Origin of the sequence: Streptomyces sp. NPDC048290, from assembly GCF_040652095.1 — a bacterium.
Lineage (GTDB): Bacteria > Actinomycetota > Actinomycetes > Streptomycetales > Streptomycetaceae > Streptomyces.
Genome location: NZ_JBEZLM010000026.1, coordinates 14,033 through 71,703, shown reverse-complemented (window position 1 = coordinate 71,703; position 57,671 = coordinate 14,033). Strand labels below are relative to the sequence as shown.

At 71.8% G+C, this 57,671-nt stretch carries 44 protein-coding genes, 2 tRNA genes, 1 pseudogene, 2 CRISPR repeat arrays and 1 riboswitch (1 of these 50 cut by a window edge); of the genes and pseudogenes, 33 read left to right on the top strand and 14 right to left on the bottom strand.

Annotated elements, in window-relative coordinates; all coding sequences use genetic code 11:
- The 3 genes from AB0D49_RS33790 to AB0D49_RS33780 all read left to right on the top strand — a co-directional run.
- Positions 1-1,740 carry the 3' portion of a DEAD/DEAH box helicase gene (locus tag AB0D49_RS33790; protein WP_362765205.1) on the top strand. The gene continues 516 nt to the left of window position 1, outside the view, so 1,740 of the gene's 2,256 nt are visible here — the last part of the coding sequence; the start codon falls outside the window, past its left edge; its stop codon occupies positions 1,738-1,740.
- Between the two features lie 175 nt (positions 1,741-1,915).
- Positions 1,916-3,529, top strand: coding sequence for an amino acid permease (locus AB0D49_RS33785; protein WP_362765202.1), 1,614 nt, complete (start codon positions 1,916-1,918; stop codon positions 3,527-3,529).
- Positions 3,530-3,723: 194 nt separating this feature from the next.
- Positions 3,724-3,796, top strand: a tRNA-Lys gene (locus AB0D49_RS33780).
- A 127-nt stretch (positions 3,797-3,923) separates the two neighbouring features.
- Here AB0D49_RS33780 and AB0D49_RS33775 read toward each other — a convergent pair.
- Positions 3,924-4,442, bottom strand: a pseudogene (locus tag AB0D49_RS33775) (tyrosine-type recombinase/integrase); the annotation flags it as partial.
- A gap of 1,051 nt (positions 4,443-5,493) precedes the next feature.
- On the opposite strand from AB0D49_RS33775, the gene AB0D49_RS33770 reads away from it, so the two are divergent.
- From AB0D49_RS33770 to cas2e, 15 genes are all read left to right on the top strand, one after another.
- Complete coding sequence (locus AB0D49_RS33770) at positions 5,494-6,066, top strand: ATP-binding protein (protein ID WP_362765200.1); 573 nt, start codon at positions 5,494-5,496, stop codon at positions 6,064-6,066.
- Positions 6,067-6,238: 172 nt separating this feature from the next.
- On the top strand, positions 6,239-6,766 hold the full coding sequence (locus tag AB0D49_RS33765; RefSeq protein WP_362765197.1) for an NUDIX hydrolase: 528 nt from the start codon (positions 6,239-6,241) through the stop codon (positions 6,764-6,766).
- A gap of 445 nt (positions 6,767-7,211) precedes the next feature.
- Positions 7,212-8,141, top strand: coding sequence for a radical SAM protein (locus AB0D49_RS33760; RefSeq protein WP_362765194.1), 930 nt, complete (start codon positions 7,212-7,214; stop codon positions 8,139-8,141).
- A gap of 192 nt (positions 8,142-8,333) precedes the next feature.
- Positions 8,334-8,996 carry a hypothetical protein gene (locus AB0D49_RS33755; protein ID WP_362765191.1) on the top strand — a complete coding sequence of 221 codons (663 nt, stop codon included), beginning with the start codon at positions 8,334-8,336 and terminating at the stop codon, positions 8,994-8,996.
- Positions 8,993-9,784 carry a hypothetical protein gene (locus AB0D49_RS33750; protein WP_362765189.1) on the top strand — a complete coding sequence of 264 codons (792 nt, stop codon included), beginning with the start codon at positions 8,993-8,995 and terminating at the stop codon, positions 9,782-9,784. Before AB0D49_RS33755 ends, AB0D49_RS33750 begins: the two co-directional genes overlap by 4 nt.
- On the top strand, positions 9,781-10,392 hold the full coding sequence (locus AB0D49_RS33745; protein WP_362765186.1) for an AAA family ATPase: 612 nt from the start codon (positions 9,781-9,783) through the stop codon (positions 10,390-10,392). The genes AB0D49_RS33750 and AB0D49_RS33745 overlap by 4 nt, the downstream gene beginning before the upstream one ends.
- Positions 10,393-10,446: 54 nt before the next feature.
- Complete coding sequence (locus tag AB0D49_RS33740; RefSeq protein ID WP_362765183.1) at positions 10,447-10,881, top strand: NUDIX domain-containing protein; 435 nt, start codon at positions 10,447-10,449, stop codon at positions 10,879-10,881.
- A gap of 371 nt (positions 10,882-11,252) precedes the next feature.
- Positions 11,253-11,890: a CRISPR direct-repeat array (repeat unit 28 nt; unit sequence GGAACACCCCCGCAGGCGCGGGGCCGAC).
- Between the two features lie 184 nt (positions 11,891-12,074).
- Positions 12,075-15,077, top strand: a complete 3,003-nt coding sequence (gene cas3, locus AB0D49_RS33735; RefSeq protein WP_362765180.1) for a CRISPR-associated helicase Cas3' — start codon at positions 12,075-12,077, stop codon at positions 15,075-15,077.
- A 182-nt stretch (positions 15,078-15,259) separates the two neighbouring features.
- Positions 15,260-17,089: a type I-E CRISPR-associated protein Cse1/CasA gene (gene casA, locus AB0D49_RS33730; RefSeq protein ID WP_362765178.1), complete on the top strand. Its 1,830-nt coding sequence runs from the start codon at positions 15,260-15,262 to the stop codon at positions 17,087-17,089.
- A 26-nt stretch (positions 17,090-17,115) separates the two neighbouring features.
- Positions 17,116-17,736 carry a type I-E CRISPR-associated protein Cse2/CasB gene (gene casB / locus AB0D49_RS33725; RefSeq protein ID WP_362765175.1) on the top strand — a complete coding sequence of 207 codons (621 nt, stop codon included), beginning with the start codon at positions 17,116-17,118 and terminating at the stop codon, positions 17,734-17,736.
- A 199-nt stretch (positions 17,737-17,935) separates the two neighbouring features.
- On the top strand, positions 17,936-19,090 hold the full coding sequence (cas7e, locus tag AB0D49_RS33720; protein WP_362765172.1) for a type I-E CRISPR-associated protein Cas7/Cse4/CasC: 1,155 nt from the start codon (positions 17,936-17,938) through the stop codon (positions 19,088-19,090).
- Between the two features lie 107 nt (positions 19,091-19,197).
- Positions 19,198-20,013, top strand: a complete 816-nt coding sequence (gene cas5e, locus AB0D49_RS33715) for a type I-E CRISPR-associated protein Cas5/CasD (protein ID WP_362765170.1) — start codon at positions 19,198-19,200, stop codon at positions 20,011-20,013.
- Positions 20,014-20,018: 5 nt separating this feature from the next.
- Positions 20,019-20,813: a type I-E CRISPR-associated protein Cas6/Cse3/CasE gene (gene cas6e, locus AB0D49_RS33710; protein ID WP_362765167.1), complete on the top strand. Its 795-nt coding sequence runs from the start codon at positions 20,019-20,021 to the stop codon at positions 20,811-20,813.
- Positions 20,814-20,816: 3 nt separating this feature from the next.
- The gene (gene cas1e, locus AB0D49_RS33705) at positions 20,817-21,908 is read left to right on the top strand and encodes a type I-E CRISPR-associated endonuclease Cas1e (protein ID WP_362765165.1); all 1,092 of its coding nucleotides are present in this window, start codon (positions 20,817-20,819) and stop codon (positions 21,906-21,908) included.
- Entirely contained in the window at positions 21,905-22,183 is a 279-nt protein-coding gene (cas2e, locus tag AB0D49_RS33700; RefSeq protein ID WP_362765162.1) for a type I-E CRISPR-associated endoribonuclease Cas2e, read from the top strand. Before cas1e ends, cas2e begins: the two co-directional genes overlap by 4 nt.
- A 258-nt stretch (positions 22,184-22,441) precedes the next feature.
- Positions 22,442-23,323: direct repeats of the CRISPR family, unit length 28 nt; unit sequence GGAACACCCCCGCCTGCGCGGGGCCGAC.
- 696 nt (positions 23,324-24,019) lie between these two features.
- Here the strand turns inward: cas2e and AB0D49_RS33695 are convergent.
- From AB0D49_RS33695 to AB0D49_RS33680, 4 genes are all read right to left on the bottom strand, one after another.
- Positions 24,020-24,424 (bottom strand): hypothetical protein, encoded by a 405-nt coding sequence (locus AB0D49_RS33695; RefSeq protein WP_362765159.1) that lies wholly within the window; start codon positions 24,422-24,424, stop codon positions 24,020-24,022.
- Positions 24,425-24,563: 139 nt separating this feature from the next.
- On the bottom strand, positions 24,564-25,427 hold the full coding sequence (locus tag AB0D49_RS33690) for a DUF6415 family natural product biosynthesis protein (RefSeq protein WP_362765156.1): 864 nt from the start codon (positions 25,425-25,427) through the stop codon (positions 24,564-24,566).
- Positions 25,424-25,681, bottom strand: coding sequence for a hypothetical protein (locus AB0D49_RS33685; protein ID WP_362765153.1), 258 nt, complete (start codon positions 25,679-25,681; stop codon positions 25,424-25,426). Before AB0D49_RS33685 ends, AB0D49_RS33690 begins: the two co-directional genes overlap by 4 nt.
- On the bottom strand, positions 25,678-25,887 hold the full coding sequence (locus AB0D49_RS33680) for a hypothetical protein (RefSeq protein ID WP_362765150.1): 210 nt from the start codon (positions 25,885-25,887) through the stop codon (positions 25,678-25,680). Before AB0D49_RS33680 ends, AB0D49_RS33685 begins: the two co-directional genes overlap by 4 nt.
- Positions 25,888-26,036: 149 nt before the next feature.
- Between AB0D49_RS33680 and AB0D49_RS33675 the strand changes: the two genes are divergently transcribed.
- Together AB0D49_RS33675 and cyaB are read left to right on the top strand one after the other, a co-directional pair.
- A complete protein-coding gene (locus tag AB0D49_RS33675) occupies positions 26,037-26,909 on the top strand; it encodes a helix-turn-helix domain-containing protein (RefSeq protein WP_362765147.1) in 873 nt (290 codons plus the stop codon).
- A 15-nt stretch (positions 26,910-26,924) separates the two neighbouring features.
- Positions 26,925-27,482: a class IV adenylate cyclase gene (cyaB, locus tag AB0D49_RS33670; protein ID WP_362765145.1), complete on the top strand. Its 558-nt coding sequence runs from the start codon at positions 26,925-26,927 to the stop codon at positions 27,480-27,482.
- A gap of 847 nt (positions 27,483-28,329) precedes the next feature.
- Here the strand turns inward: cyaB and AB0D49_RS33665 are convergent.
- A complete protein-coding gene (locus AB0D49_RS33665; RefSeq protein ID WP_362765393.1) occupies positions 28,330-30,843 on the bottom strand; it encodes an SdrD B-like domain-containing protein in 2,514 nt (837 codons plus the stop codon).
- Between the two features lie 167 nt (positions 30,844-31,010).
- Here AB0D49_RS33665 and AB0D49_RS33660 point away from each other — a divergent pair, with 167 nt between their 5' ends.
- Positions 31,011-31,877, top strand: coding sequence for a hypothetical protein (locus AB0D49_RS33660; protein ID WP_362765142.1), 867 nt, complete (start codon positions 31,011-31,013; stop codon positions 31,875-31,877).
- 10 nt (positions 31,878-31,887) lie between these two features.
- Here the strand turns inward: AB0D49_RS33660 and AB0D49_RS33655 are convergent, their stop codons facing one another.
- Positions 31,888-33,276, bottom strand: a complete 1,389-nt coding sequence (locus tag AB0D49_RS33655) for a right-handed parallel beta-helix repeat-containing protein (protein WP_362765139.1) — start codon at positions 33,274-33,276, stop codon at positions 31,888-31,890.
- A gap of 96 nt (positions 33,277-33,372) precedes the next feature.
- Here AB0D49_RS33655 and AB0D49_RS33650 point away from each other — a divergent pair, with 96 nt between their 5' ends.
- Entirely contained in the window at positions 33,373-34,536 is a 1,164-nt protein-coding gene (locus AB0D49_RS33650) for a Dyp-type peroxidase (RefSeq protein WP_362765136.1), read from the top strand.
- A gap of 161 nt (positions 34,537-34,697) precedes the next feature.
- On the opposite strand, the gene AB0D49_RS33645 is transcribed toward AB0D49_RS33650, so the two are convergent.
- A complete protein-coding gene (locus AB0D49_RS33645) occupies positions 34,698-35,615 on the bottom strand; it encodes an NADP-dependent oxidoreductase (RefSeq protein ID WP_362765134.1) in 918 nt (305 codons plus the stop codon).
- 291 nt (positions 35,616-35,906) lie between these two features.
- Here AB0D49_RS33645 and AB0D49_RS33640 point away from each other — a divergent pair, with 291 nt between their 5' ends.
- The 5 genes from AB0D49_RS33640 (at position 35,907) to AB0D49_RS33620 (ending at position 41,568) form a co-directional block, all read left to right on the top strand.
- Positions 35,907-36,740 carry a GNAT family N-acetyltransferase gene (locus AB0D49_RS33640; RefSeq protein ID WP_362765131.1) on the top strand — a complete coding sequence of 278 codons (834 nt, stop codon included), beginning with the start codon at positions 35,907-35,909 and terminating at the stop codon, positions 36,738-36,740.
- Positions 36,737-37,642, top strand: coding sequence for a M15 family metallopeptidase (locus AB0D49_RS33635; RefSeq protein ID WP_362765129.1), 906 nt, complete (start codon positions 36,737-36,739; stop codon positions 37,640-37,642). Before AB0D49_RS33640 ends, AB0D49_RS33635 begins: the two co-directional genes overlap by 4 nt.
- Before the next feature lie 213 nt (positions 37,643-37,855).
- The gene (locus AB0D49_RS33630) at positions 37,856-38,365 is read left to right on the top strand and encodes a hypothetical protein (protein ID WP_362765126.1); all 510 of its coding nucleotides are present in this window, start codon (positions 37,856-37,858) and stop codon (positions 38,363-38,365) included.
- A 76-nt stretch (positions 38,366-38,441) separates the two neighbouring features.
- Positions 38,442-40,019: an SPFH domain-containing protein gene (locus AB0D49_RS33625; RefSeq protein WP_362765123.1), complete on the top strand. Its 1,578-nt coding sequence runs from the start codon at positions 38,442-38,444 to the stop codon at positions 40,017-40,019.
- 487 nt (positions 40,020-40,506) lie between these two features.
- Positions 40,507-41,568 (top strand): helix-turn-helix domain-containing protein, encoded by a 1,062-nt coding sequence (locus tag AB0D49_RS33620; protein ID WP_362765120.1) that lies wholly within the window; start codon positions 40,507-40,509, stop codon positions 41,566-41,568.
- A gap of 19 nt (positions 41,569-41,587) precedes the next feature.
- Here the strand turns inward: AB0D49_RS33620 and ribA are convergent, their stop codons facing one another.
- Positions 41,588-42,262, bottom strand: a complete 675-nt coding sequence (gene ribA, locus AB0D49_RS33615) for a GTP cyclohydrolase II (RefSeq protein ID WP_362765117.1) — start codon at positions 42,260-42,262, stop codon at positions 41,588-41,590.
- 189 nt (positions 42,263-42,451) lie between these two features.
- Positions 42,452-42,970: a MarR family transcriptional regulator gene (locus AB0D49_RS33610; protein ID WP_362765114.1), complete on the bottom strand. Its 519-nt coding sequence runs from the start codon at positions 42,968-42,970 to the stop codon at positions 42,452-42,454.
- Positions 42,971-43,086: 116 nt separating this feature from the next.
- Between AB0D49_RS33610 and AB0D49_RS33605 the strand changes: the two genes are divergently transcribed.
- From AB0D49_RS33605 to AB0D49_RS33585, 5 genes are all read left to right on the top strand, one after another.
- Positions 43,087-44,217 (top strand): dihydrofolate reductase family protein, encoded by a 1,131-nt coding sequence (locus tag AB0D49_RS33605; protein WP_362765112.1) that lies wholly within the window; start codon positions 43,087-43,089, stop codon positions 44,215-44,217.
- A gap of 66 nt (positions 44,218-44,283) precedes the next feature.
- Complete coding sequence (locus tag AB0D49_RS33600) at positions 44,284-45,582, top strand: alginate lyase family protein (RefSeq protein WP_362765110.1); 1,299 nt, start codon at positions 44,284-44,286, stop codon at positions 45,580-45,582.
- Between the two features lie 226 nt (positions 45,583-45,808).
- Positions 45,809-45,882, top strand: a tRNA-Met gene (locus AB0D49_RS33595).
- Between the two features lie 234 nt (positions 45,883-46,116).
- Positions 46,117-47,265: a PP2C family protein-serine/threonine phosphatase gene (locus AB0D49_RS33590; RefSeq protein ID WP_362765390.1), complete on the top strand. Its 1,149-nt coding sequence runs from the start codon at positions 46,117-46,119 to the stop codon at positions 47,263-47,265.
- Positions 47,266-47,511: 246 nt separating this feature from the next.
- A riboswitch (cyclic di-AMP (ydaO/yuaA leader) is annotated at positions 47,512-47,669 on the top strand.
- A gap of 11 nt (positions 47,670-47,680) precedes the next feature.
- Positions 47,681-48,724, top strand: coding sequence for a M23 family metallopeptidase (locus tag AB0D49_RS33585; protein ID WP_362765107.1), 1,044 nt, complete (start codon positions 47,681-47,683; stop codon positions 48,722-48,724).
- A 215-nt stretch (positions 48,725-48,939) separates the two neighbouring features.
- Here the strand turns inward: AB0D49_RS33585 and AB0D49_RS33580 are convergent, their stop codons facing one another.
- From AB0D49_RS33580 to AB0D49_RS33565, 4 genes are all read right to left on the bottom strand, one after another.
- On the bottom strand, positions 48,940-50,316 hold the full coding sequence (locus tag AB0D49_RS33580; RefSeq protein WP_362765104.1) for a PrsW family intramembrane metalloprotease: 1,377 nt from the start codon (positions 50,314-50,316) through the stop codon (positions 48,940-48,942).
- 195 nt (positions 50,317-50,511) lie between these two features.
- Complete coding sequence (gene trmB / locus AB0D49_RS33575) at positions 50,512-51,387, bottom strand: tRNA (guanosine(46)-N7)-methyltransferase TrmB (RefSeq protein ID WP_362765101.1); 876 nt, start codon at positions 51,385-51,387, stop codon at positions 50,512-50,514.
- Between the two features lie 206 nt (positions 51,388-51,593).
- Complete coding sequence (gene lhgO, locus AB0D49_RS33570) at positions 51,594-52,817, bottom strand: L-2-hydroxyglutarate oxidase (protein WP_362765098.1); 1,224 nt, start codon at positions 52,815-52,817, stop codon at positions 51,594-51,596.
- A gap of 251 nt (positions 52,818-53,068) precedes the next feature.
- On the bottom strand, positions 53,069-54,496 hold the full coding sequence (locus AB0D49_RS33565) for an MFS transporter (protein WP_362765095.1): 1,428 nt from the start codon (positions 54,494-54,496) through the stop codon (positions 53,069-53,071).
- A 694-nt stretch (positions 54,497-55,190) separates the two neighbouring features.
- Between AB0D49_RS33565 and AB0D49_RS33560 the strand changes: the two genes are divergently transcribed.
- Positions 55,191-57,302: an asparagine synthase-related protein gene (locus tag AB0D49_RS33560; RefSeq protein ID WP_362765093.1), complete on the top strand. Its 2,112-nt coding sequence runs from the start codon at positions 55,191-55,193 to the stop codon at positions 57,300-57,302.
- The last annotated feature ends 369 nt before the right edge of the window (positions 57,303-57,671 follow it).

The window sequence follows — 57,671 nt, the reverse complement described above, 5'->3', positions numbered from 1 at the left end:
CCGGGCCGGCTGCGGGACATCATCAACCGGGGCGCCTGCTCCCTGGAGGACGTCCAGATCGCCGTCCTCGACGAGGCCGACCAGATGTCCGACCTGGGCTTCCTGCCCGAGGTCACCGAGCTGCTGGACCAGGTTCCGGCGGGCGGTCAGCGCATGTTGTTCTCCGCGACCATGGAGAACGAGATCCAGACCCTGGTCGACCGCTACCTCGACGCCCCCGTCTCGCACGAGGTCGACGCGGCGCAGGGCGCGGTGACGACCATGTCCCACCACATCCTGATCGTGAAGCCCAAGGACAAGGCGCCGGTCACCGCGGCGATCGCGTCCCGCAAGGGCCGCACCATCATCTTCGTCCGCACCCAGCTCGGCGCCGACCGGGTCGCCGAGCAGCTGCGCGACGCGGGCGCCAAGGCCGACGCGCTGCACGGCGGTATGACCCAGGGCGCCCGCACCCGCACCCTGGCCGACTTCAAGGACGGGTACGTCAACGTCCTGGTCGCCACGGATGTCGCCGCGCGCGGTATCCATGTCGACGGCATCGACCTGGTCCTGAACGTGGACCCGGCCGGTGACCACAAGGACTATCTGCACCGGGCCGGCCGTACCGCCCGTGCGGGCCGTACCGGCACGGTCGTCTCGCTCTCCCTGCCGCACCAGCGGCGGCAGATCTTCCGGCTGATGGAGGACGCGGGCGTCGACGCCTCGCGCCACATCATCCAGGGCGCGGGCGCGTTCGACCCGGAGGTCGCGGAGATCACCGGCGCCCGGTCGATGACCGAGGTGCAGGCCGAGTCCGCCGGGAACGCGGCGCAGCAGGCCGAGCGTGAGGTCTCCCAGCTCACCAAGGAGCTGGAGCGGGCCCAGCGCCGGGCCACCGAGCTGCGTGAGGAGGCGGACCGGCTGGTCGCCCGGGTCGCCCGGGAGCGCGGTGAGGACCCGGAGACGGTGGTCGCCGAGGCGTCGGCGTCGGCCGTGGCGCCGGAGGCGGTCGCGGTTCCGGTCGCGGAGACGGTGGCCGTTGCGGAGCAGCAGGCTGAGACGCGGACCGAGACGCGGGCGGCCGGGTCGTCGTACGAGCGGGCCGAGCGGACCGAGCGCTACGAGCGGCCGGAGCGTTCGGACCGTGGTGGTCGTTCGTTCGAGCGGCGTGATGACCGTGGTGGGCGTTCGTACGAGCGTCGGGACGATCGGCGGGATGACCGTGGGGGTCGTTCCTTCGAGCGTCGCGATGACCGGCGGGATGACCGTGGTGGTCGTTCGTTCGAGCGGCGTGATGACCGTGGTGGGCGTTCGTATGAGCGTCGGGACGATCGGCGGGATGACCGTGGGGGTCGTTCCTTCGAGCGTCGCGATGACCGGCGGGATGACCGTGGGGGTCGTTCCTTCGAGCGTCGCGATGACCGGCGGGATGACCGTGGTGGTCGTTCGTACGAGCGTCGGGACGACCGGCGGGACGACCGTGGGGGTCGTTCCTTCGACCGTCGCGACGACCGCGGTGGGCGTTCCTTCGAGCGGCGGGACGACCGTCCGGGGCGTTCCTCCTTCGAGCGGCGCGACGAGCGGGGCGGGCACCGGGGCAGCGACCGGCCGTTCAACCGGGACCGGCAGGGCGGCGAGCGGCCCGGGTTCCGTGCCGGTGGCCACGAGCGGCCGTACGGCCGTCGGGACGATCACCGGGGGACCGGTGGCGGTTCCTTCGGGCGCCGTGAGGACAAGCCGCGCTGGAAGCGCAACGGCTGACCGTCTGGTCTGAACGGTCCGGGTGGTCCGGGCAGTGTGTGACGGGGAGGCCCGTACGACTTCGGTCGTGCGGGCCTTCCGCGTTTTCGGAGAGGTTTCGGAGAGGTTCGGAGGGGCTGAGTTCTAGCCAAATTGTGACGTGTGTCACGCCCTTGGTGGGGGCATTGCTGGGGGCATGACAGATGCTGAGGCAGGACCGGGCGCGGGGGTGGACGTGGGCGTCGGGGGCAAGGGGGGTGGTGGGGCGGGGCCGACCGACGAGGAGCGGCTCGCCCAGCTCGGGTACACACAGGTGCTGGCCCGTCGGATGTCCGCGTTCTCGAACTACGCGGTGTCCTTCACGATCATCTCGGTGCTGTCCGGCTGTCTGACGCTGTACCTGTTCGGGATGAACACCGGCGGTCCGGCCGTGATCACCTGGGGCTGGGTCGGGGTCGGACTGATGACGCTGTTCGTCGGGCTGGCGATGGCCGAGATCTGCTCGGCGTACCCGACCTCGGCGGGGCTGTACTTCTGGGCGCACCGGCTGGCTCCGCCGCGGACGGCGGCGGCGTGGGCGTGGTTCACGGGCTGGTTCAACGTGCTCGGGCAGGTCGCGGTGACCGCGGGCATCGACTTCGGCGCCGCGTCCTTCCTGGGCGCGTATCTGAACCTCCAGTTCGGGTTCGAGGTGACGCCGGGGCGGACGATCCTGCTGTTCGCGGCGATTCTGCTGCTGCACGGGCTGCTGAACACCTTCGGTGTGCGGATCGTCGCCATCCTCAACAGTGTCAGTGTGTGGTGGCACGTGGTGGGGGTCGCGGTGATCGTCGGGGCGCTGGCCTTCGTACCCGACCATCATCAGTCGGCGTCGTTCGTGTTCGGGGAGTTCGTGAACAACACCGGGTGGGGCAGCGCGCTGTATGTGGTGCTGCTGGGGCTGCTGATGGCGCAGTACACCTTCACGGGCTATGACGCTTCGGCCCATATGACGGAGGAGACGCACGACGCGGCGACGGCGGGCCCGAAGGGGATCGTGCAGTCGATCTGGACGTCGTGGATCGCCGGTTTCGTGCTGCTCCTCGGCTTCACCTTCGCGATCCAGTCGTACGAGGGGGCGCTCGCGTCGCCGACGGGGGCGCCGCCCGCCCAGATCCTGCTGGACGCGCTGGGCGCGACCGCGGGGAAGATGCTGCTGCTGGTGGTGATCGGGGCGCAGCTGTTCTGCGGGATGGCGTCGGTGACGGCGAACAGCCGGATGATCTACGCCTTCTCCCGGGACGGGGCGCTGCCGTTCTCGCGCGTCTGGCACACCGTGAGCCCGCGCACCCGGACGCCGGTCGCGGCGGTGTGGCTGGCGGCGGGGGGTGCGCTGGTGCTGGGGCTGCCGTACCTGATCAATGTCACGGCGTACGCGGCGGTCACGTCCATCGCGGTGATCGGGCTCTACATCGCGTACGTCATCCCGACGCTGCTGCGGCTGCGGAAGGGGGACGAGTTCGAGCGGGGGCCGTGGCATCTGGGGCGGTGGTCCCGGGCGATCGGGGTGGTCGCGGTGGGGTGGGTCGGTGTCATCACGGTCCTGTTCATGCTGCCGCAGGTGTCGCCGGTGACGTGGGAGACGTTCAATTACGCGCCGGTGGCTGTGTTGGTGGTGCTGGGGTTTGCGGCGGGGTGGTGGGGGATCTCGGCTCGGAAGTGGTTTTTGCGGGGGGATGGGAGTGGGGATTTGGGGGCGGTTGGGGTGGATGAGGTGGATGAGGTGGATGCGGTTTCGGGAGGGGTGGTGAAGGGGGCTTCGGGGGAGTAGGGGAGGGGGCTTCGGGAGGGGGGCGGGTGAGGTTCGGTGGGGGGTCGGGAGGGGTGGACGGGGAGGGGCCGGGCGCTTCGGGAGTGGTGGACGCGTAGGGTCCGGGTGGGTGTGGTGGGTCGTGTCGCGATACCCGATCGGAGACTCGGCCCGCTGCGGCTATGCTCGGGGGGCGACATCGCGTGTTACCGGGTGGGCCCTTAGCTCAATTGGCAGAGCAGTGGACTTTTAATCCATTGGTTGTGGGTTCGAGTCCCACAGGGCCTACGGGTTGTAGGTGGGGGATATGCCCTCTGACCTGCTACGCAGCGCCTGAGTCGGCTTCGGTCGGCTCGGGCGCTGACTCGTTTTCGAGCCATTGCGTGAGCGATGCGTGAGCGGATGTGGCCGGGGCCTACGGATTGGCTGCCGCTTGGGTGGACGGTTCGGCAGCCGACCGGCGCGACCGAGGGATCAGCTTCGCTGCCTTCTCCGCGATTTCGCGGTCCAGCTCAGGGAGCAGGCTCGTGTACGTGTCCGAGGTCAGCGCGATGGTCGAGTGCCGCAGGGTTTCCTTCACCGCGTGGATGTCGCCGCCGCCTCCGTGCGTGAGCGTCGCGGCGACGTGTCGTAGGTCCCGCAGGGTGATGGGCGGCAGGTCGGTCGTGGCGAGGAGGCGACGGAAGGTCTCCGAGACCGTCTCGGGGTGGAGCCAGGAGCCGTCTTCCTTGGTGAACACCTTGCCGGTGCCCTGCCAGGCGGTGCCCCACTGTGCGCGTTCCTTCTCCTGGCGGGCTCTGTGGTCGCGCAGCTCCGTGATGGTCGTGCTGTCGAGCGCGATCGTGTTGGCGCTGCCGTCCGTCTTCGGCTCCGACTCGTAGGGGTCCCAGCCGTCGACCACGATCTCCTTGGAGGGGGTGATGAGCCCGGCGTCCCTGATGGCCCGTTGCGCCTGACCGTCGTTGCGCAGGTGTCCGTGCGCTCGGGCCTCGATGGCGTACAGGCGCCGCCGGGCGGTGTCTCCCAGGCCGCCGAACGTCTGGGCGGTTTTGGCGAGCCGTACGGATTCACCGGGGCGTCCGTCCCAGAACGCCATGAAAGCCAACATGCCGTAGGCGTACGCCTGGATCGCTCCGTTGCCGATGGTCTTGCCGTACTGGGCGGAGGACCGGGCGAACGAGACGGCCGGCGTCAGCGCGCCCAGGTCGAAGGACATCGCGGCCAGCAGAGCGCTGGCCTGGGCAGCCGCGTAGTAGAGGCGGGTGTGCTGCTCGGGGGAGCGGGTGCGTTCCAGCAGCACCTGAGCCTGGTTCAGCAGGCTGGTCGCGTCCTGGTAGACGACGTCCGGGGTCGTGCGCTGTACCTGCGCGCGAGCTGGACCAGGTCGTCATGGAGCTGGTCGAGGCTGAGATCGTCCACGTGCATCGAAGCCGCTATTCCGGCATGTGAGGAGGCTTCCCGAGCGGCCATCAGCAGATCACTTTCGTCGAGCGGGGGCGGGGACACGGCCCGGGTGGGGGTTTCCCGCTCACGTTCCAGGAATTCGGAAGCGGGGCGGAAGAGATCTCCCACGGCGGTCTGGAACATGTGCTCCAGGGACTCTTGCCATGGGCGCGTGGGGAGTTGTCTTTACTTCCCCGACCTTCAGGAAGCGCTCGAAATGGCGTGCTGCCGGAGGCGGGGACACATCGTGGCCCTCGGATCGTAACCGGTCGGCGACGCGGGTGAATTCCTCGCCGAATGCCTGATGGGAGCGGATACCCCGCCTGTGGGCCAGGAGGAACAACACCGTGCGCTGACTCTGATCCATGTCCCCTCCACGGAATTGCGTTCCCGCTCATGGAATACCACGGCGGCTTCCCTCGGGAACCCCATTCTCCAGAATGGCAGGAAGAAGTCATATCGGCGTCACGGCTTCACCCGAAAGGTCAACCAGAAGACATAACGACGTCGTAGCCGCCGCCCCTCTCGTACCGCGACGCTGAATGCCCGCAAGCGACGAGGAGGAGGCCATGGGTACGGCTGCCGCACCGAGCACGACCCCTTCGGCCGAGACGGGCTTACCCGGCCGCGAGGGGCTGCCGCACCAGCATCGTGGCCGTGCTCGTCCGCAGGGTCGTGTGGAGGTGACGTTCGAGATCGCTCCGCCCGGCTCGCCCCATGACGTGTCCCCGCGGGACGCCGGACGAGTGAGCGGCATGCGGCGTATCACCCGCGCGTTCCTGGGCCACCACGGGCTCACCGTGGTGGAGTTCGAGGTGACGCTCATCGTCTCCGAACTGGTCACCAACGCGGTCGTGCACAGCCGGGGCGCGGATGTCGGCTTCACCCTGGCCCTCGGGGACGGCCGACTGCGCATCGCCGTACGGAACAGCCGTGCCGGGGTCTGCGCCCCCCGCTCGACCGGCGACGCAGACGAGCACGGTCGCGGTCCGCACATCGTGGCGGCCACGGTTCACGAACTCGGCGGCGCCTGGGGCGTCGAGGACGACGGCATGACGGTCGCGTGCTCCTTCCCCGTGCCGGGCGAAGACCTGGTGGCGGGAGGAGACCGGTGATCGGGGGCACAGAGGAGTCCTTCCGGCTTCCTTCAGCGGTTCGTGGCGCCGCCAGATCCCTGCCTTGGGCCGATGACGACCTGCCGTCGGCCCTGACCCCCAGGCAGGCACCACTGCGGCGCGGATCGTCACCGCGCCGGACACTTCATACGACGGACACCAGGAGCGACCCATGCCCGAAATCGAGCGCCAGACCCAGCACGACCGCACACGGGACGGGTTCGCCTTCCCGTCCCCTCGCCGGATGGGCGTACACGCCGTGATCATGAGGGGCAGGAGCTTGCTCCTGGTCACGAAGCCTCACCGGAACAACGAGTCCGTCTGGAGCCTCCCCGGAGGCTCCGCCGCCCCCGGCGAGACACCCGACGGGGCCCTGAGCCGCGTCCTCGCCGCGCGGCTGCGTCTGGAGGCCACGGCCGGGGACCTGCTCGCCTTCGACTTCGTCCCGGCGAAGCCGGGTCTGCACTGCGAGGGACTGAACTTCGTGTACGCGGTGCGCATCCCTGACGGCGTCGAGCCTGTGGTCACCGAGACCGGCTGGCTGGGCGAGGCCCGCTGGGTCGAGCGGTCCGCCATCAGCGAGTACGCCGCCGGTCACCCGCTGCGCCGCATCGAGCAGAGCCTCCTGGCGAAGGACCACGGACAGGTCGTGGACCTGCTCCTTGGAATGCCGCGCGGGGCTGAGGCCACGGCCGTGTAGACACCTGCCTGGTGGGAGTTCCGCACCGAGTCTCCCACCGAGTCCCTCCCGACAGGCTCCGCCTCCGCCCGCTCATCGGTCGGCGGCGGGCGGAGCCGGTGCTGGGCCGCCCCCGAACGCTCCAGCACCGGTCACCAGGACCGGCGCGGGGGTCGCCGTGGCCTGTTGTTCCTTCCCCGGCGGGTCATGAGAGCTTCCGCGCCGGGCCCATCACGGCCGACACAAGCGGTGAGCCGGGCGCCGACGGGATGCCGTCTCGGGCCAGGCACCGCACAACAGCCCGCTCCAACTGTCCGTCAGCCGGACCTGACATCGAGGCAGGCGGATGGTGCACAGCCCGCAGCGCCGAGGTCGGCACCGCGGTTCTGTCCATCCCAACCCGAACACGGAGGTACGAATGACTGACCTCGGGACACCCGCAGTTCCCGCGCAGCGGCGTCGGGAAATGAGCGGAGGCGTCGCATACGCCTTCAACGGGCAGCACTTCGCCGCCCCGGCGGAACTCGACATCACCGCCGCCGCGAACACGCTCACCGCCCCGCTCTCCGTGATCGTGCAGGTCACCAAGCGGTGCGACTTCGACTGCACCTTCTGCTCGGAGACCCTTCAGCTGCCCGACCCCACCCTCGACCAGCTCGACACCATCCGCCAGAACCTGACCGGAACCGGACGGGTCTTCCTGTCCGGCGGTGAGCCGCTGATGCGCAAGGACTTCGGCGAGGTCGTGGACATCTTCCACGGGCACCACATCGTGGCCGTGCCCACGAACGCCACGCACGCAGCGGACCACGCACGGAACATCGCCGGGAAGATCGCATACGCCAACGTCGGGTTGGAGGGACCCCGGGCCGCGTTCCGGCGGGTGCGCGGGGACTACGACAGGACGATGACCGGCGTCCGAGTCCTTCAGGAGGCAGGTATCCCCCTCGCCCTGTCCGCCGTGGTCTACCGCTCGACCCTCTCGGTCCTGCCGTACACCGTGCAGATCGGGGATGTGCTCGACGCGACCAAGGTGAAGCTGATCCTGCCCCTGCGCAAGGGAAACGCGCTCAACCTCGCCGACCACGAGTTCATCACCACCGGCGAGGCCGATGCGGTGTTCGCCCGGCTGCGGGATCTGCGGACGCAGATGCAGTGGTCCCCGGCGCTGCGGCTCACCGCGTGGACCCCGCAGAACGAGGGACACATGATCGTCGTCGAGCCGAACGGTGTGGCGCGGGCGTGGCCCGTCTACGACGCGCCGGACCTGTGGGAGCCGCTCGGCAACGCCCTGGAGGAGCCGATCGCGGACATCTGGGCGCGGTACCGCTTCAAGGAGAACCACGTCTCCAAGTACGTCGGCCGTTCCATCCACGCACTCGCCCAGGGGGTGTGAGGTGGAGCAGCGGACGAACCTGGGATGGCCCGAGACGCCCTTCGGGTCGAGCACCTCGCCGGTGCAGCGCCCGGCAGGTGCCCGGCTGGCCGCGTTCTCCCTGCTGTGGGGAGAGGCCGGCGGCGACCCGGTTCTGTTCTCATGGGTGCCGCCGCGGTGTTCCTGCGGATTCACCGCACGCGTTCAACGGCCGTGTCCGCGCCCCTCGCGCACTTCGGATACCGGGTGCTGATCCCCGGCACGATGGGGGAGGACCGGGCCGTCGTCCAGCAGCTCGACACTCTGCTCGTGCAGGCCCGCCGCGAGGCGCGGATCATCGCCTGGCACAGCGGCGCGGACGACCTGCACGTCCTGCGTCGGCTCCCGGGGGTCGAGCACGAGGCCCGGCACCCGGGCGTGCACGTGGTGGCGGACGGCTGGGAGGACCGGGCGCGGCCGTACAGGGGTACGGCACTGTGCGTGGACACCGCCCTGGACCTCGGTCCGACCGGCCTCATCAGCGACACTGCCGTCGCCCACAACCTCGTCCCGCTCGACGGGTTCGAGGGCGGGCGCCAGCAGGACAGCGCCCAGCGGCAGTGCGACCGCCCAGCCGCCGGTGCCCCGGTCGACGGGGACGCGCTGGCCGCCGGCGTTCTGTACTCCGCTCTGGCCACCGCGCTGCTCGGCGGCCTCAGAACGGGCCGCCTGCACTGGCAGGGAGCGCTGAGCATCCGCGACCCACTCGAACAGGTGGCGTGGAGCGCCGCTCCGCCTTTCCTGGGCGGCCCGGTCCCCACCACCGTCAAGCCGCATCCTGCCGGGCCGTACGCACCCGGCACAGGGCCCCGCCCTCCGGCGGAGAGCACCCGATGATCATCACGAGCAGCATGTCCGCCGCCCACGCGCTGGAGCCCCCGCCCCGACGCACCGGGACCGTACGGATCGCGTCCGTCGACGTGGAGTGGACGAAGAACTACCGGGTCAAGAACGGCCGACGCCCGTTCTGCTACAGCGTCGCCTGGCTCGACCTCCCCACCAGCCATACCGCCGACCTGGCCGATGTCCCGTTCGACTGGACCAGCGTCTACGTCGAGGAGCCCGACGAGACGGACCCGCTGATCAGGCACGCCGCGCGTGCGGTGGCCGTGGCCGAACGGACGGCGGACATCGTCACCGGCCACCAGTTCTGCGCCGACCTGTCCGTCCTGGAGGCCAACGCACCGGCGGACGCCCGGCCCGCCCTTCAGCGGGCACGCGAGCGGTGGAGGCAGCGCCGAGAGGCCGTCACCCAGGACGGGGGCCGGTACGTCGACCCCCGCTACGACGCCGGGCACCTCCTGACCGGCACGTCCCGCCGCCTGGTCGACGTATGCACCGAACTGGGGCTCGACGTCACCCAGCCCGAGCTGCGCCGCACGTCCATGCCCGCCTGGCACCGGCGGTGGATCGAGACCGGCGGGCCCGAGGGCCGCGAGCGGGTCAGCGTCCTGAACCTGCGCCACTCCCTGTCCACCGCCTACGTCGCCGCGCTCAACGAGGGCCTCGTACGACGGCCGGAGCCCGGCCTGAACGTCAACCGGTCCCTCGCCCTCGGGGCCCGGGGCGCCTGGGCCTGGCTGGACGACCCCACCTTCACCACCCTCCTGGAGGAGGACCCGTGACCATCCGCGGATGCCGCGTCATCGCCGTCGAAGGCACCCAGGCGGCAGGCAAGACCACCCTCGTCCACGCACTCACCGCCCACCTGCGCGAACACGGCGTCAACGTCACCAGCACCGGCGAACCCGCCCGCGCCAGCCCCTTCATGGAAGAAATCGTCCTGCACGGACTGGGCGACTTCGACCTCATCGCCGAACTCGACCTGCTGGCCCAGCACCTCACCGTCCCCCTGCGCGCCGCCCGCCACCACCAGCTCCTCATCACCGACAAGACCCCCGCCAACGTCCTCGCCCTCGCCGGCCTGGTCCTCGACCCGCTCGAACCGCACATGAGCCGGGTCCTCGGAGCCGCCGAAGCACTGTGCCGCGCCTGGATGCCCGTCGCCTACGACGCCGTCGTGTACTGCCAGGACCGCTACGACCAGAAGGCCGGCGGCGACCGCATGCGGGAGAAGGTCCTCAGCCTCCAGGACGAGACCGACGACGCACTCTGGCGAACCCTGCGCTCCTGCGAAGTGCAGCCGCTGAAGCTCCCCACGGGCCTGACCGTGACCGAACGGGTCCATTGGACGTCGGAACGCCTGAGCGGCATGGGTCTGATCGCCCCCTGAGCCCGGCTAGAGTCCGTTGCCGGTACCCGCACCCCACCGGCCCCAAGGACGCACATGGCTCCCCAGCGCCCCGTGATCGACGTGATGCTCATCCTGGAGCGCGACGGGGCCGTGTGTCTCGCCGAACGCCAGGGCACCGGCTACGCCGACGGCATGCTCAACCTCCCCTCCGGCAAGCTGGAGACCGGCGAGGACGTCTACGACGCCGTCATCCGCGAAGGGCACGAGGAGATCGGCGTCACCGTCGAGCGGGAAGCCCTGAGGGCGGTGCATGTGATGCACTTCCGCAACCCCGAGGGCCAGGCCCGCATCGGCTGGTTCTTCACCGCGCGGCACTGGGACGGCGAGCCGCGCAACATGGAGCCCCACAAGTGCGCGGGCCTGCAATGGCACCCGATCGCCCACCTGCCGTCCCACACCGTTCCGTACAACGCGCTCGGGCTCCGCCATTACGCCAAGGGGGAGCCGTTCTCGACGCACGGGTGGTAGCACGTGCCCGGCTTGGTCCCGGCGTTCGCGATCCGGCAGCCGGTCCGCCTCGGGGCCGTGGACTCCCGCTCGCCGGCTATGTGCGACGGACGATGGTTGGTCTGCCCTCGGTGCCCTCGGGCAGGGTATGGCGGGGTACGGGGAGTGGTGAGGCGAGCGAGGCAGCGTGACCCCACTGCCCGGTATTGACCGCGACAACGTGTGACAGGAACCGCGCTCGGGACTGCTGCAGGATCAGTTGACAGCGGGGTCCACACAGTTTGGGCGGTGGGTGGGGTCATGGGGGCCAGCACGGCGGTCTACGTCCTCACCCCTGGAACACCGGCCCGTGCGGGGCCGACCCCGCACGGGCCGGTGAATCGGTGTCGACGGGGGACATCCCGCAGGCGCGGGACCGACTACAGGTCGGGCAGGTCCTCAATACGACACACGGGAACACCCCCGCAGGCGCGGGGCCGACCGGCCCCACCCGATCATGTGCACCTCTCCGTCCGGAACACCCCCGCAGGCGCGGGGCCGACAGCGTCACCGCCCCGGACGCCGGGACCAGGTAGGGAACACCCCCGCAGGCGCGGGGCCGACAGTACGGCGGGTTGAACTGGTACACGCCACGCTGGAACACCCCCGCAGGCGCGGGGCCGACCCTCCCGCTCCGGCCGACGGCGCGCCGACCCTGGGAACACCCCCGCAGGCGCGGGGCCGACTGACCCGGCCAGATCGCCGGGGCGGGCCGCTCTGGAACACCCCCGCAGGCGCGGGGCCGACGGCGGGGCACCATCATGCACACTTTACTCACTAGGAACACCCCCGCAGGCGCGGGGCCGACGCGCATCGGACGGGCCTGTCGGCCTGCCGTTGAGGAACACCCCCGCAGGCGCGGGGCCGACGTGGGCATCCGCAGGGGGTCCCCCCCGTACTCGGGAACACCCCCGCAGGCGCGGGGCCGACTACAGCGCCTGCGCCGCCGCCGCCAACGCCTCGGGAACACCCCCGCAGGCGCGGGGCCGACTCTTCGCGACCTGCACCTTTATCCGCGAGGCGAGCCGTTTTCATTCAGTGGGATCGCCCCGAGATTCCGATCAGAATGGGTCAACAGCCAGCGAGAGAAGACAACTATGGTCAATCCCTCACTCCTTCTCGATGCTGACCCTAGACTCCCCAGTCACTTTACTGACCCGAGCAGAGCAGGTGGCGTGTCCACGAGCGGAGTTGAGGCGGACGACCGTTGCAGTGGTCTTCTCGGTCTGCTGTGGGGGAAGTCCGAGGAGAAGGCCGGCGGAACGATGAATCTGCTGCTGTCGCATCTCCTGGACACGGCAGCTGTGGCGGAGTGTATGTGGGACGGATTCCTTGCGCCCGCCACCCGGCGAATGCTGGACGAGATCGCCGGAGGACCGGGCGGGGGCCGTCGTCTGTTCGCCTGGCTGTGTGGGGTGCATGACTGCGGGAAGGCCACGCCCGCGTTTCAGCGGATGTGGCCGAAAGGCGCGGAAGCGGTACGCGCGGCCGGGCTCGGCTGGTCGGAGCCCGCGATCGCTCGGTGCAGGTGGCGGCATGACCGGGCCGGCGGGTATCTGCTTCAGGGAATCCTGCCGAAGGGCGGCTGGAGCGAGGAGCACGTGGCCTGGGTCTGGCCGTTGGTGGCAGGGCATCATGGCGCGTTCCCCGACCGCGCGGCGACGCAGCCCGCGCGGTCGGCGCGGGGGCAACTGGCCGGCAGTGGCCGTTGGCCCGAGGTCCAGCAGGCGTTGGTGCAGCGGTTCACCGATGCCCTGGGCTTTCGTGATCTGGCGGAGGTGGAGCCCGGCCGGGTTCCCTCGCGGGCCGGGCAGTTGCATCTGAGCGGGCTCATCGTGATGGCGGACTGGATCGCCAGCGACGAGCGGCACTTCACCGGTGTCGATGTTCTGGAAAGAGTGACCCTCCAGCACTCCCGCGCCCGTGCCGCGGCGGCGTGGGAGGGGCTTCGTCTGCGTGGCGGGTGGGGGCGGCTGGCCGAGCCGGGGCCTGAGGCGTTCGGTGACCGGTTCGGGCAGGACCCCCGGCCGTCGCAGCGGATGGTCATGGAAGCGGCGCGGAGTATGGAGGCCCCGGGTCTGCTGGTGGTCGAGGCGCCGATGGGGGAGGGCAAGACGAAGGCCGCACTGCTGGCGGCCGAGATCCTGGCGGCGAGGTTCGGTGCGGACGGCGTGTTCGTGGGGATGCCGACGCAGTCCACCTGCGATCCGATGTTCAGCCAGGTCAGGTCCTGGGTCGGCCGGATCGGGGCGGACTTGGACGATCAGGTCGCCCTGCTGCACGGCAAGCGGATGTTCAACAAGGAGTGGCAGGAACTGCTGGAGCCGGACGGGGCCGCCGCCCCGGAGGACCGGTTCGGAGCAGTGGACGAGTATGGGGAGTGCCAGGACGACGATCTTTACGGGCTCCACGGGGCCGACGTCGCCGTACGGGAAGGAGTACCGGCCCAGGCATCCTCGCGGGGGCCGGCCGAGTGGTTCCTGGGCGCGAAGCGGGGGCTGCTGTGTCCTTTCGTCGTCGGCACCATCGACCAGTTGCTGTTCGCCGCGACCCGGACCAAGCATGTGATGCTCCGTATGGCGGGGCTGGCCGGCAAGGTCGTGGTCCTCGACGAGATCCATGCGGCGGACGTCTATATGTCGCAGTTCCTCAAGGAGGGCCTGCGCTGGCTGGGCCAGGCGGGTGTGCCGGTCGTCCTGCTGTCCGCGACCCTTCCGCCCCGGCAGCGCCGCGAGCTGATCGACTCCTATCTCGCCGGCGCGGTGTCCCGCGAGGAGTTCTCCGCCGAGTCACTGCCCGATCCGCTCGGCTACCCCTCGGTCACCAGCGTGTGGAGGGCACCCGACGGCTCCGGCTGGCGCTTCGCCGTGGCGGACTGTGCCGGTTGGCGCGGCGATCTGTCCGTCGCCGTCGACTTCCTGCCGGAGACGATTCCCGGTCCGCAACTGCCGTATGAGCAGCGAGGAGTGGTCAGGGCCGAGGCCGACGCGGCGGTCGCCGCGTATCTCGGCCGCGAACTCGCCGACGGTGGGTGTGCGCTGGTGATCCGGAACACCGTCGATCGCGCGCAATCGCTGTACGCCGCACTCCGGACCCGCTTCGGTGACGATGTGCTGCTTCTGCACGGGCGTATCGCGGTCGGGCCACGGGCCGATCGCACGGAGGAATGCCTGCGTCTGCTCGGTGCGCGGGAGAAGGACCGGCCGTCGGGCCGACCGGCGCGACTGATCGTGGTGGCCACTCAGATCGCGGAGCAGTCCTTCGACGTCGACGCGGATCTCCTCATCACCGACCTCGCCCCGATCGACCTGCTGCTTCAGCGGATCGGGCGCTTGCACCGGCATGAGGGGACCGCCCGTCCCGGTCGGCTGGGCAGACCGCGGGTCGTGATCACCGGGTTCGACGGTACGGGCGAGGCGGCGTCACTGAAGCGTCCCGCGCCGCGGTTTCTCGGCGGGTCGGAGTTCATCTACGGGCGTCACCTGCTCCTCAGAGCCGCCGCGCTGCTCTTCACGGCCACGGACGGCTGGCGTGTTCCCGGGCAGGTGCCCGAACTGGTCACGCTCGGATACAGCGAGGGCGGGGACGAGGGCGAGGGCGGGGGAGCGAGCGGGGGCGGGGTTGACGGCGAAGGCCGGATACCGCGGGCATGGCGCGAGGACGCGGAAGCGGCCCGGCTGCGCTGGGAGGAGGAACAGCGGCGGCGAGCCGACGACGCATCCGGGTGCCTGCTGACACGCCGGGGCGACAGGGAGGGTACGACCCTGTCCGGACTGCACTACTCCTCGGTCCCGGGCGCCGGTCGGGACACCGACCTGGATGCTGTGGTCCGTGACGGCGAGGCCGGTACGGAAGTCATCGTCCTGATGCGGGACGGTGAGACGTATCGGACGCTCTCGGGACGCGCCCTGACGGTGAACGGGGACGTACCGGACGCACTGCTGGAGGACGTCCTCGGCGGGACAGTACGGCTTCCCCCGCGCTACACGGCGGCTGCGGCTCTGGAACTTGCTCCCCTGCCCGGTTGGCTCGGTCACCCTCGGCTCGGATACAGCCCGGCACTCGTTCTCGACCCGGGGCGGGGGGCTGTTCTTGCCGATCGGGTGGTGCGTTATGAGAAGGAGTTGGGTCTGGTGGAGGAGACGGCGGCCCCTGTCAAGGCTGGGGCCGGAGCATGAGGGAGAGAGGGTCGGCGGGGCGGTGTCGGTGGTCCCGCGCGGTCACCGCCGGTCCTGCGCGCGAGGCGCCCGGCCGTCTCAGAGGCTCACGCGGTTGTGCGGGATCGATCCATTCCCGTTCCATTCCCGTTCCACTCCTCGCTCCATTCCTCGTTCCATAAGAAAGGCTTGGGGGGACCAAGTTGTTCAATTTGCTGGATGAGCCCTGGTTACCTGTAAGGGGTCTCGGCGGCGACGGTTCCGCGGAGCGGAGTGCGGTCCCTTCCGGAGTCGTGGAGGAAGTCGGGCTGCGTCGCCTTCTTCTGGAGGCCGACCGGTTGCAGGACCTTGTGGTCGACCTGCCGACCCAGAAGCCCGCGATTTTCCGTCAGGTGCTGCTTCCCGTCGTCACGCACGCACTCGGCCGACCCGCCAATCCCGCTCAGTGGGTGGAGATGTTTCGGGCCGGTGCCTTCACGCCCGAGCAGCGGCAGAAACTCGTCGGCTATCTGGACGATCACCATCACCTCTTCGACCTGTTGGATTCCGTCGACCCCTTCGCGCAGGTTTCCGGACTGCACACGGCCAAGGGGGAGACGAAAGGATCGGCTCTCCTGGTCGCGACCGCCGCGACCGGGAACAACGTGCCCCTGTTCTCCTCCCGCAGCGAAGGCGACCCGCTGGAGCTGACGCCCGCGCAAGCCGCGCGCTGGCTCGTGCACACCCACTGCTGGGACACCGCCGCCATCAAGACCGGTGTCGTAGGCGATCCACAGGCGAAGGCAGGAAAGACGACCGGCAACCCGACCGGACCGCTCGGTCAGTTGGGCGTGGTGATGCCCATGGGACGCACCCTGTACGAGACGCTCCTGTTGAACATCCCCTTCGGGCAGGCGTCGCTGTCGGACGACCTGCCGCAATGGGCACGGCGTGCGCGGGACGGCAGGGTCGAGGACACCCTGTCGTGTGCCACCGCCGCCTGGCAGACGCGGTCGGCTCGGGGGCTGCTGGACCTCTGGACCTGGCAGTCCCGGCGTATCCGGTTGATCCCCGAGGAGACCCCCGCCGGGACCCGTGTCACCCGAGTCGTCGTGGCGGCCGGCGACCGGCTCACCGTGACGCCCACCGATGAGCCCCACACCACCTGGATCAGGGACCGCCCCGTGTCCCGCGCCAGGAAGAGCGCTGAGAAGAGCACCACGCAGAGCGCCACGAGGAGTGCCAGGACCGCGGCGCCGACCGGCGAGCGGCCCCGGCGGCATCAGCCGGGGCGAGCCGCCTGGCGTGGCCTCGAAGCCCTGCTGGCGGTCGAGAGGATGGCCGCGGACCCCGAGGCGACCGCCAGCCGTGCCGGTTTCCGGACCAGTGTTCTGCTCACATCCCTCAGCGAAACGCTGGACCGGCTGCCGGAGGCGTATCCCCTCCAGATCGAGCTGACCGGCATCACGTACGGCAACCAGTCCGCCGTCATCGAGGACATCTTCTTCGACGAGATCCCGCTCCCGGTGACCGCACTGGACCTGGACGGCATCGTCTACGGCACGCTCCTGGCCGCTGTCGAACAGGCCGAGGCACTGGCCGCGGCCGTCAACAGCCTCTCCGCGGATCTTCGGCGGGCCGCCGGCAGCGAACCGATCCCCTGGGACAAGGGACAACGCCCCGGCGACACCCTTCTGCACGCCCTCGACCCGGTCGTGCGGCGGCTGCTGGCCGGTCTGCGCATGGTGGGAGAGGACTTCGACGCGTCCGAGCGCGGGCTCGAAGCCTGGGAGGAGAAGGCCGAACGTGCCACGTGGAAGGTGGCGGAGCAGGTCTTCTCCACTGCCGCGCCCGGCCTGTTCACCGGCCGCTCGGCGAGCAAAGGAAGCAAGGACGGCAAGGACGGCAAGGACGGCAAGACCTACGTGTACCGGCTGAGCACCGCGGAGCGGAACTTCCGCGACCGTCTGGACGCGGTCCTCACCCGCCGCGCGGCACAGCGCAAGGGCCGATGGGCCATGACTCCGAGCTTTCCGGCTCCACTTCACGCCTGATGGCTTTCTGACGGAAGGGGACCGCAGTGTCCACCACCCCGCAGCACGGCACCACCCCTGCCGACAGCCCCGACCTCCGCCGCTACTGGACGCAACGCGTGGACAGCAGCGGTGCCTGGCGCACCCAGCGGACGAACGGGACGTCCCTGCGGCCCCCCGGCGAGGACCTGGCCGCGCTCCGTTCCGGCCTGGGGCGACCGGCCGGCACCGTACCCGCGCTCTGGCGCTTCTACACCAGCCCCGTCGACGGGCGGGTGACACCGGAACTGGAGGCCGAACACGCGGCCCTGTCGCTCTACGGCCTGCACCAGCAGAGCCAGAGCCGCCCCATGCACCAGCCCGGCAGCCACATCGGGACCGCACTGCGGACCCTGCACCGCGGCGGACGCTTCAGTGAGGAGGCCGTCGACCGGCGTGTCGCGGCGGCGGTCCATGCCTCCTCGGTCACCGCTCTGGTCTACCGGCTGCGCGGACTGGTCACTCAGCTGCGCTCCGTGGACGCGCCGCTCGACTACGACCGACTGCTCCAGGACATCACACGCTGGCACTACGCCGAGTCCCGGCAGAGTGTCCGCCGGGACTGGGGGCTCGCCTATCACGCGTGGAACGCCCGTGGTGGCAAGGAGTCACCCGAGAAGGCGCGCTGATGGCGCCGAGACGCCCTCCGGTGAGCCGACCGGTCCGACGCGACCGGTTCCGGCTCCCTCGCAGGTAGTCGGCGTTCCCGGCCGGCACCTCGTCCGCGACGTCCAGTCCAACCCACGGGACAGCGGTCCGTCAGAGCCGGCCACCTCTTCCCCGTACCCATGCCCTTGCTGTGCCACTGACCGAACCGCTGGAGGACCCATGGCGGCGCCCGAGCCCCGCACCTATATCGACGTGCACATTGTGCAGACCGTGCCCCCGGCCAACCTCAACCGGGATGACCAGGGCAATCCGAAGGAGGCGTACTTCGGCGGGGTGCGCCGCTCCCGCGTCTCCTCGCAGGCGTGGAAGCGCGCCACCCGGACCCATTTCAGCGAGCGCCTTCCCGAGCAGGACCTCGCCACTCGTACCCGGCGGATCGGCAAGGCGCTGGCCGGGCGGATCGCTGTGATGACCGGCCTGGACGACGAGGCGGCGAACCGCCTGGCAGGAGCACTTCTGGCGCCCTTGAAGATCAGCGCGGGCAAGAAGGAAGGCGACTCCGCCTATCTGTTCTTCTACGGCCGCCGCCAGATCGACGCCGTGGCAGCCCTGATCAAGGACAAGGCGGCCGAACTCGTCGCCCTGGACGACGAAGAACTGGCCGCCGAGATCAAACAGCTTCCTGTCCAGGAGAAGTTCAGCACCGGGCACCCCATGGATGTCGCTCTCTTCGGACGCATGGTCGCCGACATCCCCGCGCTCAACGTCGACGCGGCTACCCAGGTCGCGCACGCGCTCTCCACCCACGCGGTGGAGCTGGAGTTCGACTACTTCACCGCGGTGGACGACGAACAGAAGAAGGGAGAGGAGACCGGTGCCGGCATGATCGGCACCATCGGTTTCAACTCCGCGACCCTCTACCGCTACGCCACCGTCGGCCTGCACCAGCTCGTCCACAACCTCACGGATGAGGAAGCCGCGGTGACCGCGGTCGAGGAGTTCCTGACCTCCTTCGCCCGCTCCATCCCCTCGGGATACGCGAACTCCTTCGCCCACCGCACCCTGCCCAGCCTCGTCGCGGTCACCGTACGGTCCGACCAGCCCGTCAACCTCGTCTCCGCCTTCGAGGAACCGGTCACCGGGTCCGCCGGAATCGCGGCGGCCTCCGCGGCCCGGCTGGCGTACGAGCACGCCAGGGCCGTCAGCGCCTGGGGCGACGCCCCCGCCTTCACCGCCCTGTGCCACACCTTCCCCACCCCCGGCGACACCGCCGAGCTGCTGGAGCACACCTTCGGCACAGCGGTCTCCTTCCCCCACCTCCTCAAGGGCGTGCGCGCCCATCTGACCGACACCCTCAAGCAGGCCGCCCGATGACCCCACCGCCCGTCCCACAGCAACGGGACCGCGACCGAGACCGCGACCGCGACCGCGACCGAGACCGCGACCGAGACCGCGACCGAGACCGGGATCAGGGGCATGCGGTGCTGCTGCTCCGCCTCGCCGGTCCGCTCCAGTCGTGGGGCTCACGCAGCTCCTTCAACCGGCGGGAGACCGGATCGGAGCCCACCAAGTCCGGAGTCATCGGCCTGCTGGCCGCGGCCTCCGGACGTGCCCGCGAGGACCCGCTCGACGAACTTCTGCCCCTGCGCCTGGGAATCCGTGTCGATCAGCCCGGAACCCTGCTGCGCGACTACCACACCGTCAGCGACTACCGGGGCCGTCCCTTGCCCCAGGCCGGTGTGAACGCCAAGGGCATCCAGAAGCCGACCTCCCCCGCGAAGAACACGCATGTCACCGTGCGCTACTACCTCCAGGACGCGGTGTTCGTCGCCGCTGTGGCGGGGCCCCGCCCGTTGCTCGACACGCTCGACCAGGCGCTCTGTGCCCCCGCGTTCCCCCTGGCCCTGGGCCGCCGATCGTGCCCTCCCACTCAACCGCTCCCGCTCGGTGTACGCGACGGAAGCATCGAGGACGTACTGCGGGAGGAGCCCTGGCAGGTGTCCAGGCGGGCCCGCGAACGGTACGCGGCGGAGTGGGGCCGCGAGCGCCGCCTCGGCCATCCCCTCCACCCCGCCAGGGTGGACCGCGCGGTCACCGTGGAGGACCCGGACGGGGACGACATCCTCCACGACGCACCCGTCTCCTCCTCCTTCCATCCGCACTCCCGTACCTTCACCAGCCGACGCGTGCGGCACGGCTGGCTGAGCATCCCCACCGGCTTTCCCGTGACCGACGACCACCCCACCGGCTCGGACGACGAGGCCGGACACGACCCCTTCGCCCTGCTGGGCTGGTGATCGCCATGGCCTATCTCTCCCGTATCCGTATCAACCCGCTCCGGGCACAGAGCCGTCTGCTGCTCGCCAACCCCCGCGCTATGCACGGTGCCGTCATGGGGGGCACCCCGGGAGCGGCGGACGGCGCGCGCATCCTCTGGCGCCTGGACGCCGACAACCCCCACCGCCCCCATCTGTTCGTCCTCACCAGCTCCAGGCCGGACTGGACGCATGTGATCGAGCAGGCGGGCTGGCCCGACGCCGACGGGGAACACGTGGCGGTCCGCGACTACGCTGCTCTCCTGGGGCAGATCGCCACCGGCCGCGAGTTCGCCTTCCGCCTGACGGCCAGCCCCGTCCAGAACACCCAGACACCGCACACCCCCACCCCCGTTCAGGCGGCCCGGCTGTCCGCCCGTACGGACAGCGAGCTCGTACGCGGCTTCCGGCTCGGGCACCGCACGGCCGCCGCCCAACTCGGCTGGTTCCTCGACCGCACCGAACGCTGGGGCTTCGACATCCCGGCATCACGCACCGACCCCCCGGCGCCCGGCCTCGACGGCCCCGAGCCGGCAACCCCTCCGGGGCTCGCGGACATCGACCCACCGCGCGAGGTCCGCATCATCGACCGGCAGCGCCACTCCTTCACCAAGGGCGGCAAAGGTCCCCGCGTCACCTTCCACAGCGCCACCTTCGAGGGACGCCTCCGCGTCACCGACCCCACGGCTCTCACCACCCGGCTCCTGGAGGGCATCGGCCCTTCCAAGGCGTACGGCTGCGGCCTCCTCACTCTCGCCCCCCTCCCCACGCGGAAGGACTGAGCCATGGCCGAGCCCTGGTGGAAGGCCGACCCGCACGACCTGCACCGCGTCGTGGACCGGGTATCGAGTGTCTACGTCGAGCGAAGCCACCTCGACCGCGACGAGAACGCCGTCGTCGTCATCAACAAACGCGAAACCGTACGCGTACCGGCCGCCATGATCGCCGTCCTGCTGATCGGCCCCGGCACCCGTGTCACGCACGGCGCCATCCGCCTCTTGGCCGACTCCGGCACCGCGGTCTGCTGGGTCGGCGAGCAGGGCGTACGGATGTACGCGGCCGGCCTCGGCCCCAGTCGTGGCGCGGGCCTGCTCCACCGCCAGGCATGGCTCGTCACCCGGCCCAAGGAACGCCTCGACGTCGCCCGCGCCATGTACGGCATGCGCTTCCCCGGCGAGGACGTGTCCAAGGCCACGATGCAGCAGCTGCGGGGCCGTGAGGGGGCGCGCTTCCGCAAGCTCTACCAGGAACACTCGCGCCGCAGCGGTGTGCCCTGGGACGGCCGCGTCTACAAGGCCGGAGACGCCTTCGCCGCGGGCGACGACCTCAACCGTCTGCTGTCCGCGGCCAACGCCGCGCTCTACGGCATCTGCCATGCGGTCGTCGTCGGCCTCGGCGCCAGCCCGGGTCTGGGCTTCGTCCACACCGGATCGGCGATCTCCTTCGTCCTGGACATCGCCGACCTCTACAAGGCCGAGTACACCGTCCCGCTCGCCTTCGACCTCGCCGCCCAGGGACTCACCGACGAGCGGGACGCCCGTATCGGCCTGCGCGACCAGATCGCCGAGACGAAGCTGCTGGGCCGCGTCGTGCACGACGTGAAAGCCCTCTTGAACCCACCGGACACCGACTTCGACACCCCGGAGACGAGTGAACTGTGGGACGAGCGCCGAGGATCGGTCCCCGCAGGGGTGAACTGGGCCTCCGATGCCCACTCCGGTGGATCACGGGATGCCGCTCCGCCCGCAGGACCCGAGCGTCCGGGACGGGGCGTCCCCGCAGTCGTCGAGGCGGGTATGGGCGAACAGCACATCACCGTCATCGGACCGGAGTTCGACGAGCCATCCTCCCCGGAGTCACCGGAGGGCGCCCCATGACAGTGATCGTCCTGATCGCCGCTCCCGAGGGGCTCCGCGGCCATCTCACCCGCTGGATGGTCGAGGTCAACGTCGGAGTCTTCGTCGGCAACCCGAGCCGCCGTGTCCGCGACCGCATCTGGGAACTCCTCGCCACCCGGATCGGCGACGGCCAGGCAGTCCTGGTCGAGCCCGCCTCCAACGAGCAGGGCTGGGCAGTCCGGACAGCGGGCCGCGATCGTTGGCGGCCGGTCGACTTCGACGGCTTGATCCTCTCGGCACGCAATCGACGCTGATCGGACACCTGAGGCTCGGGTGACGGGGAGGGGAATCGCCCTGGGCGGGGCGGGGCGGGGCGGGGCGGGGTCTGGGCTGGGCCTGGCCTGGGCCTGGGCCTGGCCTGGGCTGGGCTGGGTGCCTGGCCCAGCCACTTGGTGAGGTCCGCCGGTGCGCGGTGCTTGATGCGCGCGGTGCACGGCAGGGGCTTTTCGGCCTAGTGAACTCGGTTTGGGAGCTGACCTGCACGTGCGCCTGCGCGGCATCGTGGCTGTCGGGGACGGGCCCCGACTGGGCGGGGCCGACACGCGCTTCTCGGAGGGATTTCTGCGTGCGCGGTGAACACCCCCGCCTGCGCGGGGCCGACACAACACCCCAAAAAACCCATACCAGACACACAGGAACACCCCCGCCTGCGCGGGGCCGACTGGGACAGCGGCATGGACGACCCGAGCACGTCCGGAACACCCCCGCCTGCGCGGGGCCGACGCCCTGGCGGCGCTGCTGGTCGCGGAGGCGCAGGGAACACCCCCGCCTGCGCGGGGCCGACATGACCAGGACCCTGCCCTTCCTCTACGGCCTGGGAACACCCCCGCCTGCGCGGGGCCGACGAGCGGAACGCCCCACTGGATCATCCCGAGCACGGAACACCCCCGCCTGCGCGGGGCCGACATGTCAACGAAAACAGTGGTCCGCTCCACCCACGGAACACCCCCGCCTGCGCGGGGCCGACGGCTGCCACACGGCAGCGGCCTCGACCCACGCCGGAACACCCCCGCCTGCGCGGGGCCGACCCGGGGCCTGTCCTGGTATGGCGGCATCCGGTGGGAACACCCCCGCCTGCGCGGGGCCGACGGCGTAGGATTCCGGCTCGTGGCCGACATCGACGGAACACCCCCGCCTGCGCGGGGCCGACACCGCGACCGCCGACGACGCCGACGGCAACCAGGGAACACCCCCGCCTGCGCGGGGCCGACTGCGAAAGACCTCGACCGACTGACGCCCCACGGGGAACACCCCCGCCTGCGCGGGGCCGACGGTCTGCAATGATGTGGCCACGGTTGGCCTCTCGGAACACCCCCGCCTGCGCGGGGCCGACTCCACTGCGACGGTGAGCGTGTCGAACTGATCCGGAACACCCCCGCCTGCGCGGGGCCGACACTTCCTGACCTGCTCTTCTTCCAGCGGTGAGCCCTGTTTTCATTTAGCGGGACTCGGGTGAAGTGTTGCTCTGGATGAACAATGATGTGCGATCACCCGCTTGCTGATGATGCTGACCCTGGTCTCCCTGGTCACCTTACTGAACCGGGTTGAGAGGGCGTCCTCTTCGCGTGAGCGATGCGTGAGTGGACCTGGTGGCACACTTCGCGCCCAGACGGATCGCCCCGCGACGCGGATGTGCTCTGACCTGGTGGGTCCGGAGTCGTTAGCACAGTGCAGTACCACCTGGCACGCTTCGGCCAGGATTTATTCCATTGGTCGTGGGTTCGAGTCCCACAGGGCCTACGGATCGACCCCAGGTCAGTCAGAGGGCATCTGAGCTGGGGTCGATGTCGTTTTCGGGGGCTGATGACCGTTGGCCGAGCCAGGGTCCCTACTGGGCGGGCTGGCCGCTACCGGGGCAGGTCTCCCGGGTACCCGCCCGCTGATGGTGCGCGGCCGGCTGTCCGGGCGCAGCTCCGACGCCTGCGCCGCAGACGGAGCATGAGCCCGAGCAGCGGCCGGGATCGAATCGGGTGCCGGGGCGGTGGTGCAGGCATTCCATATCAGGCTCCTCACGCGTGTGGTGGTGCTGACTGGGTGTGCTGTGCAACCCCCCCCGGCGCGGACCGGGGTCGGGCCAGGCTGGGGAGGGGCTAGAGCTTCCGCACGAAGGCGCGGGCGGTGTTGTGGAAGAAGACGGTGACGCCCTCGTTGTCGGGGCGGGCGCCCTCGCGGGTGGACCAGCGTTCGATGCGGGCGATCTCGGGGGACTCCGCGCGACCGATCGCGGCGGCGAACCAGCCTTCGGTGTTGTCGCCCGGCTTCGGCTCCGCCCAGGTCGCGGGGGTGCCTTGCTGCGGTTGGTCGTCGTGCTCGTGGCGCTCGCCGTCGGCGAGCTGGCCGACGATCCCCCACCGCGTCTCCTTGCCGTCCACCACCACGACCAGGCCGTTGGGGATCTTCGTGTCCCCCGAGTCGGCGAGGGTCTGGACCTTGGTGACGCCCGGGGTGCTCTTGAGGGTGTCGAGGGCGAAGGCGGCGAATCGGCGGGAGCGCATGGGCATCAAATCCTCTCGGGGCGGACCGAGCCAGTCTAGGAGCGGCCCGCCGCCGACATGCCGGGGGCCGCGTGGGGCCGTCCGCCCCGGGCTCGACCGTCCGAGGGAGCCCGGGGCGGGGATCAGCACCGCCCGCCCCTCACCGTCCTGAGGGGCGAGCGACGGTCCATTCGCTGCCCCGTACCTGCCGCGGCGCGTTGAACGGTCTTGGTTCGGCCTGGCAGAGGCCGATGTGGGCGTAGGAGCGGTAGAAGCCGGTGTATCCCTCGCGGATGCGCGGGACGACCTGGTGGTTCGCGATCAGCAGGGCGCCGGAGCAGCGGACGCAGTACGGGGGCCGGTCGGTCACTGCGGCGCGAGCGTGTTCGTGTGCTTGGGCGAGAGGTACGGCCGTGGCGCAGCGGTCGGCGGCGCAGACCCAGCACGTGTCGGCGTGCCGCTGCCAGTCGAGGTAGGTCCGCAGCGCGTGCCGACGGACGGTCCAGCAGCGTTCGCAGGCCGAGGGAGCCTGCTCGCCGACGAAGGCGAGGCGATGCATGGCGCCGCTGGCGGCTGCCCCCACGCCGCACCAGACGCACGCCTGCCCGGTGCGCTGGTGCGCGGTCAGAGTGCGGAGGGCAGGCATGTCGTCGGTGAGCTGCTGGGTTTCCAGTGCGGCCGTGTGACGGTCGCTGGTGAGGTTCTCGTAGTGGTCGCACAGGGCGTGGACGGCGCGGGCCAAACGCTGCGCGTGGGCGAGCCGGGCGGGGAAGGGGCCGGATGGGTCGAGGTTGAGGCGGCGGCGGGCTTCGTGTGCGCCGGCCATCGCGCAGGCGCGGGGGATGTCGTCCTCGGGGAGGCGGGCGGTGATCTGCTCGATCTCGGGGATGGTGAGCATGAGGTGGCCTCGGAGCTGGAGGACTAGCGTCTCCAGGTCGCCCTCGTTCGGTAGGGGTGTGTCCTTGCTGAGGAGTTGTTGTACGGCCGCGCGCATGGTCTGGATGTCCAGCGGGGCGGTGGTCATGCTGGGACCTCGCTGGAGGGGAGGGGGGTCTGCATCCGCTGCTCGGTGTGCTGTCGGCAGGCGCGAGGAAACCAGTGGCTGTCGTTGTGCTGGCGCTCGCCGAGGTCGATCGCGGTCTCGACGGTGAGCGGGTCCTCGGTGGGGTCCCAGACGCAGACGGCGCCGCGCGTTTGGGCGTCCGTCAGGCACTCCAGCAGCGGGAGCGCGAGGAGGTCGAGCACCCCGGGCGGGATGTCATGGACGGTGCTGCTCACCGCAGCGCACCCGTCTTGCGGTGGACGGGGCAGGCGCAAGGCTCCAGCCGAGGGAACAGGTCAGGCAGCGGCTCATGGCCGCGCAGGACGACCACGGTCGCGCGGGGCGGGCTCACCACTGTGCCGTGCCGGTCGACGGTGTACACGTCGATAGTCAGTTTCGCGCCCGGTGGGCGCTGTTGGGGTGGGATTGAGCCGTCGATCATGTAGACGCTCCTTGAAGCGTTGGCCACGCCCCGGGGCCGAATGCGCGGTCGCCCGGGGCCTTGCTGATGTGGCCAGGATCATGTGACGCACGGTGATTACTCGATCCCCCAGCGGTAATCTCACCGTGGGATGCATTCCTATCCCGATCATGGATATCGAGGGCGGCACTGTGGGCACACCACTGGCACCGATCGAACTGCCCGGCTGGGCATGGGAGCGCGCCGAGGTCCGCCAGGCTCTACGAGCGCGCGACATGGGCGCCGTGTTCCGGTACGTGCAGCAGTACACGGGAGCGAGCCAGGCCCGCATTGCCGCCGCGGCCGGGATGACCCAGGCCCGGGTCAACGAGATCATCAATGCCCGTCGCGAGGTGTCCCGACTTGATGTGTACGAGCGGATCGCCGACGGACTGCGTATGCCCGACGACGCTCGCCATCTGCTTGGCTTGGCCGCGAGCCGTGAGAGGCGATCGGGCGGCGCCGCGTTCGACCTTGTGGCGTTCCCCGAGGTCGTGCGCGTGTACGCCGCGCAGAGTTCCGTGGCGGAGGAGATCCAGCAGCAGGCCAGGGAAGCGCGAGAGCTGGATGTGCTCGCGGTGCGCGGGCTCGGGCTGATCGCGCTGAACGACAGCCTGCTGAGGGCCTGCCTGCCACGCGCGCAGGACGGCAACGCGCTGCGGGTCCGGATAGCGCTGCTCGATCCCGACTGCGATGCCTTGGTGCGCCGGGCGGCCGAGATCGGAGAGTCCGCCGAATCCCTCGCGGGTGGAGTGCGGTTGGCCGAAGCTCGGCTGAAGGAACTTGCCGGGGCACTCGACATCGGTGTGTGGCGCTACCAGACGCTGCCCACTTGGCGGTTGATCCGCACCGACTCCACCCTGTTCGTCGGCGCATTCGACGCTGGATGGGAAGGGCACGAGTCAGCTACCTACAAGGTTATGGCGACGTCCCACGGGCCGCTGTTCCGTGGATTCCGAAGAATGTTCGAGGCAATCCTTGCCGACGGGCGACGCACAGTGTGACGAGGGGAGACGGCCGTGATCGAGGCCGAGTTGAAGGCGCGAGTCCGGTCGCCGGAAGCGGTCATGCGGAACCTGGAGAGTCGCGCCGCGGCCCGTGTCGAGGTGTACCAGGACACGTACTACGACAGGCCGGACCGGTCGCTGGACGCGGCCGACGAGGAACTGCGGGTACGGACCGTACACGGGGTCGGCGACTCTCGAACGATGCTGACGTTCAAGGGCGCCGCCGTGGAGCAGGCATCCGGCTCCAAGCCCGAGCATGAGACGTCCGTGCAGGACCCGGGGGCGGCGCACGCGATCCTGCGCGGTCTCGGCTACGTGCCGCTGATCGCGTTCGAGAAGCGGTGCCGGAACTATGAGTTCGAGGCGCATGGCCGGAAGATGCTCGCGACCCTCGTCCGCGTCCCGGAGATCGACGGGACGTTCCTGGAACTGGAGACGCTGGTGAATGAGGGTGGTGTCACTGCCGCGCTGGTCGATGTCCAGGCTGTCCTCGCTGAGCTGGGGATTGGGCAGGATGATCTGACTCGGGAGACGTACACGGCCGCCGTTGCCGCCCAGCGCGGCGGCTGATCCAGGACTCAACGCCTGGGTGATACACCCCCGCGTGCGCGGGGACCACGAGCGTGAGGGACCCTCGCCCCTGCCACGTCTGGGACGACCCCCGCATGCGCGGGGACCACTCTTGGGGACGATTCGACTGGCGCACCGTCGCTGGACCACCCCCGCCTGCGAGGGGACCGCAAACCGGCCGCGACCGTCGTCGACACCGAGAAGGGACCACCCCCGCGTGCGCGGGGACCGCGATCGCACTTGAGGTCGCCGGGAATCTGGCTAGGGACCACCCCCGCGTGCGCGGGGACCGCCTCGACGCGCTGCGCGAGGAGGCCATCGCCGCGGCAGACCGGGGACCACCCCCGCGTGCGCGGGGACCGCACGCCCTCCGCCTTGAGGATCGCGAGGAACCTGGGACCACCCCCGCGTGCGCGGGGACCGCCCGATGATCTGGCTCGGGATGCCCTCCCCGACGGGACCACCCCCGCGTGCGCGGGGACCGCAGGAGCTGAGCTGCGCCTTTGTCAGCGTGAGGTAGGAATTTTACCCACTCTGCCAAACTTCGACCTAACGGACATTTCTCTCCGCGTGCTCCTTCGGCGGTCGTCAGCTGCCTACTCCCCCTCGCCGCCCACTCCATTCTTGCCGACGGACGACGGAGGGCTCCCGCCCCGTTCGCGTGGGTCCGGGCCGGGGCTAGGTACCCGCACCAGCCACCACCACTCCCCTTCCGGCCTTCCGGCCTTCCGTCGGTGCCAGCGCACCGCCCCCCAGCCGCGCGAAGGCGTCTCCCCCGACGCCCCCGTAGGGGCCACAAGCCGACGGGCCGGTGCGCAGCGCACCGGCCCGTCAGGTTCCTCTCACGTCAGCGATGTCTCGCCCGCCGTTGGCGGTTGACGAGGACCACTGTCGTGCCCGCGCCGAAGAGCAGCGCGGCCAGGGCGAGGGCGCTTCCCAGGCCGGACATGCCGGTTTCTGCGAGGCCGCCGCCCGGACCGTTCGGTGCCGGGGTGTTCGGGCCCGGCGTCGGGGTGTCCGACCCCGTGGGGGTCGGGGTCGGGGTTGGAGACGGGGTTGGGGAGTCCGTCGGGGTTGGGGACGGAGTCGGGGACGGGGATTGCGGGGCCGGGATGTGGACGCCCGCGTCGATCGTGTGGTCGACGCCTCCCGGTCGGTCCGGGGCCGTCACCGGTGCGTAGCCGTTGCAGAGGCGGCCGGACGTCGGTGGGGTCACGTTCGAGTCGTGGACCGTGTCGTCACCGGCGCGCGGCAAGGTGAACCGCAGGTCGGTGGCGGCCGGCTCGCCCGGCACCTCGCTGGTGTCCGCCGTGCACACGTCGAACTGCACCGTGTACTCGGCGCCCGGAGTCAGTTCGTACTCCGCGCCCACGCCGCCGAAGTAGTACTCGCCGGCCGCGTCGGTCTTGGTCGTGGCGACCTGCTCGCCGTCGGCGTCCAGGAGGTTGATCGTGGCGCCCGGGAGCAGGACGTGGCCCGGGTCCTGGATGCCGTTGCGGTCGCCGTCGTACCAGACCACGTTGCCGATCTGGATCGGGGCGTTCTCCGCCGCGTACGCGATGTCGCCGAGGCCGCCGGCCTTGCCGAAGCCGTTCTGGTTCGGGCCGACGAACTCGTACGCGTTGTTGACCGGGTCGTTGCCGGGGCCCAGGCCCGTGGCGACGTCGTAGTAGCCGGTGCCGCTGGTGATGACGCGGCCCGTCGGGTCCATCTGGGTGCTGATGATCCACTGCTGCTGCGGGATGTAGGCGACCGAGCCGAGCGCGGACTCCTGGTGCGGTCCGGGCTGGGTGGCGGAGCCGCCGTTCGGGAAGAAGTCACCCGGGAAGTACTCGTTGACGTCGGCGGGCTGGACGCCGTCCAGGGACGGGTCCGTGGCGTGGTCGGGGCAGATCCCGGTGCCCTCCCAGTCGTACCCGCCCTCGGGCTTGGCGCAGGCCATGTTGATGTCGCCGCCCGCCATGCCGTTCTGCGGGTTGTCGATGCCCGGCCTGGGGTCCAGACCGCCCCAGCTGACCACGTCCATGAAGCGGTCGCGGAAGCCGAGGATCAGCGAGCCGTCACGGGCGAAGGCGATACTGCCCAGCGCCGGCTGCGGGTTGATCATCGCGCCCTGGACGTTGAAGCTGTCCCAGTCCTCCAGGTCCGTGTTCCACGGGTTCCAGTGGGTGACCTGGTCGTAGTCGGCACGGCCGCTGAGCACCGCGCCCCGCTTGAAGTCCAGCGGCTGGGACAGCACGGTCGTGAAGTCCTCGCCGTCGTACGTGGCGACGACCGCCTTCAGATCCGCGCGGTTCTGTGTGCTCTCCGCGCTGCACACCCCGCCCACCCACAGGCGGCCGTCGTGCGCGGCCACGCTGTACGGGCGCCAGTCACCGGCCGTCGCACAGCCCGGGTCGGGGATCGGCACGGTCTCCTCGGGCGCCGAGGCCGTCGGGCCCGTCGCGTCGAAGCTGACCAGGGAGCGGGTGAGCAGGTTCACCGCGTAGAGCGTCGAGCCGTCCTCCGAGAGGGCGATACCGCCCACGCTCTCCTTGCCCGGGGCGTCCGTGAAACCGGCGTCCTTGATCAGGTTGCCGGTGTCGTGCTCGGTCTCCGCGGCGTCCGGGACCGTCGCGAAGAGGGTCGGGGCACCGCCGCCGGTGGTCGGCGTGAGGTAGATCGCGCCGCCGCCCTCCGGGCCGTACTCCGTGTACCGGCGGGCGAACGCCGACTGGAAGATCTGGTCGCGGAACCGGTCGTAGGCCAGTCCGTACGTCGTGCCCACCTGGTCCTGGGTGTTGAGGACCTCCGGGCACGCCTCGTCGGTGGGGCAGGTGCCCCGCGCGTCCGTCCCGAACGCCACCAGCGCCCGGGTGTCCGTACCGCCCGCGCCGCTCTGCACCGGCACGAAGTAGCGGGACTCGGGCAGCGCGTAGTCGGCCGGGTTCCAGACGCCGGTGGTCACCGAGTCGTCCTTGCCGTCCGACACATCCACGAAGGAGGTGAAGCTGTCGAAGTGGTTCTCCCCCTGGCTTCCCGCGGTCGAGGCCGGTGCCGGCCGCAGATAGTCGGAGTACGGCTCCGGGACGGTGACGTCGACCCGGTACTTGCCGCCGGTCAGCTCGCTCGACGGCGGGACGACGACCCGCCCGGTGGCGTCCGTGACGCCGGTGACCCGGTTGCCCTCCAGGTCGATGACATCGACCCGCATTCCGCGCTGAGGGACGTCCATGGTCGTGTTGATCACGCCGGTGCCGAAGAAGTCCCGCAGGACCTCCACGGTCAGAGTGCCGTCAGGGGCCGCCGCTCCGGCCTGCCCGGCGCCGGTCAGGACCGTACCCGCGCCGCCCCCTACCAGTAGCAGGCCGGACAGCCCCATCCGCAGTAGTACGCGTAATCGCATATCGCTCCTTTACCTCGGGCTAAGCACCCGCAAATCCCGCAACTTCCGCGCAGAGACTACAGTTGACGGAGCGTCATGTCTGCCAACCGCAGAGTTTGAGGGGGTCTCCGGGAGTGCTGTTACGAACCCGCGGGGTGCGGAGCATGTGGAGCGGCGGAGCGCGGGACTCCGGCACGCCTGGTGTCAGTGGAGCGGGCGGTGGCGGGAAGCGGACCCCGCGAGGGCGCGAGGCGGCCCGGCCCAGGCGTCGGTGGTCGCGATTATCCCAGGTCATAGCTGTTGTCGGGGGGCTGCTGGCTGCCTCGGGCATCGCCTTCGTCCTGCTCGGTGGTGACGAGAAACCCCAGCCGCGCGCGCTCACCTCGGACGAGGTGAACCGGCTGTCGGTCACCCGCTTCCTCAACTATCAGGCGGGCGGCCGGGCGGTGACCCTCACCGTGCCCGGCGTCTCCGGCGGGCTCGTCGTCACCGCCTCCGTCGACTACCGCACCCACACCGGGTACGGGGTCGTGCGCGGGACCGGGCGCGAGGCGTCCAGCAACGGGCTGATCCGGTGGACGGCCACCGATGTCGCCGTCCGCCCCATGCCCGACCCCCCGGCCCTCGCCCCGGCGTCGCCGCCCGCCGCCGGCTGGCACAGCCGTCCGCTCCAGACCTCCGGCATGAGCCTGGACAGCGCCCTCGCCATCCTCCTCGACCTCGGCAGCGACCGGCCGGACAACTCCGCGCTGCTGTCGCAGAACGGCGCCGCCTGGATCGGGCGGGAGGAGGTGCGCGGTCATCGGACGGATGTCATGAACGGGCCCCGTGCCGAAGCGGACACCGGCGGTGGTGCCGGTTCCGGGGGGCGTGGCGTGCGCTACTGGGTCGGGGGCGACGGCACCATGTACCGGGTCGAGATCGACCTCGCCTCCGCGTCCGAGCCCGTCGTCCTCGACTTCGACACCCACGACCACATCCGTGTCCCGGCGTTGCCCGACGCCGCGCCGGGACCGCGGCGGCCGTCGTAGCAGTGGCTGTTTACGACGTCCGTACGTGTGCGCTTCCGGCCAGCAGGGCGGGCGTGGGCAGTTCGATGTCCGTGATCTTCGGTAGGTCCGGGGTGTCCGGTACGACGGTCGGGCCGGTCGTCGCCGCCTCCGGGAACTCCGGCTGCGGGGCGGGCGCGGCCACCTCGGTGAACGGGATGCCCGCGGGGGGCGCCGGATACCGCCAGCTCCCTGAGGGGGAGGCGGCGGTGGTCGGGCAGGACGCCGTGGACGCCAGACCGGCGGGGACCGTCGTGCGCAGTTCGTTGCCCTCCAGGCAGTTGCCCCGGCCCCGGGTGGCGGTGGGGAACGTCCAGCCGACGTCGACGCCGTTGGCGGTGAAGGTGTTGTCCGTGATCCGGTTGCGGTCCGCCGTCAGGTCGGCGGTCGCGGTGATCACCAGCCCGGCGTTGGTGTGGCCGGTGACCAGGTTGCGGACGAAGCGGTTGTCGCTGCCGCCGTCGACACCGATGCCGATGCCCCAGCCGCCGTCGGCCTGTTCGGGGGTCTTCCGCTGCTGGTTGTCGGCGATCAGGTTGCCCGCGATCACGGCGTCGCGCTGCGGGAGCAGCTTCTCCTGGTGGTCGGAGTTGGTGGTCAGTCCGACCCGGTTGCCGGTCAGGCGGTTGCCGACGACATACATGTCACCACTGGCGTTGGTGCCCTCGTAGCCGACCGCGTTGAGTTCGGCGATGTTGTCCCGCACCACGATCCGGCACGGCCGGCACTGGCCGACATAGATCCCCGAGTCCGCCCCGCCCGAGGCGTAGGAGTACTCGATGACGCCGTTCTGCGCGGAGAACGCGTAGATGCCGTACAGGCCGTTGCGGGTCGCGGTCACATGGGACACCAGGAACGACTTCAGCAGCGTGACGGGTTCGTCGCCGGTGTCGTAGCCGCCGCTGCCCGGCAGGGCGTCGACCGCCGCCGCCGAGCCGGTGATCAGCACCCCGTTGTGCGTGTTGTTCCGCACGGTCAGGTTCTGCACGGCCACCCCGGGCGCCGATACGACGATCCCGTTCGGCCGCCGTACCTCGCCGTCGATGACCACACCGGACCGGGACGTGCCCCGCAGGGTCACGCGCTCCGTGTCGATCCGTACCGACTCGCGGTACACGCCCTCGGCCACCAGCACCAGGTCGCCGGGGCGGGCCAGGGACACCGCGTCCGAGATGGTCGGGGCGTCGGCGGGTACCCGGATCGTCACCTGTGCGCCGTCCGGGCGCCGGCCCTCGCCCCCGCCCTTGCCGTCGTCGCCACCGCCGCCGCAGCCTGTCGTCAGCGTCAGCGCCAGCGCGCCCACGGCGGCGGTCGTCGCGCGCAGAGCTAATCGGGATCGGGACGGGGACGGAGCGAGGGACCGAGGTCGAGGCAGAGGCATGAACTCAGTCTGGCACGGCGTCAGATATGCGGTCGGGGCAGCCAACTCCTCGCGATAGGAGGGTTCTTGGGCGGTGGGTGTGGCACTGTACGCAGCATGTCTCGCGCCGACCGTCGCCCGTCACGCCGTGCGTTCCTCGACGCCACCGGTGTCACGGTGGCCGCCGGTCTCCTCGCCGGATGCTCGGGGGACTCCGGCACCTCCGGCACCTCCGCGACCCCGTCGTCGCCCTCGCCCCCGTCCGGCGCGGTCGCGGTCACGGGGCGGCACCAGGCGGGCGTGCTCCTTCCCCAGCGGGCCCAGCCCCATCTGCTCGCCCTGGTGGCCGACCTGGACGCCACCGCCGAGCCCGGTCCGCTGCTCGCCGAACTCGGTGAGACCGTCCGCGCCCTGACCGCCGGTTCCGACCCGCGGCTGCTGGGACTGCCCCCGGGCGATCTGACCGTGACCATCGGCGTGGGCCCCCGGCTGGTCCGCACGGCCGGTGCCGCACTGCCCGGCGCCGCCGACCTCCCGGGCTTCACCCGCGAACGGATCGACTCCCGGGCGCGCGGCGGTGATCTGCTGCTCCAGATCTGCGCCGGGGACCCGCTGCTCGTCCCGATCGTCGCCGTCGCGCTCCTGGACCAGGCCGGGGACCGCCTCGGCGAGCGCTGGCGGCAGTTCGGGCGGCGCGGTACGGAGGTGCCGGTGGCCGGGGAGCGTTCGGCGCCGCGCAACCTGCTCGGTTTCGTCGACGGCATCGTGGGCCCGCACACCAGCGCCGAGCAGGAACGCGATCTGTGGCTGGCCGGTCCGCCCGAGGTCGCGGGCGGCACGCTGGCCGTCGTACGGCGCATGGAGCTGGACCTGACCCGGTTCGCCGCGCTGTCGGTCGCCGAGCAGGAGGCGGTGTTCGGGCGGCGCCGGGCCAGCGGCGTACCCCTGTCCGGCGGTGACATCGCCTCGGCCCCCGGACTCGGCGCCAAGACGCCCGAGGGGCGCTATCTCGTGCCGGTGGACGCCCATGTGCGGCGGGCGAACCCCACGGTGGTCGGCGTCGGCCATATGCTCCGCCGCTCCTACAGCATCGACGACCCCGCCCCCGGTCTGCTCTTCATCAGCTTCCAGAACGACCTGCGGACCTTCACGGCCACACTCACCCGCATGGAGACCTCGGACGCGCTGCTGCCCTTCACCACCACGACCGCGAGCGGGACCTTTCTGATCCTGCCCGGCCATGGTCCGCGGCGCCCGCTGGGTTCCTCGCTGTTCGGCTGACCCCCACATCACCGCGGACGGTCCCGGCGGCTCCGATCACCGGAGGAGGCCGGGCGGCTCAAAGGTCCAGCCGACAGCTCCCGACAGCTCCCGGCAGCTCCCGGCAGGTCAAAGGTTTCAACGGCTCAGCGGCTCCGCGGCTCCGCGGCAGGCTCAACCGCTCACGGTACGACCGTGATCTTGCCGGTCACATGCCCCGCCCGGCTCTCCTCCAGCGCCTCCCGTACCTCCCGCAGGGGATAGACGCGCGAGACGGGCACGTCCAGCCGCCGCTTCCCGATCAGCTCCAGGATCTCATTCAGGGCCGGGACCGTACCGTCGCCGCCACCGCCCGCGTGCAGGATGATGCCGGTGTCGGCGGCGTCGAACGCCACCAGCGACAGCACCCGCCCCGGCCCTCCGGCCAGCTCGATCGCGCCGGGGATCTCCCCGCGCCCCGAGGCGTCGAGTACGGCGTCCACCCCGCCCGGCGCCAGTTCCCGCACCCGCCGTTCCCAGCCGTCGCCGTAGGTGACCGGTTCCCCGCCCAGGGACCGCAGACGGTCGTGGCTCTCGGGACCGGCGGTGCCGATCACCCGCGCGCCCCGGGCACGCGCCAGCTGCACGGCGAACGTGCCGACCCCGCCGGTCGCCGCCAGCACCAGCAGGGTGTCGCCCGCGCCGACGCCGAGCCGCTGGAGTGCCGTCCAGGCCGTCCCGCCCGCCATGGCCAGACCTCCGGCGACCTCCCACGGGACCGTCGCAGGGCGCGCCACCAGCGTCGCCGGATCGGCGAGCGCGTACTCGGCGTACGCCCCGGTCAGCGGCGCTCCCAGCACCTCGTCGCCGGTCGCGAAGGCGGTGACGTCCGGTCCGACCGCGTCCACCACCCCGGCCACATCGCTGCCCAGCCCCGCCGGGAACTCCACCGGCATCTGCTCCTTCAACATCCCGCCGAGGATCTTCCAGTCGGCGGGGTTCACCCCGGCCGCCCGTACGGCCAGCCGCACCTGACCGGCGCCGGGGACCGGCGGCGGCACATCGACGACGTCCAGGGCCTCGGTGGTCCCGTACTCGGTGAACTGCGCGGCGAGGGACATGACGGCTCCAAGGGCTTCGGTCGTTCGGTCGTTCGGTCGTTCAACGGGTCGATCATCCGGACGCCGGGGGGATCGGTGCGGGCGGCATTTCCACGCTAGGTCCAGGGCGGGTGCGGCGCACGTGGGACGGTCCGCGGCGGCGGGGGACGGTACCGCTGCGCACCCGTGCGGCGGCTGCGTACCCGTGCGGCGGCTGCGTACCCGTGTGGCGGCTGCGTACCCGTGCGGCGGCTGTCAGTCGTGCGCGGTTTTTTACCGTGGTTTTCTGTACAAGGCAGCAGATTCTGCGGTGTGGACGCCGACCGAAACGCCCTCACCGCATCGAGCCCCGGCCCCCGGCGACGCCCTCGCACCGGTTCCGTCGGCCCGGTGGTCCACGTCGTCCCGCCCGGCCCGCCCGTTCCGCCCGGACGCCCGGTGCTGCGGCCCATGGCGGCCGACGACCTGCCGTACGTCGTCGGGGAGCATCTCGCGCACTTCCCGGAAGGGTTCTTCGCCCGGCTCGGCCGCCGCTATCTGACCGCCTACACCCGCACCTATCTGACCGGCCGCGACGCCCGCGCGTTCATCGCCGAGTCGGACGGCGTCCCGGTCGGGTTCCTGGTCGGGGTGACGGACCCGGCCGCGCACCGCGCGCACCTCCTCGCCGTGCACGGCCGCGGTCTCGCCCTGCGCGCCTGCGCCGCGCTCTGCGTACGGCCCCTGCTCGCCCTGCACTTCGTCCGCACCCGGCTCGGCCGCTACGCCCGCGCCCTGCTGCCCGGCGTACGCCCGCCGCGGCCCGCCCCGGCCACCGCCGGCCCGGACGACGGCCCGCACGCCGTGCTCGCCCATGTCGTCGTCAGCGCCGACCACCGCTCGTACGGGCTCGGCGCGGCGCTCGTCCGGCGGTTCCTGGACGACGCGGCGGCGGCCGGGTGCGCCCGGGTCAGCCTGGTCACCGCCGCCGGGCCGGGCGGCGCGGGCCCGTACTACGAGCGGCGCGGCTGGCGGCGCACGGGCGAGCACCGCACCCCGGACGGGAGACTGCTGCTCACCTACGTCCATGACCTCCCGCTCGCGCCGCCCGCGCACGCCTCCCGTGCGCCGCGCCTCCCCCTGCCCCGCCGAGGTACCGCACCATGAAACGCCCCGCCCGCCGAACGGCCCCGTTCGCCCTGACGGCGGCCCTTCTGCTGGCCACCGCCGCGTGTACGACCACGGAGAGCCCGGATGCCACCGATCCGGAGACCGGGTCCGTGCCGGAGACCCCGTCCGTACGGGAGACCCCGTCCGTACGGGAGACCCCGTCCGTACGGGAGACCCCGTCCGTACGGGAGACCCCGTCCCCGTCCCCGTCGGCGCCCAGTGCGAGTCCCAGTCCCTCCCCCTCCCCGAGTGTCAGTCCCTCGCCGTCCCCCACGTCCGCCGCCGCCGACGCCGTCGTCCGCGCGGTCCCGGACGCGCAGTGGGACGCGATGGTGGACGCCGGGATGGTGCGGAACGGGTGTCCCGTGACCTCGGCGGACCAGCTGCGGCGGGTCGAGGTCAACCACCACGGGTTCGACGGACGGGTCCACCGCGGCGTCCTCGTGGTCAACGCGGACACCGCGCGGAGCGTCGCCCGGATCTTCACCGCGATCTTCGACGCCGGGTTCCCGGTCCGCAGTATGCGTCCGATGGAGGAGTTCGGCGGCGACAACACCGCGAGCCTCGCCGCCGACAACACCGCCGCCTTCAACTGCCGTCGGCCCGACCAGATCAACGCGCCCGCCGCCGAGTCCCCGCACGCCAACGGCCGCGCCATCGACATCAACCCGGTGGAGAACCCCTGGAAGGACCTGCGCTGCGACTGCTGGCAGCCCGGCGCCGCACACCGGGAGCGGACCACGGGCGAGGGGAAGATCCTCGAAGGCGGCGCGGTCTGGCGGGCGTTCGACGCCGAGGGCTGGGTGTGGCAGGACATCGACGTACCGGACTACATGCACTTCGACACCGGCTATCCGTCCCGCCCGCTCGGGAGGACGGAACGTCCGCCGGAGGGCTGAGCGCCCTGCTCCGGGCCCCGGTTCTGCCTCCTGCCTCCGGCTTTCTTGCCGGATGCCCCCGCTCGGCGGGTCGGCCTACGGCACCAAGTCGCCGGAACATGGCATCAAGAGCGCATAAACATTGCCGGGATCAGGCAATGTCTGAGCACGGCCACCCGTGTCAAGATTCCATCAAGACGGAGATCAGCGGCACGGGGGGCGGGGGTGGCACGGATGGCCTGGTTTCTTGGAATCGGCATAACGGGGGTCGTGCTGCTCACGCTGTCGCTGATCTTCGACGGGGTGGTGGACGGACTGCTCGACGGGGCCCTGGGGAGCGGCCTCGACGGGTGGTTGTCGTTGCCGGTCGTCGCCGGGTTCCTGGCGATGACCGGTTTCGGCGGAGCCATCGCGCAAGGGGCGCTCGGACTCGGAGCCGTGCCCGCCGCAGGCGGGGGAGCGGTCCTGGGGGCCGGCACCGGTTGGCTGACCTACCGGTTCAGTCAGGCACTTCTGCGCGATCAGACCGCCGTGACACCCACGGGGGAGGACTTGATCGGTACGTCGGGGAAGGTGGTCACGGCCATTCCCGCCGGCGGGTTCGGCGAGGTGCTGCTACGGCTCGCCGGACAGCCGGTCAAGTTCGCGGCCCGCAGTGACGGGCCGGTGGCACGCGGGACGGAGGTCTGGGTGGAGGCGGTGCCGACACCGACCTCCGTCCTCGTCCGCCCGGTCGACCCCTGACCTCACCCGCTTCTCAACCGATCCTCAACCGTTTCCGCTAGGACGTCGTGCGAACGACGTGTCCGGGGGTGCTGCCATGAGTCCAGTCCTTGTCGCCGTAGCCGGAGTCGTCGTACTCCTTGTGCTGCTGGCGCTGGTCGTCGTCAGTCGCTACAAGGTCGCCGGTCCCAGTGAGGCGTTCATCGTCACCGGGCGGCGCGGCAAGAAGTCGACCGATCCCGAGACCGGCCGGGTCTTCACCGACAACAGCGGGCAGAAGGTCGTGGTCGGCGGCGGGGTGTTCGTCGTGCCGTTCGTGCAGCAGAAGTTCACCCTGGACCTGTCCTCCCGGCACATCCCGGTGGCCGTGCGCGGTGCGGTGACCCTGCGCGGGGTCAAGGCCAACCTGGACGGGGTCGCGATCGTCAAGGTCGGCGGCACCGAGGACTCGATCCGGGCGGCGGCCCAGCGGTTCCTGATGCAGCAGGACGGGATCGTCGGCTTCACCCAGGAGGTGCTGTCCGGCGCGCTGCGGGCGATCGTCGGACGGATGTCGGTCGAGGACGTGATCCGGGACCGGGCCGCGTTCGCCGGGCAGGTCGCCGAGGAGGCCGAGGCGAGCCTGTCGGGGCAGGGGCTGGTGCTGGACGCGTTCCAGATCCAGGACATCACCACCGAGGGGTCGTATCTGGAGGACCTGGGCCGGCCCGAGGCGGCCCGCGCCAAGCAGGAGGCCGACATCGCGGAGGCGGTGGCCCGGCGGGCGGCCGAGCAGGCGCGGCTGAAGGCCGAGGAGGAGATCGCGGTCGCCCAGCGGACCTTCTATCTGAAGCAGGCCGAGATCAAGGCGCAGACCGACGAGGCCGCCGCGCGGGCGGCAGCCGCCGGACCGCTCGCCGAGGCGGCCCGGCAGCAGGAGATCCTCGCCGAGCAGGAGAAGGTCGCCGAGCACCAGGCCGCGCTGACCGACCGCCAGCTCGACACCCAGGTCCGCAAGCCCGCCGACGCCCAGCGGTACGCCGCCGAGCAGGAGGCCGAGGCCAAGCGGGTCGCCCGGGTCAAGCAGGCCGAGGCGGAGCGGCTCGCCGGGATCGCCGCCGCCCAGGCGGAGGCCGAGCGGTCCCGGCTGACCGGTGAGGGCGAGAAGCAGCGGCGCAGCGCGCTCGCCGAGGCCGAGGCCATCGAGGGTCTCAAGCAGGGTGAGGCGGAGCGGGCCCGCCGTGCGGCCATCGCGGAGGCGGTACGGCTGGAGGGCGAGGCCGAGGCCGCGGCGATCGCCGCCACGGGCGCGGCCGAGGCGGAGGCCATGCGGAAGAAGGCCGACGCGTTCGGGCAGTACGGCGACGCGGCGGTGCTCCAGATGCTGGTCGAGGTGTTGCCGCAGGTCGTCGCGAAGGCGGCCGAGCCGCTCAGCGCGGTGGACAAGATGACCGTCATCTCCACGGACGGGGCGAGCCGGCTCTCGCGGACGGTCACCGACAATGTCGCCCAGGGCATGGAGCTGCTCGGCGCCACCACGGGGGTCGACCTCGCGGAACTCCTCAAGGGCCTGACCGGGCGGTCCACCGGCGGCGACGCCGGTACGGGGTCCGGCTCCGGCTCTGGCTCTGGTGACCCGGGTACCGGCACCAACGGTACCCATGGCACCAACGGCAAGATCGAGATCGCGGGCTGAGCCTCTCCCTCGGCCCCCCTTCCGGAATCCGGCAGAATTGATGCGTCACTGGCCCCATGTCCCTCAACCGAGGCGGGCGCCGGTGGCGCATCAGCCGTTCGCCGCGTCTGGGTCGTCTGGGTCGTCTGGAGCGTCTGGGTCGTCTGGAGCGTCTGGAGCGTCTGGAGCGTCTGGCGGGTCTGGACCGTCTGGACCTTCCGGCGCGTCCCGGCCGTCTGACGGGTCTGGCGGGTCTGGCGGGTCTGGCGGGTTTGGACCTTCCGGACCTTCCGGCGCGTCCGGGCCGTCCGGCGCGTCCGGACCATCGGGACGAGCTGGCGCGTCCGGACCGTCGGGACGAGCTGGCGCGTCCGGGCCGTCGGGACGAGCTGGCGTGTCCGGACCGTCAGTCCCGTCCGGACCGTCAGACCCCTTCGCGCCGTTCGGACCATTCGGACCATTCGGCCCGTTCGGACCGTCCGGGTCGCCGGGGGAGGGAGACGAGACCATGCCGGAGCCCGGGGAGGACGACGACTACCTGTCCGGTTACGCCGAGATGCTCCGCGACGCCGGGGCCACCGGCCGTCGCCTGACCCGCGCCGAACTGGAGTCCCGGCGGGCCCAGGGCGAGCGTGCCGCCGAGGCCGGGCTCGGACTGCGGGTCCTGGTCCGCGGCCATCTCGCGGCGACCCGGGCCCTCTGGCCCACCTTGCCGGTGTCCGGCAGCGAACAGGTGCTCGCCGCCGTCGAGCAGGCCATGGACGCCTTCGCCGAGGGCCATGAGCGGTCCCAGAAGCTGGCCGTGCGCCGGGAGGAGGCGGCCCGCCGGGAGTTCATCGACGATCTGCTGTACGGCCGTAGCGGTGTGGGCCGGATCGTGGAGCGGGCGGAGCGGTTCGGACTGCTGCTCTCCCACGCCCACGCGGTCGCCGTGGCCCAGCCCGCGACCCCGGTCGACGACACCCACCCGGCCACCCGGCAGGTCGAGCGGGTGCTGTTCACCCGGTTCGGCGAGCGGCGGATACTGCTCGCCACCAAGGACGGACGGCTGATCTGCATCGTCCCCGGGGACCAGGGCGAGATCCTCACCTTCTTCGCCAAGCAGGCGCACGCCGCCACCGGGGGCGGACAGGTCGCCGTCGGCCGGGCCCATCCCGGCACCGGTGGAGTGGCCCACTCCTACGAGGAGGCCCTCAACGCCCTGGACCTGGCGGACCGGCTCCAACTGGACGAACCCGTACTGCGCGCCGCCGACCTGCTGGTCTACCCGGTGCTCACCCGCGACCGGCAGGCCATGGCCGACCTGGTGCGCAACACCCTCGGCCCGCTGCGGGAGGCCCGCGGGGGCGCCCAGCCGCTGGTCGCCACCCTCACCGCGTACTTCGACGCCGGGTGTGTGGCCGCCGAGGCCGCCCGGCGGCTCAGCCTGAGCGTCCGCGCGCTGACCTACCGCCTCGACCGCATCCACCAGTTGACCGGCACCAACCCCGCCGACCCCGTGCACCGCTACACCCTCCAGACGGCGGTGATCGGCGCACGGCTGCTGGGCTGGCCGGAGACAGAGGTCTGAACCGCGCCCGAGACCCGGCTCACCCCGCCGTCCGGTCGACCAACTGCGCCAGCGGCAGGGTGTGCCGGGTCTGGAGCGCCTTGGCCCGCAGATAACGGACGTTGTGGGCGGTGGTGAAGACCCCCGTCGGAACCCGCTCGCGGACGGTGACCCCGAGCCCGCGCAACTGCTCCGCCTTGTCGGGGTTGTGGGAGAGCAGATCCAGCTCCCCGATGCCGAGCGCGCCGAGCATCTGCGCCGCCGCCGTGTAGTCCCGGGCGTCCTCGGGGAGGTCGAGCGCCGCGTTGGCCTCGTAGGTGTCCAGGCCCTGGTCCTGGAGGGCGTACGCGTCGAGCTTGTTGTAGAGGCCGATGCCGCGGCCCTCCTGGCGGAGGTAGAGCAGGACGCCGCCGCGCTCGGCGATGCGCTCGACGGCCTCGCGCAACTGCGGGCCGCAGTCGCAGCGGGCGGAGCCGAAGACATCGCCGGTGAGGCACTCGGAGTGCAGCCGGACCAGGGGGACCGCGCCGGGCGCCGGGTCGCCGAGCAGCACGGCGAGGTGTTCCCGCCCGTCCGCCAGCCCGTGGAAGGTGACCAGCTCGGCGTCGACGCCGTACCCGTCGTCGAAGCGGAGGGGGACACGGACGCGGGTACGGATGGTGGCGGGGGCGGGGGTGATGGCGGGGGCGTGAGCCGGGTCAGGGCTGAGGGGCATCGAGGTCTCCGGACGCGTCGCTGTTCTGGCTGCTTCGGCTGGCTGACTGCTCACTGGAACGCTTGCTTAAGATTTGAAGCAGATGATCGGACGAACGCGACCATACGCCACGCTTGAAATTTGAAGCAACCCGTTTGAGGGGCAATTCATGAGAAGTGACCCCATGAGGCGCCCCGTTCACCGCGGGTCTCACGAGTACGGCGAGGAGCGCCGCAGCCACGGCACGCCCCCACCGCCCCCCGGCTCCGCCCCTTCCGTCCCCTCCAGCGCCCGTGCCACGCCCGTGAAGATCTCCTCCAGCTGTCCCACCTGCTCCGCGGACAGATGGTCGAACAGCGCCGCCCGGACCGTCTCGACATGGCCCGGCGCGACCCGCTCCAGCAGCGCCATCCCCTCGTCCGTCAGGGCGGCGATGCTCCCCCGCTTGTCGCTGGGACATCCCTCGCGCCGGACCAGCCCGTCCTTCTCCAGCCGCCCGACGGCGTACGTCAGCCGGCTGCGGGTGATCTTCAGCAGCCCGGCGAGATCGGTCATCCGCAGCCGTCGCTCCTCGGCCTCGGAGAGGTGGGCGAGGATGGAGTAGTAGAGATGCGGCATCCCGGCCTCCAGCTGGAGCTGCCGGTCGAGCGCGTCCTCCAGGAGCAGCACGGTCCCGATGTACGCGCGCCACGCGCGCTGCTCCTCGGGGGTGAGCCAGCGAGTCGTCATACGACCAGTGTAGATTTGCTTAAAATTTGAAGCCAACTCCGCCGATCAGCGCGCTTACCCACCCACCCGCACACAGCCCCTCCTCACTCCTCCCGGAACCGGAAGCCGAGCCGTCCATGCCGCACCCGCACGTCCTGCTCTCCGCCGCCGTCTCCCTCGACGGCCGCCTGGACGACACCGGCCCCGACCGCCTGCTGCTCTCCAGCCCGGCCGACTTCGACCGGGTGGACGAGGTACGGGCCGCCTCCGACGCCATCCTGATCGGCGCCGGAACCCTGCGCGCCGACAACCCCCGGCTGCTGGTCAACTCGGCCGAGCGGCGCGCGGCCCGGGTCGCCGCGGGCCGCCCGCCCTACCCCCTGAAGGTCGCCGTCAGCCGCACCGGCGACCTCGACCCCGCCGCCCGCTTCTGGCACACCGGCGGCGAGAAGCTGCTCTACACCACCGACCGGGGCGCCGACCGCGCCCGCGCCAAGGGCATCGCCGCCGAGGTCGTCCCCCTCGGCCCCGACCTCGCCTGGCGGACCCTGCTCACCCATCTCCACGACGAGCGCGGGGTACGGCGGCTGATGGTCGAGGGCGGCGGCACGGTCCACACCCAACTGCTCACCGAGGGCCTCGCCGACGAACTCCACCTCGTCCTCGCCCCGCTCCTCGTCGGCGACCCGGCCGCGCCCCCGCTCTTCGGCCCCGGCGCCTACCCGCCCGGCCGCCTCCGCCTCCTGGAGACCCGCCGGATCGAGGACGTCGTCCTGATGCGCTACGCGCCCACCGCCCCCGGCACCGGCGGGCCGGCCGTCGCCGCCGACCACCACTGGCTCCGGCTGGCCTGCGCGCTCGCCGCCGACTGCCCGCCCTCGCGTACCGCGTTCAGCGTCGGCGCGGTGGTCGTCGCCGCGGACGGCACCGAACTGGCCCGGGGGTACTCCCGCGAGGGCGGCGACCCGGTGGTGCACGCCGAGGAGGCCGCGCTCGCCAAGACCGACCCCGCCGACCCCCGGCTGCCCGGCGCCACCGTCTACTCCAGCCTTGAGCCCTGCGCCCACCGCGCCTCCCGGCCTCGCCCCTGCGCCCGGCTGATCCTGGACGCGGGCGTCCGCCGGGTGGTCACCGCCTGGCGCGAGCCGGACACCTTCGTGCCGTCCGCCGACGGCACCGGCCTGCTGACCGCCGAGGGCGCCACCGTCGTCGTACTCCCGGAGTACGAGCGGCAGGCCAAGGCGCCCAATCTCCACCTCCTGACCTAGGACGGGTCCGCTCCGCCGATCGGCCCAACAACTTCTGCGCCCCGGGCCGCCCCCCGGCACGCTGCCATGACCGGTGCGCGGACCGGGCGGGCGGACTACGCGGAGGTGGTGGCCATGCGGGGAGCGGGCGGACGTGCCGGGCGGAACGCGCGGCGGCCGGCGGCGCTGGCGCTGGCCGCGCTGGTGCTCGTCCCGGCCGCCGGGTGCGGCACCCTCGACTCCGGTTCCCGGGCCAGGACGCATGTGCTCGCCGCCGACCAGCCGTTCACCCACCCCGGCGTCCTCGTCGGCAAGGCCCAGCTGGACGCCGTACGGAAGAACGTCACCGCGGGGAAGCAGCCGTGGCTGACGGCGTATCTGGACATGCGGGACAGTGAGTACGGGTCGTACAAGTACCGGGCGCGGCCGGTCGCGGACGTCTCCTGTCCGGGCGGGGACGTCGGGGACGTCCCGGGCGCGGGGTGTGTCGAGGAGCGTGAGGACGCCATCGCCGCCTACACCCAGGCGCTGCTGTTCACCGTCACCGGCAAGCGGCGGCACGCCGCCAAGGCCGCCGAGATCATGGACGCCTGGTCGGCCCGGCTGACCCGGCACTCCCGGGCCGGTGCCGGGCTCCAGGCCGGATGGACGGGCGGCACCTGGGCGCGGGCCGCCGAGATCGTCCGGCACACGGAGGGCGCGGGCTGGCCGAAGGACCGCGTCCGCCGTTTCGCGACCATGCTCCGCACCGCGCACCTGCCCCATGTCACCGGGACGGCCCCCGACCGCCGCGGCGACCGGGACCTCACCGCCATCGACGCCGCCCTGTCGATCGCCGTCTTCCTGGACGACCGCAAGACCTTCGACGCCTCCCTCGCCCGCTTCCGCGAGCGGGTCCCGTCGGTGTTCTACCTGGAGAAGGACGGCCCCCTGCCCCGCACCCAGGCGGGCTCGGCCGCGAAGACCCCGGAGCAGGTACGGGCGTCCTGGTTCCGGCAGCGCACCTTCAAGGACGGCCTCACCCAGGAGACCTGCCGGGGCTTCGCCCACGTCGGGCACGCCGTCGCCGCCACCGCCCATGCCGCCGAGACCGCCTGGCAGCAGGGCGTCGACCTGTACGAGGACGCCGCCGACCGGCTCCGCGCGGCGCTCGCCCTGCACGCGCCCTACCAGGAGGGCCGTCCCGCGCCCGGCTGGCTGTGCGGCGGCCGGATCGAACGGGACCTCGGCCCCGCCCTCGAAGTCGCCCTCAACCATCTGGAGAACCGGCTCGACACCCCCGTCCCGGCCGCGCACCGGCTGGCCGTCACGACCCGCCCGGCGGGCACGGACGGGTTCTTCGTGGCCTGGGAGACCCTCACCCACGCGGGGAACCCGGGCACGTAGGCGCCTCCTGTGTGCCGCCTACGGGAACGGGTGCGTAGGGGGCGCCTCCGGCAACGCGTACATAGGGGCGCGTCTGGATGGCGGTGCAGACGGGGCACGTCTGGAAGGCGGTGCGGAAGGGTCGCCTCGGGAAGGAAGGGGCGCCTCGGGAAGACGGTGCGGAAGGGGCGCGTTTCAATCGGTGTGCTGACCGGTCCGACCATGGCGTACACTGGTGACACACCGACGCGGGGTGGAGCAGCTCGGTAGCTCGCTGGGCTCATAACCCAGAGGTCGCAGGTTCAAATCCTGTCCCCGCTACTCAAGGCTCAGGGCCGGAATCCGGATCACGGATTCCGGCCCTGAGTGTTTTCCGCGCCCCGCCCCCCCGCAGCCCTGGCGCTCCCCCCTCGTCCATTCATCCGGTCGGCCCGCCCGGCTCGCCCGTCCGCCGTGCTGCGGCAACGCTGGACTGACGGAGACGAAGGCGGGAGACGCGAGGTGCTGCCTGGTGAGGCGGAGGGCGAGGGGCCGTACACCGGGCCGCGCGGCACGATGCCCCGGGGCAGTTCGCCACAGGGCGGCCCCGAGCGGGGCGGCTTCTCGTACATCAGACCGGTCGTGCGTGTGCTGCCCGCCCTGCTGATCGTCGGCGGCGCGGTGTACGAGACCGTGATGCCCGCCCACTTCACCGCCGTGCCGTTCTTCACCGCGGCGCCCCTGGTCGCGGCGCCGCTGTTCGGGCTGCGCTACACCGTGATCACCGGTGTCGTGGCCCTGGTCGTCATGTTCATCGTCCATATCGGGGTGGACAAGCCCCTCGCCGCCGAGACCATCACCGAGGCCGTCACGGTGGCCACGGTCTCCGTGCTCGCCGTGCTGATCAATGTCCTGGTCCGGCGCAGTGACGCCCGGCTCGCCTCCGCGCGGGAGATCGCCGAGGCGGCACAGCGCGCGGTGCTGCCGGAACCGGACGACCGGATCGGCGGCTTCGACATCGCCGCCCGCTACGAGGCCGCCCAGGCGGGCGCGTTCATCGGCGGCGACCTGTACGCGGTGCAGGACACCCCGCACGGGGTCCGGCTCGTCGTCGGGGACGTACGGGGCAAGGGCATGAGCGCGGTGGCCGCCGTCGCGGTGGTGATCGGGGCGTTCCGGGAGGCGGCCGAGCAGGAGGCCACCCTGGAGGCGGTCGCCGCACGGCTGGAGCGGGCGCTCGCGCGGGAGGGCACCCGGCGCGACGGGCTGGACGCCTACGAGGGGTTCACCACCGCCGTGCTCGCCGAGATCCCGCACGGCCGGGCCGTGGTGCGGATGGTCAACCGGGGGCACCCGGGGCCGCTGCTGCTGTACGCCGACGGCACCCTGCGCGAGCTGGACGCGCCCGAGCCCGCCCTGCCGCTGGGCATGGGCGACCTGGGGGCGTGGCCGGACCGGGCGCAGGAGGCGGAGTTCCCGGGCGGGGCCACGCTGCTGCTGTTCACCGACGGGCTGTCCGAGGCGCGGGACGGGAGCGGGGTGTTCTTCGAGCCCGAGGACCGGCTGGCGGGGCGGCTGTTCGGGGGCCCGGCGGACCTGGTGGCGGCCCTGTCCGAAGAGGTACGGCACCACACCGGGGGCGGGATGACGGACGACATGGCGCTGCTCGCCGTACGGCGGCCCGGCCCGGCACCCGGGCGCCCGGCCTACGGTCACGGTGAGTGAATGGACGACCGCCCTCCGCATAACAACTGAGTCACCATCACATGAGGGCGGTTGTGGAGTGCCCCACGAGACCGGTGTGAGACAGGCCCAAGGCGGGGGTGACTCGCCCGAATTTCCGCCCTCGTGGCCCGTACGTCCAGCGTAAGAGCGTGAATGATCTCCAGGAAGCGCTTGGAAATCACCCTTGGGTTCTATTACTGTCCGATAACGCAGCGCGGTCGTCCCAGCCGTCACAAGAGGCGGCTCCGTGCGCAAGCGCCGAATCCCGTGAGGGAACCGGGGAACCACCACCTTGGGGTGAATCGGGCGTACATCGCCATGGAGACATGGCTGATTTACGCGCGTAGGAGACCTTCCTGCTCCGAACCCGTCAGCTAACCCGGTAGGCGAGAGGGAAGGAAAGGAGTACGCCTACGTGGCGTCCAACCGGCCTGCTCCAGGGGCCCCGTTCATACCCGCCCAGCGCAGCGACGACACCGTCGTCTACGGCGGCCCCCGCACCGACGAGGGCCCGTGGGAGGAATGGAACCCCAGCGCGGAGACCGTCCGCCCGGTCCGCGGCCGGCACCGCGTCGCCAAGCAGCGCGGCGGACTCGCCCGCGGCGGCCTGGCCCGCAGCTCCACGGTCCTCGGCGTCGGTGTCATAGCCGCCGTCGGCGCGGGCGGCATGGCCACCGCGCAGACCGGCAAGCCGCCGGTGGCGATCTCCCTGCCCGACCTCCCCACCTTCACGGACGACGCGGACGCGGAAGAGCCCGCCGCCGAGCCCGAGACCGCCCCGCTCAGCGGGATCGGCGTCACCCCGGCCGACACCGGCCAGGGCACCACCGACGCCGGTGAGGCGCTGCGCGCCCGCATCATGGCCCAGGCCGAGAGCCAGCAGGACCAGGTCGACACCAAGGCTGCCCAGGCGGTGCTCGCCGCCGCCGAGAAGAAGGCCACCGCGGCTGCCGAGAAGGCGGAGCGGGAGGCGCGTGAGAAGGCCGCCGCCGAGAAGAAGAAGGCGGAGGAGGAAGCCGCGCGCAAGGCCGAGGAGGAGCGCCTCGCCAAGCTGGCCAAGCAGTTCGCGCTGCCGACCTCGTCGTACACCCTCACCTCGACCTTCGGCCAGGCCGGTTCGCTCTGGTCGTCCGGCTACCACACCGGCACCGACTTCGCCGCGCCCACGGGCACGCTCATCAAGGCCGTCCACTCCGGCACCATCACCTCGGCGGGCTGGGACGGTTCGTACGGCTACAAGACCGTGCTGACCCTCGACGACGGCACCGAGGTCTGGTACGCCCACCAGTCCTCGATCAGTGTCAGCGTCGGCCAGAAGGTCACCACCGGCGAGGTCATCGGCCGTGTCGGCGCCACCGGCAATGTCACCGGCGCCCACCTCCACCTGGAGGTGCACACCAGCTCCGGCGGCGGCATCGACCCGCTGGCCTGGCTCCGCGACAAGGGCCTGAACCCCTGACGGTCCGAATGCCTGACGGTCTGGATCCCTGAGGTCTACGGCCGTGACGGTCTGAATGCCCTGATGGATCCGACCCGCTCGACGTCCGCGTCCCGCGTGCTGCGTTCCGCACTCCCCGTTCCGCGCCCCCGTTCCCGGATTCGCGGAACGGCCGTGATCCCGGCGGTCCTGACGACGACCCCCCGACGTCAGGGCCGCCGCCCGCGTATGTCCCGTCAGGTGCGGTACGGGTTGTAGGGCGCCGGATGCTGCGGAGGCAGGGGCTGGGCGGTGGAGCCGTACGGCTGCCGTCTCGGGTCGGTCGCCGGGAACGGCGGGGGCGTCAGCCGGGCGGCGTGGGCGAGCGCGGGGCCCGCGATGTTCCTGCGGTGCCACAGCGCGGTGAGCAGTTCCCGCTCGCGCGGGACGAAGTCCGCTCGGGCCCGGCCCCGGTCGCCCCGGCGGCGCAGCACCGCGAGCGAGGTGGCGTACGCCTGGTACTCCGCGACCGTACGGGCGGCCCGGCGGCCGAGTCGGCGTCCGGCGTACTCCCGGGCCAGTCGGCGGGCCCGCATCGAGCCGAGCGCGTAGGGCTCGGCGGGGGAGAGCCAGCCGGCGGCCACATACGCGGGCAGTTCCTCGCGCACCACGCGCAGTTCCCGCTGCCGGGTCCAGATCACCAGCCAGGTCAGCAGGGCGAACACGGGCACCATGAAGGCGGCGTAGACGGCGAGGAAGCCGTAGTCGCCGAGGGACGGGGAGCCGTTCCAGAAGGCGTGTACGGCGATGGCCAGCAGCAGCCCGGCCGGTGGCGACAGCAGCCGCAGCAGCCGCTGGCGTTCCCCGGCGACGGCGGCGATCCCGAACCCGATGCCCGTGAACACGGTGAACAGCGGATGCGCGAACGGTGACATGACGACCCGGACGAAGAAGGTGGCGACGGTGACCGGGGCGATGCCGGTGTCCCCGTCGGCCTGGTCGGTGCCGAAGGCGTTGCCCAGGTAGAGGATGTTCTCGGTGAAGGCGAAGCCGGTGGCGGTGACCCCGGCGACCACCACACCGTCGACGATCCCGGTGAAGTCCCGTCTGCGGAACAGGAAGACCAGCAGGATCGCGGCGGCCTTGGCGCTCTCCTCCACGACCGGCGCTATCACGGTGGCGCCCAGGGTGTCCGCGCCGCCCGGGTCGGCGGTGGCGGTGGCTATCCAGCGGATGGCGAAGCTGTTGGTGACGATCGCGATCAGCGCCGCCGCGCAGGCTCCCCAGGAGAACGCGAACACCAGCTGCGGCCGGGGCGCCGGTTCGACCCGGTCCAGCCAGCGGAAGGTGGCTATCAGCAGGGGCACCGGCAGTACGGCGAGGCCCAGCCCGACGAAGAAGCCCGCGGTGCCGGTCTGCCGGCGCACCAGGGCGAGGATGACCAGCCCGGACAGCGCGAGCAGGGCGATCAGTCCGGCGTACCGGGTCCGCCGCCAGCCGGTGGGGTGGGCCGGCGCGTACCGGTGGGCCGGCGCGTACCGGTGGGCGGTCCCGCGCCGCCACCACCGCCCGCGCGGTGGCGCCTCGGCGGGCGGGCCGCCGGGGTGGATCGGACATGGGGGGTTGGTGGCCACGACTTCGACCCTAACGAGACGGTGCGCGGGCCGCGATGGTGCCTGGCGCGGGGGCGGTCGGGGGAGGCCGTGAGCCGGTGGCGCGATGTTGTGGGTGTGGGTCGGTGGCGCGGTGTTGTGGCCGCGGGTCGGTGACGTGGTGTTGTGGCTGCGGTTCGTGGCACGGTGATGTGGCCGCCGGTCGGTGGCGCGGTGTTATGGCCGCGGGTCGGCCGGAGGATCGAGGTGTTCTTCCCGCGGGCCGGGGTGGTCCTGGTGAGGTACGCGGCGGAACAGCACATCGTTCACCGCGTGGCCCTTGTCCAGGCCCTGGCCCTCGAAACGGGTCAGCGGGCGGAAGGCGGGGCGCGGGGCGAAACCGCCGTCGGCCCGGGTGTTGGCGAAATCGGGGTGCGCGGTGAGGACGTCGAGCATCTGCTCGGCGTACGGCTCCCAGTCGGTGGCGCAGTGCAGCAGCGCGCCCGGTCGCAGCCGGGTGGCGGCGAGGCTGAGGAACTCGGGCTGGATCAGCCGCCGCTTGTGGTGCCGCTTCTTGGGCCAGGGGTCGGGGAAGTAGACGCGCAGCCCGTCGAGGGAGTCGGGGGCGAGCATCTCGCGGAGCAGGATGATGGCGTCGCCGTTGGCGACCCGGACGTTGGTCAGTCCGGCCTGGTCGGCGAGATTGAGCAGATTGCCCTGGCCCGGGGTGTGCACATCCACGGCGAGGATGTCGGTGTCCGGGTCGGCGGCGGCCATCTGCGCGGTCGCCTCGCCCATCCCGAAGCCGATCTCCAGCACCACGGGTCGCCGGTTGCCGAACAGCTCGGCGAGGTCGATCACCCGCTGTCCGTCGATGTCCAGTCCCCACTGCGGCCACAGCCGCTGGAGGGCGTCCGCCTGACCGGCGGTGACCCGGCTGCGGCGCGGCTGGAAGCTGCGGATGCGCCGCTCGAAGTGCGACCCGGCGGGATCGGCCTGCGGCCCGTCCGGGAACCGGGGCTCACCCTTGGCCCGGGTATGCCGCACGGAGACACCGGGGCCGTGCGGGGTGGGTCGCCGGGGGGTTTCGGGGATACGGGGAGAGTCAGACACAGTGGGACGATTTTACGCGCGCGGGGAGGACGGGAGGTCCGGGGCGGTGGCCCTTGGCGGGGATCTCCGGCCGTGATCTCCGGCTCTGGTCACGATCCTGGTCCTGATCCTGGTTCTGGTCCCGTGCGGGACGGCGGCGGTGATCTCTGGCTCCGGCCCTCGCCCTGGCCCTCGTCCCGGTCCCGGTCCTGTCCCGGACGGGAAGGTCAGCGGGCGTCCCCCAGCGCGGACAGCGCGCGTCTGGCCACCTCCCGGCCGATGGGCAGTGCCGCGGTGGCGGCCGGGGAGGGCGCGTTGAGGACGTGGACGGCCCGGGGGGCCTCCTTGATCAGGAAGTCGTCCACCAGGGAGCCGTCCCGCAGCACGGCCTGGGCCCGGACCCCGGCCGCCGCCGGGACCAGGTCGTCCTCCCGGACGACGGGGAGCAGTCTGCGTACGGCCGTGGTGAAGGCGCGCTTGGACACCGAGCGGCGCAGCTCCCCGGCGCCGTACCGCCAGTGCCGCCTGGCCAGCCGCCAGGAGCCGGGCCAGCCGAGCGTGGCGGCGACCTCACGGGGACGTACGACACCCCAGCCGTAGCCCTCGCGGGCGAGGGCGGGGACGGCGTTGGGCCCGATGTGGACACCGCCGTCGATCCCCCGGGTGAGATGGACGCCGAGGAACGGGAACGCCGGGTCGGGGACCGGATACACGAGTCCACGGACCAGGTCGGGCCGCGCCAGCTCGTAGTACTCGCCCCGGAAGGGCACGATCCGCATCTCCGGGTCGTCGCCGGTCAGCCGGGCGATCTTGTCGCAGTACAGCCCCGCGCAGTTCACCAGGGTCTTTGCGCGGACGACCTCGCCCGCGCGGGTGAGGACGGCCACGCCCCGCTCGGGGCGCCGGTCGACGCGGACGACCTCCTGTCCGTAGCGGATCTCGGCGCCGGACGCCTCGCCGAGGCGGCGGGCGACACCGGTGAAGTCACAGATCCCGGTCGTGCCGACATGGATGGCGGCGAGGCCGCGGACCTGCGGCTCGTACTCGGGGATCTGGGCGGCGCCCAGCTCGCGGACGGGTATCCCGTTCTCCCGGCCGCGCTGGACCAGGGCGTGCAGTCGGGGCAGCTCGGCGCGCTCGGTGGCGACGATCAGCTTGCCGGTCACGGCGTGGGCGATGCCGTACTCGGCGCAGAACTTCACCATCTCCGTGGCCCCGCGGACGGCGTACCGCGCCTTGAGGGAGCCCGGCCGGTAGTAGATGCCGCTGTGGATGACCCCGCTGTTGCGCCCCGTCTGGTGGCGGGCGGGGCCGGGCTCCTTCTCCAGCACGGTCACCCGGGTGCCGGGCGCGGCCCGGGTGATCGCGAACGCGGTGGACAGCCCGACGATGCCGCCCCCGACGACGACCACGTCACACTCGTACCCACCAGCACCACGCACCCGCACCACCTCCCACCTAGATAGTGCACTGCGCCACTGACAGTCCCTTCAAACCAGGGGATCGGCGGCGCGGCCACTCTCCGACGCCGGGGCCGCCAGCCCACCTGAAGGGGCGCGCCAGCCCTCTGACGCCGAGAACGGCAGCCCACCTGAAAGGGGCGCTGGGGGTACCCCCTCTGGGGGAGGAACTGCGCGAACAACCCCCGCGGCGGGAAAGCCCGAGAACCCACCGAGACAAGGCAGACGAATCCGCAAAAAACCTACGCCGGCGCCATCATCAACAGTGGTCGAGCCCGCTCCCGCAACTCCACCACCCGCGGCTCATCCCCATACGGCTCCAGCCGATGCAAAAGATCCTTCACATACTCCGTCGTCCGCGCGGACGAGATCCGCCCCGCGACCTCCACCGCCCGCACCCCCTGCTCGCACGCCGCGTCGAGGTTCCCGGACTCCAGCTCGGCGACCGCCGACACCACGAGCCGTAAACCATGCGACCGCACGAACTCCTCCGTCGGCTTCGACAGCGCCTGCTCCGTGAACCTCCGCACCTGCCGGGGCGCCTTCAGATCCCGGTAGCACTCCGCCGCGTCGGCGGCGAACCGGTCGTAGGAGTAGAAGCCGAGCCAGGAGGGGTCGTGGTCGCCCTCCCGGGACCGCTCCAGCCAGCCCTCCGCCGCCTTCAGCGCCGCCCCGGCCGCCTGCGCGTCGTTCGCCCGCGCGTGGGCGCGGGCCTCGACCAGCCGGAAGAAGCTCATCGTGCGCGCGGTGGCCAGGCCCCGGTTGCGCTCCAGCGCGGCCTGGGCGAGGTCGACGCCCTCGTCGCCGAAGCCGCGGTAGGTGGCCTGGAGCGACATGGAGGCCAGCACATACCCGCCGAGCGGGACGTCGGCCGCCGCGCGGGCGAGCCGCAGCGCCTGGATGTAGTAGCGCTGGGCGGCCTCCTGCTGGCCGGTGTCGAAGGCCATCCAGCCCGCGAGCCGGGTGAGTTCGGCGGTGGCGCCGAACAGGGCGCGGCCGACCTCGTCGGAGTAGGAGCCCAGCAGCAGGGGCGCCGCCTCCACGCGCAGGCACTCCGGCACCATGGACGAACGCCAGTCGCCGCCTCCGTACTTGGAGTCCCAGCGCCTGGCGTCCTCCGCCGCCTCACGGAGCTTCTGCACATCGCTGTGGCCGACTTTGAGCGGTGCGCCGGAGCCCTCCGAGAGGTGTGCGTCGCGCGCGACCGAACTGTCGGCCGGGGTTATCAGCCACCGGGAGGCGGGCGTTGCGTATGCGCTCACTGCGAAGGACCCGGCGAGGGACTGCCAGATGCCGCCGGAGCCGGCCCGGCGCCCGGCGAGGTCGAGGCGGTACAGCTCGGTGGCCGAGCGCACCGCCTGTCCGACATCGCGCGGGAAGGCGAGGCCGACCTCGGGCGCGGGGTCGGCGTCGGCGAGCCCGATCTCGTGCAGCGGCACCGGCCTGCCGAGTTTCTGGCCGATGGCGGCGGCGATCAGATGGGGGGCCGCACCCTGCGGCACCATGCCCTTGGAGACCCAGCGGGCCACCGAGGTCTTGTCGTAGCGGAGCGTCAGTCCGCGTTGGGCGCCAAGGTCGTTGACGCGTCGCGCGAGACCCGCGTTGGAGATGCCCGCGAGGGCGAGAACGGCGCCGAGTTTGTCGTTCGGCCCGCGTTGCTCCCTGGACATTGCGCCACCCCTCGACACAGACGGCTGCCGCTCTGGCATAGGCACGCGGCATTCGTAAACCCAGCGTAGTTCGCCGCATCCCAAGCGTTAAGGGGCATTGTTCCGGATGGCGGGATTGTGGCCCGTACGGAAGTACGGGGCGGGCACGGTGCGTCGCGGCGTGCTCCCGGTGTGTGGCCGTGCGCCCGCCCGTGCGCTCTTCTCCGGCCATCGGGGGAGCGATTCCATGACTCCTGCGTGGGTCGGCCCGCTGTACTGGACCAGTGGGCTGGGGGACACCGCCGCCTTCATCCCCGCGGGCGGCGGGACGGTCCGGGGGGCGGACTGCCGCCTCCCGGACTGCGCGCCGCCGGGCGGTGCGCAGAGCATGTACGGAGCGTGGTCACAGCCGCTCCCCTGTTTTTCACACTTCCGCGATTTGGCTGAAAATAGCTCCTATGAAGCCGCCCCGATCCCCCCTCCCACCATACGAATTGACGGCGCGTTGGGTGCTTTGGGGGCGTGTTGTGGGGGCGCATTCGAGTCGAAGTGACCAGCTCCCGCGCGCGTGTTCGGTCGGATAACGCCCTCCGCGCGGGGAGGGATTCCCCGGCCCGCGAGCGGCTCCGCCGCTCCGCCACTTCACGTTCTTCGTGGCAGCATGGGGAACCGGTTCGTACGGTGCACTGGTTGTCCACAGCCTGTGGAGGCTTCGATGCGGTGGTTGGTGGGATGGAGCAGCGCCGCCGCGCCGCCCGGAGGAGGCGTCACCGCAGGTACCGCGGGCGCCGCCGGGCCCGACGGCGAGACCCTGCACCCGGTGGGCTCCCAGCCCCTCTGGGGCGACCCCGACCCCCTGTGGGCGGTCGGCGACTGGCGCCCCGACGAGGTCCGTGTGGTCGCCGCCGACGCCCAGACCCGGGTCGCGGTCCTCGGCACCTGCGCGGCCTCCGACGAGGAACTGCGCGTCGCCCTGTTCGCCGCCCGCGGGGGCGCCCTGCGCCATCTCACGGCCTGGCCGGGCAGCTACACGGCCGTCGTCCAGGTCGGCCGCCGGGTCACCGTCTGCGGCGATCTCGCGGGCGCCCGCCCGGTCTTCCACACCCCGTGGGCGAGCGGTACCGCCTACGCCACCGCCGCGCTGCCGCTCGCCGACCTCGTCGAGGCCAACCTCGACTTCGGCCATCTCGCCGCGCTGCTCGCCGCGCCCGACGTCCCGGCCGCGCTGCACGACTCCACGCCCTACGACGGCGTCCGGCGCGTTCCGCCGGGACACGCGCTCATCCTGCGCGCCGGGGCGCGCGAGATCGCCGGATACGAGCCGGTGGCCTCCCTCGCCGTGGCCGCGCCGCCCGCCGACCCGGACAGCGCGGTGGACGCCGTACGGGACGCCCTGGTGGACGCCGTACGCGCCCGGCTGTCCGCGCCCCGGCATGTTCCCGGCGCGGACATCGACCCCGGGCCGGTGCCCGGCATGGGGCCCGCCGAACGGCGTGCCGCGCGGGGGATGCCGGTTCCCGGGATCGGCGCCGACCTGTCCGGCGGCCCCGCGTCCGCCACCCTCGCCCTCCTGGCGGCCGGTCTGCCCGGCAACCCGGGCACGGTCCTGGGCCACGGCACGGGCGCGGGCGAGCGGCTGCTCGCGGTCACCTTCAACGACCTGGCCGTCCCCGGGCGCGCCGCCGAGGTGCAGCGGGCCGGGGAACTGGCCGCCAACCCGCGCCTGCACCACGTGGTCGTCACCGGCGGCGAGGACACCCTCCCTTACGCCGACCTGGACGGTCCGCTGACCGATGAGCCGGGCGCGTCCCTGGTGACCGCCGCGCGGCACCGCGCCCGCCTCCTCGCGGGCAGCGCCGACCACTTCACCGGATACGGCGCCCGTCAGGTCCTGGACGCCCATCCGGCCCGCCTCGCCGACCTCCTCATGGACCGTAAACGCCGCCACATGGTCCGCCCCGTGGCGGCCCTCGCCAAGGCGGAGGGCTCGGTCCTGGTCCCGCCCCGCGTGTACGGCGCCGCCCGCCGCCTCTCCCGGACGCCCTACCGCACCGGCGTCGACGGCCTCGCCGACCGCCTCATGGACCGCCGCTTCGACGAGCCCGGCGGTGCGGTGGGCGCCTCCCTCGCCGCGCTCACCTGGGCCAGACCGGGTCCGGCGGCCCGTTGGCTGACCGGGGAGGCACTGGCTGAAGTATCGGTTCGCCTGCACAGCGAGCCGGGCCGCTCCGGCGTCATGGGACCCGGCCAGCGCCCCGGCGACTTCCGCGCGAGAGCCGCCCTCGCGCGGCACGCCGCCGACATCCGCGTCCTGGAGCAGGCCGCCGAGATCCGCTTCCAGCGCCTGCACACCCCGTTCCTCGACAACCAGGTCGTGCGCGCGTGCCGGGCCCTGCCCGAGGCGCTGCGCGTCCAGCCCGGCGCCCGCGCCGCGATCCTGCGCACGGTCCTCAAGGGCGCCGGTGTCGCCGACCTCCCGCCCGGCTGGGGCGCCCCCTCCAGCGCCCCCGCCGCGGACGCGGCCCGCACCGGCCTGCGGGTCTCCGTCGCCCACCTCATCGACCTCTTCGAGACGCCGCTCCTCGCCGAGGCGGGCCTGGTCGAGGCCCGTGTCGTCCGCAAGGCCCTGCGCGCGAGCGCCGAGGGCGAACCCCTCCCCGTCGACGGCCTGGCCCACCTCGTCTCCCTGGAACTCTGGCTGCGCCGCCTCCTCTCCCGCCGAGGCACCTGCTGGACCGGCACCCCGGCCCGCTCCCGCGCGGTCCCCTCAGGCATCACCCCCCAGAGAGGCGCACTGGGCGCGGGCGCGCCAGCCAGAAGGGCCTGACCCCCAGCCCCTCGACGCCCCGGACTCCGGCTTCTAGAGAATCGACCTGGCCGCGGCCCACCTAGGGCACGGACCCCGGGCACACCGCCGGCGGGCCTGTGGCCCAACTGCCCTAGGGGCGCGGGGAACTGCGCGACCAGCCACGACGGACGCACGCAGGACGACGAGCACCTGCCGCCTGGGCCGCGGACCGACCGCACATTGTCAACGCAGCTGCTGGCAGCCGACATAGGGGCGCGGGGAACTGCGCGACCAGCCACGACGGACGCGCGAAGGACGACGAGCACCTGCCGCCTGGGCCGCGGACCGACCGCACATTGTCAACGCAGCTGCTGGCAGCCGACATAGGGGCGCGGGGAACTGCGCGAC

Excerpts from the sequence above, each read along its gene's own strand:
- AB0D49_RS33605 (WP_362765112.1), top strand. The coding sequence starts at position 43,087 with ATGCCGCACCCGCACGTCCTGCTCTCCGCCGCCGTCTCCCTCGACGGC.
- AB0D49_RS33690 (WP_362765156.1), bottom strand. The coding sequence starts at position 25,427 with ATGACCACCGCCCCGCTGGACATCCAGACCATGCGCGCGGCCGTACAA.
- AB0D49_RS33695 (WP_362765159.1), bottom strand. The coding sequence starts at position 24,424 with ATGCGCTCCCGCCGATTCGCCGCCTTCGCCCTCGACACCCTCAAGAGC.
- AB0D49_RS33560 (WP_362765093.1), top strand. The coding sequence starts at position 55,191 with ATGCGGTGGTTGGTGGGATGGAGCAGCGCCGCCGCGCCGCCCGGAGGA.
- AB0D49_RS33750 (WP_362765189.1), top strand. The coding sequence starts at position 8,993 with ATGATCATCACGAGCAGCATGTCCGCCGCCCACGCGCTGGAGCCCCCG.
- AB0D49_RS33680 (WP_362765150.1), bottom strand. The coding sequence starts at position 25,887 with ATGATCGACGGCTCAATCCCACCCCAACAGCGCCCACCGGGCGCGAAA.
- cas6e (WP_362765167.1), top strand. The coding sequence starts at position 20,019 with ATGGCCTATCTCTCCCGTATCCGTATCAACCCGCTCCGGGCACAGAGC.
- AB0D49_RS33655 (WP_362765139.1), bottom strand. The coding sequence starts at position 33,276 with ATGCCTCTGCCTCGACCTCGGTCCCTCGCTCCGTCCCCGTCCCGATCC.
- AB0D49_RS33590 (WP_362765390.1), top strand. The coding sequence starts at position 46,117 with ATGCCCCGGGGCAGTTCGCCACAGGGCGGCCCCGAGCGGGGCGGCTTC.
- AB0D49_RS33785 (WP_362765202.1), top strand. The coding sequence starts at position 1,916 with ATGACAGATGCTGAGGCAGGACCGGGCGCGGGGGTGGACGTGGGCGTC.
- cas1e (WP_362765165.1), top strand. The coding sequence starts at position 20,817 with ATGGCCGAGCCCTGGTGGAAGGCCGACCCGCACGACCTGCACCGCGTC.
- cas7e (WP_362765172.1), top strand. The coding sequence starts at position 17,936 with ATGGCGGCGCCCGAGCCCCGCACCTATATCGACGTGCACATTGTGCAG.
- AB0D49_RS33610 (WP_362765114.1), bottom strand. The coding sequence starts at position 42,970 with ATGACGACTCGCTGGCTCACCCCCGAGGAGCAGCGCGCGTGGCGCGCG.
- AB0D49_RS33765 (WP_362765197.1), top strand. The coding sequence starts at position 6,239 with ATGCCCGAAATCGAGCGCCAGACCCAGCACGACCGCACACGGGACGGG.
- AB0D49_RS33620 (WP_362765120.1), top strand. The coding sequence starts at position 40,507 with ATGCCGGAGCCCGGGGAGGACGACGACTACCTGTCCGGTTACGCCGAG.
- AB0D49_RS33635 (WP_362765129.1), top strand. The coding sequence starts at position 36,737 with ATGAAACGCCCCGCCCGCCGAACGGCCCCGTTCGCCCTGACGGCGGCC.
- AB0D49_RS33650 (WP_362765136.1), top strand. The coding sequence starts at position 33,373 with ATGTCTCGCGCCGACCGTCGCCCGTCACGCCGTGCGTTCCTCGACGCC.
- AB0D49_RS33770 (WP_362765200.1), top strand. The coding sequence starts at position 5,494 with ATGCCCGCAAGCGACGAGGAGGAGGCCATGGGTACGGCTGCCGCACCG.
- AB0D49_RS33675 (WP_362765147.1), top strand. The coding sequence starts at position 26,037 with ATGGATATCGAGGGCGGCACTGTGGGCACACCACTGGCACCGATCGAA.
- AB0D49_RS33645 (WP_362765134.1), bottom strand. The coding sequence starts at position 35,615 with ATGTCCCTCGCCGCGCAGTTCACCGAGTACGGGACCACCGAGGCCCTG.
- cas2e (WP_362765162.1), top strand. The coding sequence starts at position 21,905 with ATGACAGTGATCGTCCTGATCGCCGCTCCCGAGGGGCTCCGCGGCCAT.
- ribA (WP_362765117.1), bottom strand. The coding sequence starts at position 42,262 with ATGCCCCTCAGCCCTGACCCGGCTCACGCCCCCGCCATCACCCCCGCC.
- AB0D49_RS33625 (WP_362765123.1), top strand. The coding sequence starts at position 38,442 with ATGAGTCCAGTCCTTGTCGCCGTAGCCGGAGTCGTCGTACTCCTTGTG.
- AB0D49_RS33740 (WP_362765183.1), top strand. The coding sequence starts at position 10,447 with ATGGCTCCCCAGCGCCCCGTGATCGACGTGATGCTCATCCTGGAGCGC.
- AB0D49_RS33760 (WP_362765194.1), top strand. The coding sequence starts at position 7,212 with ATGAGCGGAGGCGTCGCATACGCCTTCAACGGGCAGCACTTCGCCGCC.
- AB0D49_RS33630 (WP_362765126.1), top strand. The coding sequence starts at position 37,856 with ATGGCCTGGTTTCTTGGAATCGGCATAACGGGGGTCGTGCTGCTCACG.
- AB0D49_RS33660 (WP_362765142.1), top strand. The coding sequence starts at position 31,011 with ATGTGGAGCGGCGGAGCGCGGGACTCCGGCACGCCTGGTGTCAGTGGA.
- AB0D49_RS33565 (WP_362765095.1), bottom strand. The coding sequence starts at position 54,496 with ATGTCCAGGGAGCAACGCGGGCCGAACGACAAACTCGGCGCCGTTCTC.
- AB0D49_RS33600 (WP_362765110.1), top strand. The coding sequence starts at position 44,284 with ATGACCGGTGCGCGGACCGGGCGGGCGGACTACGCGGAGGTGGTGGCC.
- AB0D49_RS33665 (WP_362765393.1), bottom strand. The coding sequence starts at position 30,843 with ATGGGGCTGTCCGGCCTGCTACTGGTAGGGGGCGGCGCGGGTACGGTC.